Raw genomic sequence first — 55,658 nt, 5'->3', positions numbered from 1 at the left:
AAAATGACACCATTGTTTGATAATGTACTTAGCGAATTAGCTATTGCAGCGGGTACTTTCACTCTCACGCTATTTGATGGGAAGACGATCATTCTCTCTTGATTAGGCTTTAATACTACCTTGATTGGTGTCTTGTCCCAGACCACCTTCTCATCAGCAACTGATTTTGTCGGCAACCAAGCAAGAGTAAAAAGAGCTACTATTATCGTTATATATAGCTTCATTGTTGTTTTACCGTTGAAGTAATTCGTGTTGGATTTTCTTGAAAGCCATCTAACATTAGTCCCCAAGGGTTGAACTCCGGACTTACGTTACTGCGGACGACTCTAATTGGATATCTAATATCTACTGATTTGATGGGGACACCACGATGAGTCTCAGTAATCCTGAGATCGAGCCATACTATGAAGTTGTTTTCATTAAGTATGTCTACTCTATGGTCGTCATAAGCCATTTCGTTAATTAGAGTGACAGTTCTTGTACGCCTATCTAGTTCACCACGATTACTACGACGAATAATGTCTTCCTTTAGCCATTGCTGATAGCTTGGTGAAAGGTATGCAGCAAGTTCTCCTACTCTCGCAGGATAGTCTTTGGCTCCGTCTTCTAGCCATGTATTAAGATATTGAAAGATACTGACTGCAAAGCTATATGCTGATGTGACAGGTATTTCATTGAGCGTAACTGTCGCGCCTGCTCGAAGGTCTGGTGGAATGAATAACCTTTGAACTTCACGAGCTTTATTTGCCGACATCCAGAACAAAATACAAAATAGAATTAATATCCCAACTACTATTCTCAGAGTAGTGATATGAGATTTAAGGTTGTCATTCTCTCCTCTATATTTACTCCCCATCAGTACGTCCAACTCCCCATGTTCCTGAGTAATGAATTACGCGATCATTATTTGTATTAGTTTTTACTCTGAGAAAAATATCTCGTAGCATTAAATAATGTTGATAGTAGTAGTCAGGCCTTCCTCGCTTTATTTTCTGAAATAAAGAGCCACTGACAAGGACTGTCAGCAAAAGCATAATCATTGCTGCTCCCATCCCCATTAGCATTTTCCCCATTAAGGCAGCCATGAACAGACAAACTGGAATCCAGAAAAGAGCTCCAACTTTTAATACCATTCCTAATTCTGAATTAGACAGTCCTCGGAATATTGGAGGCTCGTTATTGAGCCTATCAGCCAAGATATCTTCTGAATCACTCATTTGAAGACATCTGAAGCTTGATAAAGTAAATAAGAAACAAATGCGAAAACACCTGCACCTGCTATAACTGTCACGCCGACTTCACCCCATTCTTTTCTACCTGTACGAGCTTGGTTAATATCTGAAAAAGCAATCCAAGAAAGCCAAATAAAACCAACAACAGAGAGTGTTAACCCTAGTAGTAAAGAAGCATCTTTTATGTATCCTTTTAGAAGTTCTAGCCAGTTTCCATTAGCTGATCCAGTAGATGGTGGAACAGCTGTTGGTAATTTCGCATATGCTTTCTGACATATTGATAGATAAAAGGCCGATGCAGTGATAAGTATTTTCTTCATTTTTAACCCTTATTTTGAAACTAGATTTAAAACCAAACAAAGCAAGATAGTGGAGCGTGTGGCACTCCACATAACATCGAACAAAGTGACGTCATTTTTATTTGATGCCCATTGATTGTAATAAGACAGTGTTACCCAGGCGCTCCATAACAAGATTGCAACAGCTACTAGAGTTGCAAGGACTAACATGATGTTATCCATGGATACACCAGTAGCATTTAGGAAGCTTTCTGTTTGCTTAGAATTAACGGACATGGTTTAGCGTCAGTAGTCGCCAGATAGTGGGGCGTAGTTTCTCGGTTCGATTGCTGGTCCATCGAGATGTTCTTGAATGCCCAGCTTCATCATCATTAAGTCTTTACGAAGTAGGTTGTATTGGAAGCGAATACGGCTATCGGGATTTGCTCGGCCCTGCGCTTCGTCAACAAGTGAGCTAAGGCCATCAATTTCATGAATAAGCTTGGCTAGACTTTCACGTTCAGCAAAGTTGCTGGCGCTAGCTACCGCTGATAACGAAATCGTGAAAATAAGTAAAAGGGGCTTGAGCATTATGTTCATTTCTCACTACATTAACTTTGTGTGAGTGAAGTCTGCCCAAGCCCCTCAATAGAGACAATGAATAACCGGATATTGGTCTGAGCCGGTTATCAGATATATTTCTTGAATAGGTATGTAACCATGAAAATACCAATGCCGAATAACAAGGCAAAAGGTAGGATTACAGCGTTTGGATGAATAGAAACTGGAAAAGCAAGATAGACAACCCATGGTGCGATGAAGGTTATGGGAATCCAGCGTTTTGCGTGATGGTATAAACCAGCATGTTCTCTTCCGACAGACCATTTTCTGATATCACGTTGAACCAGACCTTCCGTAGCTGCAACAATGCCAAAGATTAGAAATGCGGGTAATGCTAATGTCAGAACTGCTAGTCTTATTGCAAATACTTGAGTTACGTAAACAGCAGCTAATACATGTTCGGCAAACAGACGTATTATGCTTTCAGCTTTGTTGTCTCGAAGAATCTTAGAAAGGATATCCATAACACCTGTCTTCTCATACATATACTTATGCATTGTTGATGCTATATTTTCAGCATATTGAACGGGCCGCTGTACAATTAAACTTTTCTGGAAGTCTTTGTTTAAATAACCCAGCTCTGTTTTAACCATCCCCCTGCTGTGCTCAATACCTTCATCTTTCCATTTAGTGTTCATTCCAATCCATTCTGTGATGATAGACATGAGTAAAGCGAGTAGAAGCCACACCGCTATGGTTGTAATTCGTGATATCCATCTACCTATCAGACTTTTTTGGGTTTGAGGGGTATTATCCTGTGCCATTACTCAACCCACCATGTCTCGCCAGTTCGGTATGATGAAGCCATATCATCAGCCATTTCATTGAAATTTGAGGTCATATAGAGGTCATCTTTAGAGTCCGCTAATGGCACTCGGATTTTCCATAGTTGACCACCTGCTGTGAGAATGAATGCTTGACCTTTTGGGAGTGCCATTATGGTTGCCGGTGACAGAAGGGGGGCTTCAGTGAACGTTATGCGGTCTTGAGCGCTTGATGTGAAATCGACCTCACTATCTAGATCTACTGAGTCTGCAGAGCCTGTCACTTCAGTTGCAGCAGCAACCTCGACCATTGGGAGCTGTTCCGTGAATAGCTCAGCTGTAGCTAGTTCTTTCACTCGGAATATAACTACCGTGCCAAAGTTACCAAGTGCTTGACCTGCTTTTGCTTGATCACCAAGCTTCACAATAACGTCAGACATGGTTTGTGTGTAAGCGGTGATTTGCAAGCCTGCGCCCCCGCCTTTGTTAAGCATTGGAAGAAACTCATCTCCCATTAATTCATTCACTTCATCAGCATGGATGTTTATAGGGGTTTTACTTCCAGATGATGTGTCTTGGTTGTGATATCCGAGTTCAGTTCCATGTTTATATATCTCACCTGCGGTAGAAACTAAGTCTGCAAACATTGTGTTACCAACGGTGCCGGCAATAGCCATATCTTGTAATGCATCCAGTCCGATATACACGACTTTCTTTTGTCTTATGACCTGCCCCCAACTAAATACTGGTCGATTATCGTCTGCGTCGTTATATGCTGGTGATATAAGCTCAGCAATACGTCCTGATATAAGTTTCTCAAGTAATGGCAGACCACTAGCCACAATCTTGTCAAAATATGTTTTGTCGTATTCAAATGTAGAACGTAGTCCCATAGCTACAGCATCAAACATTTTTCTATCTTGAGCATATTTAATCATGGCGTTTGCTCTTTTGTTTTTCCCACGTAGACTCATAGGAAGCATCTTATCGTTCAAATTTGAAGCTATTTCATTTACGTGTCTTGGCCAGTCAGGATCAGCCTCATTGTTTAACCAAACCTCGTAATAATCTATGAGTAGATCATCGATACTTTGAATGTGCTGAGCTAATTGTGCATAGTCTGGTCGTCGTCCGAGTGCTACCAGTGCTTGAGCAATAATATTGGTGAAACGCCAGAAAAACTCACGGAATACGTTTGAGTTACCACCACTGTCAAGTTGGTTTGCTGTTCTGGTAGCAACCTCTGTTACACGGCTAAAATGTCCTATGCCGTTATATCTAGCTGATATGTCTGGGAAGCCAAGATGAAAGACAACTAAATCATCTTCTCGACCTGATGCTTTACATTCAGCAATAATTCTTCGCATCAACTCTGCATCACCTTTTGGATCGAAGACTACTGTGATGTCACCACGTCTTATATCTTGAGTAATCAGCACTTCAGCTGCACGAGTTTTACCAACACGGGTGGTACCCAGAACCAGTGTATGACCATTCCTTTCCGAAAGAAGTGAAACTACGGGTTCTTCCTCCCCCCCTACACCGTGGATCTGTGGCTCGCCCCCGATTGGAGGTAATGATCGAACAGGATTAAATTTTGATTCACTGTTGAGTAGTTCAGCGAGTTTAGATAGATACGGTTGTGATTCCCATTCACGCTCTTTTCTTCTTGCGAGTCTGTAAAGTAGTCCAGGGTTAATATATTTGCTTGCAGCTGGCTCTCTTGTGTCCTTTAGACGCTGAGCATGTTTTTGTCCCCACCTAAAGCCTAGTCCATAGAACAAATATTTTTTACTAACTGGAATATCATTGGGTGCCATCTTGAATAGCGCTTGCCGACGAAGCCCTTTTTGATACTTATAGAGTCGAACAAAATCTCTGAAATTACGAAAGGCATTATAGGTGAGGATACCCCCTACCCCATAAGCAATTGATGGGGTCATCATAATAGACCACGGTGCGACATATGAAAGTACCGCACCTGTGGCAGATATCCCGGCAGACCATATTTCAACCTTTGGTCGAAGGAGTACTTCCAACGTGTGTTTCTGTTTCATTGGGCAATCTGTGTTCGAGTGATTAAAATTGGGTAATGATGGAGGTTTAGCTGTTTTGCAAGATCACTTCCGGAAGCCGGACTTATCTGAAGTCCACTTGCTGCGTGTATGACTTGTTGTATATCTGAAGCAGACTTCGAGTTGACGATCAGACCCACTGCACCGACTTTAATGAGTGCTTCTCTGTGTCGCGATAGCCAGTTTATGGATACCTTGTCAGCTCCCACAAGAAACAATGGGCTTGGCAGATAAGGGAGTGAAATATTCCGTCTTTTTACCTTACCAACAGTCATTTCGGGCGTTGTTGGGCTGATCAGGCTCGTGATGTTGGGTTTGCGTTTTGGGAGTTGAGCTTTTTTTTCAGTAGATAAATATCTGTCCGCATTTATAGTTCTACCAGAATCAAATATCACTTTGGGTTCTGCATGGACCAATGTGCTCACCATGAGTAGGACAGATAAAGAGATCATCCTGCTCATTTTGTTGCCCTCATATAGCTAAGCACATTCTCCCGATAACGTTTTGCACGTGCTGCTCTCTCTGGTGTATTACTCTTTGTATGATACTCACCAGCACAATAAAACCAGTCTTGTTTGCGTTCGTAGCACTCACGTAAGATTTTTGCTCCAGTTTGAATATTGTATTCAGGTGATAATGCCTTCCAAGGGTCTTTCAGTTTGTCTTTGTGCCAATACCAATTAGTTTGCATTAGACCTATATCAACTAAAGTGATGTCGTTGGCTAATAACAGCATAATTGCTGCATAAGCTTTCTTACGTGTAGGGAAGTAATATCCTTTGCCACGAACATTGAGCGTCCATGGCCATACCTTTTTAATTTTTGGATTAGTGCTTTCTGCTCGTGAGATTGCATAAAGTAGATTTGCTGGAACACCTTCCTGCTTAGCTACTTTTACATAAAGGGCTGGGATAGAATTTTTTGAATATGTATTTGCGTACGCGGGTGAAGAGAGGCTACTGCTGAGTATTATTGATATAACTAAGAATTTCAGGAATATCTTTGTTGAGTATATGCATGTGAACCCATATGCGGTTTTTATACTCATGTTGCATTGGTGATGCGATGATGAATGCATCTTCCTTAATACCCAAGAATATACATTTGTCATGCAAACCAGCCACCAAGATAGCGTGCTCAGATGAATGTTCTGGATGTTTTGACTGCAAATAGTTAAATATTTGCTCTTGGAAATAGATTCTCTCGCCATGGGTTTTTTTGGCAAGGGTAGATATTTGAAACTTCCAGATAAAGAACTCTCCAGAAAGTTGCTCGACTATTTTTCCCCAACTAAAGCTGTAACTTCCGACGTTGACAGCATTAACAATACTCGTGCCATTGTTGATCTTTGTGTCACTGGCATGTTTCTCGACTTCTCCATCAAGAAATCTTTTATAAGCATTCAAATCAATAGGCGTCGTATTAGATGTCATATTGGGTAATTTAATATTAGTCAAATATTATTCTACCCTTTTTACCCCTCCATTGTTATCGACTTTGAATGTTGCAGGCAGTTGTTCTTCATCAAGCTGGTATTGATTCATGAGTGACTGCCCATGATTTAACGTTAAACGACGGCTTTTAAGCATTTCTGCATCTACACGATTACTTATTGCCCATTGGCGTATTACGCTGTTCTGTTTATCACTCGAATCACTAAAATAGATATCCAAGTGAATCGTTTTATCAACTAGCATTGATGTTAAAAGCTGATGAATTTTCTTGTCACAGGCAGCACATCCATCTAATTTTGTTACGACTATCATTTTAGAAATTGGTAGTCCAGACGATTGTGTAGTCGCTGTAGGAGTGGTTGAAGGCGATTGGCTCTTTAACTGACTAATATCGATTAACGGCCTATTACCTTTATCTTTCCATGCCTGGTCATAAGCGCGTTGGAATGCAAGAACTCGTTCAGTATCTTTCTCCATCATGTCTGCCCAAAGCCGTGCGTATTTTCTTCGTTCAGCTTCGTTCTGAGCATGGATTCCCAATACCTCAAGTGGAGAAATTGTTTTAGGACTTATGCTCCCTCTGATACCTTTCATTAGTTCTTCGTATCGTGCATATTCAGCCGACGATAATCCCCACATGAGGTGTTTCTGTTCTGTTTGGGTTATCGAGCTGTCTGTAGCTTTGGATTGTTTTTCTTGTGATGTGATTTTCTCTGCTGCAAAAGAAGTATTTGATACCACTATCAGCATTAAAAACAGATGCCTTTTAAATCTTAAGTTCAAAGCTCACTCCTTCTTCGTTTTTGAGCACAACGCTATCTTCACCGATGCTAATTACCCCCCAAAGCCCTATTTTCTCGCCTGTTGATAGGAGATGGATATCATGTTTATATTGAATTTGAACAAAATCTACACCGCCCCATGAGTCGATACCCAATAGCTTGAGCTGATCCGTCTTGCTATTTGAGTTTGAGTTTGTTGGTTGATTATTTTTTGTTTGAAGCTTCTGGCTACCGGGTTGGGATGTACGAACTGTGGTATTCGATTTCGTAGACATTTTCTTCAAGTCTGAAAGCTCTTTCTTAAGGTCTTTCAGTGAATAAACTAATGTATTCAATTTGTTGACGCTTTGTGTGTGAAGGTCGATGCCATTCTGAATTAAAGCTATTCGTTCCGAACCCTTATCTTCAACAGTAGCGAGCCTGGCAGATAAATCATCTAATTGATCATTAATATTCTTTATTTCATCAAGAGAGGTTGGTTTGTTAAAACTCTGTTGTTTGGCATCAGGCGGGAAGACTTGAATCTCACTATCAGTATTCTCAAGTTCTACAATATCTATCTCAGAGCTTTGCTTATTCTCTTTATCTTCAACAATAATGTTAGTTATGGAATCTTTAGAGGTATTGGAATCTTCAGATATGAGTTCTGAGACAACTGTTTCAGTTAAATCTGTACCTGGTTCAATTTCATAATCATCATCTGATTCAAGTAAGTAGGCTGCTGTACCAAGAACAGCAACAAGAATTACAAGAAATATCAGTTTTACCCATAATGGCGGGTTTTTCTTTTTACCAAGATCCTTTGGTATTTCACCATCGAAAACATCGTGTGATTTGCTTTTATATGTCATCATTTAAACTCTTCAACTGTGTCAAAAGCTATCAATCTATGTACTGGATCGACCTTCATCCAGTATGCTTTTCCAACCAGCATCATCAATGCATCCTTCAGCATTACTGGTCCTATTTTTCTGTGAATCTGTGGTAGTTTTTTATTGAGTAATTGCTTGACATGCTCACCCTGAATTTCAGGTACAGCTAAAGTGTATCCACTTCTTAGAAGCAAGAAGTTTATAGCTTGGCCAACGGTTTTTTCTTGATTTGGAATTTCAGTATCAACAACTACTTCGAGCAAGTTTTCTTGCTGACGAGTGTTAACAGCAGCTGCACTAGAGTATCGACCAACCCTTATTTGAGTTTCTTTGGGAGGCTCATAGTCGTATCGTTCAATAAAAATGTCAGATATAGCTACAGGAGTATCGGTAGGTCCAGCTTGTTTTGACTGTTGGTCAATAATCGGAAGTGATAAACAGCCTGTCAAGACGACAGGTAGTATTGCAATGAGTAGTATTGTACGCAAAATGCATCTCCATCAAATTTGCGTACATATTCGTTTCAGCAGTTAATAAAGGCAATCAATAACCGGATATTGGTCTAAGCTGGTTATGCAAGCACAGAATCTTTTTCAGATGCATTTTCTTGCTTCATCCACTCAGACAAAGTTGGCCATAAATGACGTAATGCTATAGTGTTTAATGTTTGGCTTACTGCTATACATCTCTCTAAAGGCGTTTTTTCCGCAGTGCTGGCCCAGGAGTTCCAAGCAATAATTTCTTCTTCTTCTGTTAATCTTCTTGGGGGACCACCAAGAGTTTTTGGTGCATTCAATGACTTTCTCATATCTTGGAATAAAGCTCTACTCATCCCGGTAAGAGTGTGCACCATCGGCCATGAAGCATCATTTACTATGAGGTGGTTGATAGCTTCCTCTTCTCGACGTGCTTCCTGTATGTATTCTAAAGCCATTGCTAACTTAACTTCATTAGCAGTGATTTCATAAAATACAATTCCTGTTCTTGCTATAGCTAACGTGTCCTGAATGGACATAGATGCAAGCGTTGAAATTGTATTGTTAGATAGATTGAATTGCTTGGTTAGTGCCTTACTCTCTGTTTCGTGAGCGGATAGTGTGGATAAATTTCTCAGTAATTTGTGTGTAATATCCATATTTTCGATGTCACTACGACAACGAACATTTTCTTTAGCCTGATTGATTGCTTTTGTTAAAAATATTTCATTAATTGAAATATCGAGTAATTTATAAATCCGTGACAGTTTATACAAATCACTATGAGGGAGGTTGGATATAATATTTACCTGAACTGTTGTGAATCCTAATTCAGTAATTCGTTCTTTATCACTTATTAAAGACGTATCCATTAGCTTCACTAAAAAGCTATACGTCATATCCGTATATAGGCTTTGCACTGCCCTACTCCTCAAATATACTCTTTAAACACATCGCTATGTCCTTAGACATAACTAATTTTTCACGCTTATATTTAACGAATAAAAAGAGCTTTTTCAATCACAAAATTTTCACATGTTTCGCTTTTGTGACAAATTTCTCATCTAGGTCTATATCTTCTTAATCGCTATATAATGATGTGTTCTCTCTCCTCTCATACTCATTTGCTAAGCTGAAAACAATACAAATTAATTCATCTGCGCATCTGATGATAATTAACTATGACATATTCCCCCTCATATATAAGAACCACTCATATATATACAACTGCTCGTTTTTATATGTTTACAAGATAGCTATCAGATATCTAAAAGATATCTCAAGTATATTTGATCTAACTCATAAAGATAGCTATCCAGATAGCCACTAGATATCTCAATCAATGTTAAGAGATAGCTAACTAGATATCCAATAGATATCAACCAGATACCTATATAGATATCTAATCAGGTATCTATAAAGATATTAGATAGCTATCTATAAATATTATTAATTTTCCTGGCGAATATTTAATCTAAATATTAAAAAATTCATTAATCAGCTACTATGATAGCTTATAGATATCTATTAGATATCTATTAGATATCTGGATAGCTATCATAGTAGAATTAATAATGATATCTTCTAGATATCTGATAGCTATCTATACATATGTGGTAATAATGTTATAAATGTATTAATATTCATGAAAGAGATAGCTTATGGATATCTGATAGCTATCTAAGTACAAAAAATAGATGAGGATTAAGCATATGCCAACGGTCGTTATGGCTAGTTCAAAAGGTGGGGCAGGTAAGACTACAGCAGCAATAACCTTAGCCTCTGAATTATCAAGACAGGGCGAAGAGAAAGATGTAAAAGTAGCCTTAATTGATGCTGACCCAAATAAACATGGTGCAAAATGGGCAAAAAAACCAGGCTGTCCAGGTAACCTGAATGTGTATGAGTCTGACGAAGAAACAATTATCGATGACATCGAGAAAGCAGAAGATGAGAATGCGTTTGTTATAGTTGACTTGGAGGGTACCGCAAGTATTGCAGTCGCAAATGCAGTAAGTAGGGCAGACTTAGTAATTATTCCATGTCAGGGATCACAAGACGATGCTGATGAAGCAGTGAAGACAATAAAGTTATTGCGTCAGCAAAGTAAGGCATTTAGAAGAAAGATTGCTTACTCAGTGTTGTTTACACGAACAAGTGCGGCAATTGTTCCTAGAACACTCAAGTTCATTGTGAGCCAATTCAAAGATGCTGGGGTTGATGTTTTTAACGTATCACTTATAGAGAAAGATGCATATAAGGCTGTTCGCTCTTATGGAGGAATAGTAAATAATTTAGATCCTAAAGAAGTTTCTGGTATTGAAGTGACAGCCTCAAACGCAAAAGCTTATGCAGAAGAGGTTAAGAGGAAGCTGAAAGAGATAATGTCAGGAGATAGTGATGGCTGAGAGAGCTGGATTAGATTTAGATGATTTTGATGATGAACTAGACATAGCAGAATTTGCTGGGACAAAGAAAAGTAAACCGAAGGTTGATAAGAAAGAGTTGAGCAAAGTGTCTGAAGAGGCAGGCTTTGTAAGTCGACAGCCAAACAAAAGAAGAAGAAGAGGGGGCCGAACACCTTACACACAACAAAAGAATTTCAAGATGCGTCCAGAGATGCCTGAACTAATTGTCGAGATTGCAGATGAGATCGGTGTAAAAGACTCTGAGCTAATAGAATTAGCAATAGAAGCTTTGCTTACAAAAAAGAAGATGAAGGACCAATTGAATAGGTATAAAGAAATAACATCTTAATTTAGAGGGCTAAATTCATTATTATAATGTAAGTGCTTACACACAATATGACTATTAGTATAACCCAATGAAGATATGTTGTATTTAAAAAGACTGTAAATCTAAACAGTCTTTTTTTTATGTTTTGAAGTTAGATACTCTACGTGTTTTCTGTCTGTCTCAGAATTCTCAGGCAATCGATGTACTTGTAGTTGTCCGACAAGGTAATAGATCTCATCAGCTGAAAGTGAGTTGTTCGGAAATGAATCGATAAATGCTTTTAGTTCTGAGCTTTTCAATACACCCTTTGGCCTTTCTGATTTGAACTCTGCATTACCACTAAAAGATACAACATTATGCATATCATGGTGTGAGAAACCGGTAATAGATTCAATAGCCATTAAGTGACTAAAATTTTGAAGTAAAGGATTCTGTAATGAATGTTTATCAAACTGAGTGTATTGGTACCATTCTTTAGAATTATAAGTGCCGACGATTGAACCACGGTAATGTTTAGTCTCAATGACAAAAACACCACGAGTACATATTAAGATATGATCTACCTGACTTGTTCCTTTTTGGTTGTTATCATCAATTATTGGCAGTGTGACATTGGAGAGTAGGGCATAAATTTCTTCAGATAACGAAAGCTCCAATACATCAGTAACAATCTGCTCACCAATATGTACAGCATAATTATTGAATTGATACTTCTTAGTGAAGTGAACACCAGCAGCTAATCCAGCAATAAAGATAATTAGAAATTCCATGATCTAGCCTTTTAAAAGTTCTATTAGCCATTAAATCATGAAGTAGTATTAGCGCAAGTATGATTAGTTGTTTTGTTCAGGTCAGTGATATTCGTTTATATGAAACAACATTTATAGCTGAAGCTGCTGCAGTAGAAGTGGCATTGTGAGGTATCATTCGAATTCTGCCAGTATGATTAAATTGTCCAGATTCGATCATATTTCGAAGACCTTCCTCATCAGTAGCTTCAAAGTTATCGTTGCCATTTAGTGTGTATACATACATGCCAGTCATAGGACCTCTTTGGTACTTATATGGATGGCAGATATCACCATTGGTATTTTTTCCAACGACATCTAATAATATTTCGATCATTTAAAATTAGTTCAATAATTAATGTAAGGAGATTTATGTTGCCCTGGCTCTTTTATGTAGTTGAGCCATTGCACCTTTTTTAGTGTCAGCATGTCTTGAATATCGAGCTGGCATTACTGCAGATTTCCATCCACCTTCATTCATTAACTGAACAGTGGATGCACCATTCAGTGCCAGAGCCTGGGCTGCAGCTACACGTGTAGAGTGAGCTGATATTTCTGTTGGTACAGTCTTTGACTTAGATATTATATTGTTTGCTGAATTATCTGAATAAAATTTGGACAATCTTCTCCCAAGCCGTTTGAAAATAATTCCTACCCTGTCTTTATGCATGCCTTCAAGTTGCTTGTTATTTTTTCCAATAGAACGAAATAACCTTCCAGAGCTGATATTTGTTGCTTGCAGATAATCTTTTAATAATTTGACTGTATGAGAACTCAGATACCTCGTTTGACCTTGACCGTCTTGGTCTGTTTTGGACCAATGTAGTTCAACAATACCGTCACTAAATGCTGGATCAAAAGATAAATCTTCAACATTGACTCTTACTAATTCTGAGCAACGCATCATAGTGTCAAAAGCAAATGAGAGTAGGGTGATTTCTAACTTATCTCTAAGAGAACCATCATGTAGTGAAATAACATCTTCAATTAGATCCAAACTAAATGGTTGTGCTTGTTTTTGTGAGCTATCACGGTATAGGGCTCTGACTTTTTGTAGTGTAGCCTTAACTCTTCTGACAGATGTAGGGTTCACGAAACCTGAACTAAGTTGATAGTTGTTGGTAATGTCCATGATCGCATCCAGGTACAACTTGTTTTTATATGAAAGTGAAGCAAGATATCTTTCTATTGTACTTAGTGCTTTAAGTCGATGTTTTATAGTTGTATCAACCATTTCACCATTTAAGTTTTTAGTAGAAATAGTCTCTGTTACCTCAACAGACATATCATTTAAGAATTTTTCGATATGCTCTGGCGAAGAAGGAATAGCTTTGAAATATGATCCGTAAACATTTTTGCCCCATGCAGTATAGACGGCCAAGTCTGCATCACGAGCACGTTTACTGTTTGCCGGCACACCTTGTTCGAAGTTTTCCATAACATCATCTATAAGTTCTCTGAATTCAATTGGTGGATGATTGACATCGAAAACTGGGATAGGGGAGTTGATCATCTCTTCTTTCATCAGTTGTAATACCTGGCAGCTGTCATTTATTTTCTAGACCTTGTTTCAGAATTTAAAATCTGAGTAGTTGTGTGAGGGATAACCGGTCAGATTTTAAATTTCGAACATCAGTATTTTCTTGGCCACAAAAATCGCTATTAATTTTGATTATACGGGGATTTTATAAATTATCCACCTGATAAGTGTAATTATCAGGTGTAAGTTGGCTGGCGGCGCGTAAAAGGGGAACATTTCAGTTAAAATTAAGAGAAGGAAAGATTGAAATAGAACTAGGACAGTATGTCTAACCAATTACTTGAACTCTAGAATACCTATGCGAAATTTTATGAAATTATCTTCAGTTCATTTTTTATATCGAGTTTGAAAAAATCTAACTGTGCAACGATGGCAAAGAAACTGATTAGTATTTAGTACTGATTGAGGGGCTGGCTTGTTCAAAAGCCATTTTTTCTTGAATTTTGTATTAATTTCTAAATGAGTGTGTTATTATTAATAAAATTTTCAATAGTCTGATTGAACGAATCTGATTTTAAAATACTTTATGAAATTTAGAAGTCTCCTATGCTTGCTCATATTCACGATTGCTATGCAGTCGGGCATAGCTTTGGCTGAAATTCATAATATCATTCCTGATAGCAGCCCAGAACATACCCACCCCCATCAAGATACAGATGCATCATCTGATGCTCTTTCTGATACACAACAAGCTCCTTTTGATGATTGTAGTGGATGTTGCCATAATCATTGCTCACATTTCATCGCGCTGAGTTTTGTGAATGAAAGCTTTATCAATGCTCTCTCAAATTCATCTCCTACTTGGGAAAATGCTCCTTCCATAACCAGCTCCCCTAGCTCACAGTACAGACCGCCTAAAGCCTGAACAGAATCCATTGCTCACAATCACTGTGTGATTGTGTGATTATTTATCTGTTACAGGATCATTATCATGTCTATTCAAAAAGGACTTGGTCATGCAATTTCTACGCATGTTCCAAAACTATCCTTGGTTTTACTTGTGGGCCAATTATTCTTTGCTCCTCATGTTTTTGCCAAAACATTATTACTTGACCAAGCTGTCAATAACACACTCAAAAATAACCCATCCTTGAGGGTCTTCCCATTACGTCAACAAGGCTTAGTCGGTGAGAAAAAGACTGCCTCTCTAAACCCGGCTATGAATATTGGTGCAGAAATTGAGAACTTTTCTGGCACTGGTGAGCTAAGTGGCATAAAAGGCTTAGAAACAACAGTATCCCTCTCCTCTGTTCTAGAACTCGGAGATAAGCGTGCAGCACGAATGTCACTGGTAGATGAAAAGGCCAACAATGTCGACATTGAAAGTGAAATTGAGTCTCTTGATTTGATTGGTGAGGTAACTCGCCGTTTCACCGAAGTGCTTAATGTCCAGGCTCGTTTGGATCTAGCTATAGAATCCTTGAACTTAGCTAATGAAGCTCTTGAGGAAGTCACTAAACGTGTGAATGCCGCTATAGCTCCAGCTGCAGATATGGGCAGGGCAAAAGCAGCTGTTCAACAAGCTGAGCTAAATATTTCATTAATCAAACAACAACTGAGCGCTTCTAGAATGGCATTAGCCAATTTATGGGGTAGCCTTCAACCAGAATTTTCCGACGTAGCAGGCTCACTATATAGTTCAAACAAGCTAAGCCGTTTGAGCAGTTATTTGAGCTTGTAAAGCAAAATCCATCTATCCGCTTTTATGCAGCTGAATCACGTATTCGTGATGCTGAAATTAGGTTGGCAAAGACACAAAGTGTCGCTGATCTCAGTTGGTCGGTCGGCATTCGAAGAAATGAAGAGATTAATCAATCGGCATTAGTTGCTGGGTTCTCTATGCCATTATTCAGCGGAAAGAGAGCGCAGGGCCGAATTGAATCAGCTCTTGCTGCAAAAAATGAAGTCATTTTCAGAGAAGAAAGTACCTTGCTTTCTTTACATACGCAGCTCTATAAAGCCTACACCGGGCGCGAGCAATCAATAGCGGCTGTAAACCAACTCAAGAGCGAAATCATCCCTAACTTAAGATTGAGTCTTGAGCAAACACAAACTGCGTACCGTCGAGGACTATATAGTTACCTAGATCTTCTCAGTGCTCGGCGCGAACTACTTCAAGCAAAGCAAGCATTGATTGATTCTGCAACAGCAGCGGTTCGATATGGCATTGAAGTCGAGCAACTAACAGCTGTCCCACTAACAGCAGAAGCCAGTCTTTAGATAAGAGCATAGGAAATACAATGAATACAAAAACTTACAGTTTGTCGAAATTATCTGCAGTTGTGTTATTTGCCTTAGGTCTGATAGTTACGAATCAAAATAGCCTGATGGCAGCTGAGTCACATCAACAAGAAGACAATCACTCACATAATGAGGCAGGACAAAAAGCTCCTTCAGCACATGCCAAAGATGGGGAGGATTCAGTCACTGAAGGGCATGATTCAGAGACTGAAGGGCATGGCTCAGAAGAAAACGAACATGATCATGAAGGAGAAAAAACAGAAGCAGTATATATGGACAGTGAAATGGCTAGAGCTAACTCCATAGAAACTCAACAAGTTGGACCAGGAACGATTAGTCAAACTACCCGTATTTATGGAACAGCCAAAATTTCTCCTGACGCAGTGAGTCATGTGACTGCGCAATTTCCTGGAAGAATGACTTCCGTAAAAGTCTCTTATGGGGAGTATGTTAAGAAAGGACAAGTCTTAGCTACCATCGAATCTAACTCTAGCTTGCAATCATACACTGTCAGGGCACCAATATCTGGCACTATTACTGCCAAGCATGCGTCATCAGGTGAAATAGCTAATACAGAAACACTATTCACTATTACAGATAGCCAATCTCTCTGGGCAGAACTAAAAGTATTTCCATCACAATCTAGTATAATTAAACCTGATCAGGAAGTTATCTTAAGTTATGGTGACGAAACCCTTATTTCTAGTATCCAACAACTCATACCCAATGCAGTAAACGAGCCCTATATTCTGGCGCGAGTCCCTATCAAGACTAAATCAACACAGTTATTTCCAGGAATGCTTCTTCGTGGTGATGTAGTTGTAAATCAAAAGCAAGCTGCATTACGTATCCCGAACACTGCACTTCAAGAATATGAAGGCAAAAACGTAGTGTTTATCAAGGATGCCGAATCGTTTGTACCCAGACCAGTGGAGCTTGGCCTCAACGATTATTCACATGTGGAAGTTTTAACTGGACTAAACCTCGGTGATGTAATTGTTGTTGCTAATAGTTACTTACTAAAAGCTGACCTTGAAAAGTCAGGTGCAGCACACAGTCACTGAGCCCGGAGTATTTAATGATTGATTCAATATTGCAATTTTCGATTGCGAGACGAGGCCTTGTCTTGTCTCTGATTTTTTTGATTTTAGGTATGGGGATTTGGAGTTACCAAAAACTTCCAATAGACGCTGTTCCTGACATCACTAACGTTCAAGTACAAATTAATACAAAAGCACCGGGTTACTCCCCTTTAGAAGCAGAACAGCGAATAACCTACCCGATTGAGAGAGCGTTGTCCTCTCTGCCGAAATTGGATTACACACGGTCAATATCTGCTTATGGCCTTTCTCAGATTACCGTTGTGTTCGAAGAGGGAACAGATCTCTACTTTGCGAGAGATCGAATCAATAACATTCTTGTATCCGTCAAAAGTGATCTGCCAGATGGTCTGGAACCAGAAATGGGACCGATTGCTTCAGGATTAGGGGAAATATTTCAATATACCGTGTCAGCATTGCCAACAGCCTTGCAAGAAAACGGTCAGGAGTATGATGAAATGGCCCTGAGAGAAATACAAGATTGGATTATTTCACCCAGACTTGAACTCGTGCCAGGAATAACTGAAGTCAATACGATGGGGGGGTATGAAAAACAATACCATGTCCAACCATTCCCCGAAAAAATGCTGACCTACAAAATCAGTATGGCTGACATACAGCAAGCTCTAGCTGCCAATAATAACAATCGTGGTGCTGGATACATTGAACGTAATGGTCAACAACTTCTGGTTCGCTCTCCTGGCCAACTGAAGTCTATAGAAGATATTTAGAATGTTGTAATTAAAACGTATGAGAACTCACCTGTAACCATATCTGCTGTAGCTGATGTTGATCTTGGGAAAACATTAAGAACTGGTGCGGCTACTCGAGATGGTAAAGAGACTGTTTTAGCCACAGCAATGATGCTGATTGGTGAAAACTCTCGAGAAGTAGCTGATAGTGTTGCCAGAGAACTGAAAGAAATACAAAAGTCTCTTCCAGAAGGCGTTATTGCTGAACCAGTATATGAAAGAACAATCCTTGTAGATAAAGCAATTGCAACCGTTCAAAAGAATCTAGTGGAGGGTGCACTATTAGTTATCGTTATCTTGTTCTTGCTGTTAGGCAATATTCGAGCAGCATTGATCACTGCTGCTGTTATTCCTATCACAATGTTAGCAACTATAAGTGGAATGGTTGAATTAGGAATCTCCGCCAATCTGATGAGCCTTGGAGCACTTGATTTCGGATTGATTGTCGATGGCGCAGTGATAATCGTCGAAAATGCTGTCAGAAGATTAGCCATTGCACAACATGATAACAACGGCTTATTACCTCTTAAAGAGAGGCTTCAAGTAGTCTTCGAGTCTACGAATGAAGTTATCAGACCAAGCTTGTTTGGTGTGATGATCATCACTGTGGTCTATATCCCTCTTTTCACTTTAAGTGGTGTTGAAGGAAAAATGTTCCAACCCATGGCAGCAACAGTAGTAATAGCTCTACTTGCTGCAATGCTCTTTACACTGACAATTGTACCAGCTGCTGTAGCCATGTTCATGCAAGGGAGGGTCACAGAAAAAGAGAGTCCATTTATTGTTGCTGTGAAGTTTGCATACAAACCGCTACTTTTGTTCAGCATTAAATTTCGCTGGTTCATTGTACTAGCCAGTATGGCATTGATGGCGCTTGCTATTCAGACTGCTAGCAAAATGGGTACGGAATTTATTCCTCAACTCGATGAAGGCGACATTGCCCTGCATGCGCTTCGTATAACAGGAACAAGTTTGAAGCAATCAATCGAAATGCAGGAGTTGTTGGAGAATAAATTAAAGTCATTTCCTCAAGTTGATAAAGTATTTGCCAAGATAGGCACACCAGAAGTAGCAACAGATCCGATGCCACCCAATGTGGCAGACAACTTTGTCATGCTTAAACCTCGCAGCGAGTGGCCAAATCCAGACCTGAGTAAGGAAGACCTTGTTAAACAAATGGAGTCTGCAGTCGAATCATTGCCAGGTAACAATTATGAGTTTACACAACCAATAGAAATGCGCTTTAACGAGTTAATTTCAGGGGTGCGGGCTGATTTAGCAATCAAAGTGTTTGGTGATGATTTGGATACGATTCGCCAAACAGCAGAGAATGTCCTACAAGTCGTACAATCGATTGATGGCAGTGCAGATGCTCGAGTCGAGCAGGTAAGTGGACTACCTCTACTTTCTGTAGAACCAAAACGAACGGAACTCGCTAGGTATGGATTGTCTGTTGACTCGATTCAAGATCTACTGGCATCTGCAATTGGTGGTACAGATGTCGGCTTGATATATGAGGGAGACCGACGCTTCAATCTAGTTGTTCGCTTGCCCGAGTCTATTCGATCTGATATTGCAATGCTTGGTTCTTTACCTGTAACACTTGATAGTGGCGAGTATGTGCCTCTTTCAGAGGTGGCAACTATCAAAATCACTGATGTTCCAGCTCAAATATCTCGTGAAAGTGGAAAGCGACGCGTCGTAGTTTCATCGAATGTTCGAGGTAGAGACTTAGGTGGCTTTGTAAGTGAGGTTCAGGCTGAGGTAACAGAAAAAGTCAAACTTCCGAGCGGATATTGGATTGAATACGGTGGAACGTATGAGCAATTGCAATCGGCTAGCCAACGGCTCTCAATTGTAGTTCCAATCACTTTGTTACTGATTTTTGGTTTGCTAGTAACGGTGTTCAGTTCGTTCAAAGATGCTGCAATTATTTTCACCGGCGTTCCTTTAGCCCTAACCGGCGGAGTTTGCGCGCTCTACTTACGTGATATGCCATTGTCGATTTCTGCTGGCGTAGGATTTATCGCTCTTTCTGGTGTGGCTGTTTTGAATGGGCTAGTAATGCTGTCATTTATTAGAGATTACTGGCGCCAGAACGGAAATTTAAACGAGGCTATCATTGAGGGTGCTATGACACGCCTTCGCCCAGTTCTAATGACTGCTCTAGTTGCGAGTTTAGGATTTGTTCCCATGGCTCTAAATGTTGGAACCGGTGCAGAAGTTCAAAGGCCACTCGCAACAGTTGTTATTGGTGGAATTATCTCTTCCACCATACTCACTCTGCTAGTACTGCCAGCTCTATATCGGATCATTCATGGACGTGACTCCAAACCATCGGAAGTTATGGCATGAATTTGAGAAAGTTATCAGTCATCCACACGACACCATCTTCAATGGTCTGCGTTGACCAAAGAAAAATTCCAAACGAAGATGAAAATTATTTCAGCAATTTCAAGCGGTTTCTCCTTTCAGGAGGAACCGCAACCATGGCTCATTGGATAAGTATGTATATATTTATTCAACTAGGGGCGAATGCATTAATTGCTACTTTTTTTGGATATTTAATCGGGTTACTTACTAATTACTTTTTCCAGTATCACTTTGTATTCAAATCCTCTGCACCACATTATTTTTTATTCCCTCGCTACTTAGCAGGTGCGGTACTTGGTGGAGTCACAAACTATGGTGTTTTTAAAGCATTACTTGAATACGGTAACGAGACTCTGTTTGCACAAGTTATAGCTACAGCAAGTGTCACATTCGTGAATTACTTAATCTGTAGAAGGTATGTTTTCAATGAAAAAGACTAAACCATGTATCAATGACGCAAGGAGTCATTTAATAACTATTTTGATTCCTGTATTCAATGAAGAGGCCGTACTCTCCAAATTGTTGCAGACGCTCGACCAAGTTACGGGCTCTATGCCATATAAGTTCGAATTCTTATTTGTTGATGATGGCAGCAGAGACAATACTGTAAATAAATTAAGGTTTGCAAAAAATAGATTCAAGCAAATTCGTATTTTAAGCTTATCTCGTAACTTCGGAAAAGAAGCGGCTGTTACAGCTGGGTTACAATATGCAAAAGGGGATGCTGTAATCTTAATTGATGCTGATTTACAAGATCCCCCGCACTGTATCCCAGAAATGGTTTCCGCTTGGAAACAAGGAGCAGACGTTGTTTTGATGAAGAGACGATCACGTCATGGGGATGGTTGGGCTAAAAGAACTTATGCATATTTATTTTATCGATTTATAAGCTACATCAGCGATATTCCTATACCTACAGACACTGGCGACTTTAGGCTCATGAGTCGTCAAGTGGTTGATGCAGTAAACCAGCTTCCCGAGAGAAATAGGTATATGAAAGGAATTTTTGCATGGGTGGGGATGGATACTAAAATAATAGAGTTTGACCGTGAGCAGCGTGCAGCTGGAATTACTAAATGGAATTATCTTAAATTATTTACACTTGCTCTGGATGGAATAACTTCATTTTCTTACAAGCCACTTCGTATCTCATTTTTTTTGGGTATTGCTCTCTTAGCCACATCAATTCTATCTATGTTCGTCAGTAATATAGGCACCACATCTACTCATGAAGTGATTGATTATAATCTACTATTTTGTCTGATTACATTCTTCTTTGGATTACAGTTTTTATGTTTAGGTGTTCTCGGTGAGTATATTGGGAAGATTTACACAGAAAGTAAACAACGTCCCCTCTTCATAGTTTCTGAATTTATCGAGTCGCACGATGATAATTCAAGATCTAAGCAGAGAATTATTAACTTATGAACATTAGTATGAGAAATCTGTTTTTTATGTTAAGCACTATAATGCTTGCAAGGTTATTTTTGGCCTGGCTTATTCCATATGCAGATACTACTGAAGCTAGGTACGCAGAAATAGCAAGACTAATGGTTCAGACTGGAGACTGGATTACCCCGTGGTTTGATGAAGGAGTACCCTTTTGGGGTAAACCTCCACTTTCATTTTGGTTACAGGCTTTGTCATTCAAATTATTTGGTATATCTGAGTTTGCTGGAAGATTTCCAGCCTGGTTAGCGAGTCTTGGAATAATTACGATAATTTATCAAGTGGGCTTACACCTGCACAGACGGCCTTTTTCTGAGTCGGCAAAGCATTATGCATTAATAGCCGGGTTAATATATGCAAGCAGTACTCTGGGGTTTATCAGTGCAGCTACAGTAATGACTGATGCATTTTTTGTGTTAGGCACGACACTCACGATTGGAAGCTTCATCATTAGGCTTCGCAACGGTAGTAACCTTTGGTCATGGTTATTTTTTATAGGGTTGGTGATTGGAGCATTATCGAAAGGTCCGTTAGCGTTTGTCATTTCAAGTGGCCCAATATTAGTCTGGGTCATCGTAAACAATGCTTGGATACGATTATGGAGACTGTTGCCATGGCTAAGAGGCATTCTTCTAGCAATACTCTTAACACTTCCGTGGTACGTACTTGCAGAAATAAAAACTCCTGGGTTTATCGACTACTTTATCATTGGTGAACATTTTAAGCGCTTCGTCATTAGTGGCTGGGAAGGTGATTTGTATGGCAATGCACATGACTTCCCAAGAGGGACGGTCTGGCTATATTTGATAATCGCATTTCTACCATGGCCTTTGTTGATGCTCTATCGATATTTTGGCTCTCTGCGTAGAGGCAATTTAAAACCCTCTGTATGTAAATCTGAGCTCCCTGATACCAGACTCATTTTATTATCGGCAATATTAGTCCCCAGTGTGTTTTTTACATTCGCTGGCAATATTTTGTGGACATATGTTCTTCCAAGCTTGCCTTTTCTAGCTCTTGCCACAGGGGGATTGGTGGCAAATGACTCAAGGGTAACATCCAACTTCTGGACAAGTATGTCGTTGACACTCCTTATACCATTAGCTTTTTCTGTCTATGGTTTATGGTTAGGTTTAAATCCTGACAATATCAAATCAGAGAAAGGACTAATTGTTAGAGCAGAAGTAATTTCAGAAAAGGGATTGGAGAATGTTTTTTATGTTGGCAGATTACCTTTCTCAGCGAGGTTTTATAGTTCAAATAAGGTGAAGTCAATTAATCAATCTACGGTGATTAATGGTTTATCAGTAAGCCCTGGAAACTCCATATTTTTAGCTGTTCGAAAAAAAGATGTAAAAAATCTAACTGAAAAAGGAATCATCAGTTCAGCACTATATGAAAATAAGAGATATATGCTTTTCAAATATACTTTGAAGGCTGATGAGTGAGTTTGATAAGTTTAATATATATATTTTTTAATAATAAAAGAAAACAAATAAACAGAAAGGATTAAGTAGTAAGTTTTAAACCAAGATTAGATTAAGCATTCTTTGAAAAGCGTATCTAACTTTCATCTGCTGTTATTATTACTTATAGCTATGTGAAGCTAGCAGTTGCTGGCCTAATCATTGAATATCAGAGAGTCTTTTATGCCACATTCTCATGAGTCCATGCTAAACAACCAAAATGAACAAAAAGTCTTTGTGTCTTTCTTGTTAATTTTTTCATTTATGATTGTAGAAATTGCCGGAGGTATTATCTCCGGGTCACTTGCATTGATTGCTGATGCTGGTCATATGTTTACAGATGCTGCGGCATTAGCTCTGGCATATATAGCTTTTCGAATAGGAAGGAGAAAGCCGGATACAAGGCGAACCTACGGTTACTCTAGATTTGAAGTTATTGCTGGCTTCATTAACTCTGTGACACTGTTTATTATTGTGGGTTGGATATTTTTCGAAGCTTGGGAGCGAATTCAGGAGCCGCCCCAAATTCTGAGTGGCCCCATGTTAATCGTTGCTATAGCAGGCCTCTTAGTTAATATTCTCGCGTTGTGGATACTCTCACGTGGTGATAACGAGCACGTCAATATTAGAGGTGCTATTGCACATGTGCTTGGAGATTTACTGGGATCGATAGGGGCTATAATGGCAGCTATCATTATCTATTACACAAATTGGACACCAGTTGACCCAATTCTCTCCATCATCGTCTCTCTTCTTATTTTGCGAACTGCATGGAAACTACTCCGTCAATCTCTACATATTCTTCTTGAGGGGGTACCTGAAGGTGCTTCCCCAGAAGAGATAGAAAACCATCTAATGAAGACTATCCCAGAAATTGAATCTGTCAGTCATATCCACACGTGGCAGATCAGTTCAGGGCGCAGGATGGCCACTCTTCATGTACGGCCAGTGGAAAGTGAGCCTGCTCGTAAAATAGAGCAATTAGTTGAAAGAGAACTACGATCGCATTTCAATATTGATCATGCGACAGTTGCGCTTGATTGGCGTCAAGAGAGTGTGATGTGCAGCCTTATTGCTGATGATTCTAAAGATCATGAAATATTTCAGCCAAGGCACAATCATGAAAAGTCAGACAAAACTACTAAGTAGATACGTAACTTACGCTGTCTGTTAAAGCTTTATCTTCTGAAACTAATCAAGGAAGACATAAACAAACATTTATGGCCTTAACTGTTTGTTTTAGAACCAGATTAAAAACGTTGAATGTTTTTGCTCCATCTGGTGACTTCTTCTGGATGAAGTTGACCTGATATGACTAACTTGTGAGCAAATTCAGACAGTGTTTTTCGTTTCTGCTGATACATTTCGTGGTTTAATCTTGGAAGTGCTGTAGTTCCTTCAGTCAATATACTTCTTACTTGTTGAGTGACCCTGATACTCTCGTATATACAGTATGTATTGCCATCCACACCGTGAACTAAATGCTGACAAATTATTCCTTGTAAGGCTTGAGGGAATAGCTGGTCATGTTGATCGTCAAGTAACGCAAACATTCTAGTTATAACATCAGCAATGTTTTCAGCATGTAAAGTTGCAAATACTCTATGACCGGTTAGACCAGCCTGGACTGCCGCCTCAGCAGTATCAGGATGTCTAATTTCACCTATGACAATATTCTTAGGAAACTGTCTCATTGCTTCATGAACACCTTCAAAAAAGCCATTTACGGTTACACCGACTTCTCGCTGTGTAATAAGAGGGTTTGTATGCATGTATTCGATTGGCTCTTCAATCGTTACTGTTTGACCTAAGCTTTTTGATTGACTGAGATAATCTAATATCGAAGCCATCGTCGTTGTTTTACCCCCACCAGTAGGGCCTGCAATCAATACGAGGCCTGTTCCCTGAGTCAAAGGCATGATCTCATTAGGGATAAATTTTAACTCCTCAACTAAATGAGGAATTTTGCTCGGATTTCGTCTTAGTGCACATCCCCATCCATAGGCTGAGTTGTATACTTGACAACGCCATCTGTCACCATCCCATTCTATTGAGGGATCATTAACCTCTGTTGGTTTATCAGGTTTATAAACATCAAGTATTTCCTTATATAAACCTGATAAGGTTTCCCACTGCTCTCCCTCTTTGATGATTTGAACATCATTGCCTATTGTAGCCACAGCAAATTCGCTATAAATTTTTAAATCATTTAAGTTAGGTTTCATTTATTCTTAGCTCATTTTTTTCTAATATTTTGGCTTATTTACGAAGTAGTATTTTTAATCAAACTTCTGGCAAGTTAATAGTGCAAGATTTACTGGCCGATTCTCATTAGCTGTAGGTACTACTCTGGAGGCATCAAAATTTGCAGTATAGTGCTGCTCTGAACCATTAAAGTCTTGTGGGTTATAACCACTTGATTTGTAGAAAGCCCCTCTTGCATTAGCATATCCACCACTAGCAATACCGCTGCCTGTAATATTTCTGATGGCATCTCCTTGGGTGCTTCCAAGGTTCCTCCCAAGATCTAACCCACGCCCTAAATCAAGAGATCTTAAAAACTTACCCCTGGCATCAATTGTTCCCTGACTTCCATCGGCTACTTTCCAGCCATCAGGACAAGAATCTAGATAGAAATGTGCGAGCATTCCTTCAGGACTACCAGCAGCACCTGTCCATACACCTTGGTTACAACTGAGTATTAGTCCACCATTGTTACGAGCAATGAGGCCATTTTTTGAACATGAGCTTCCTTTTGTAACTACTGAGTTTAGGAGAACAGTTTCAGTGCTAATTTGGTTAACATCTTCGATATCATTGTTATCTAAATTCAGATTTCCGGTCATAGGACGTGACCCATCTCTGGGGAGAAGATGATCTAATGCCGGTATGGATGAAGGTAGAGGAACTGAAAAGCTAATTGATTTTCCACTAGCATCGCTAGAAGGTAAATAACTAGCAAGAATCTCGGCCTCTGCAGAGGTTTTAGTCTCTACTTCAACAAAAAAACGACTGCCGTTAATGCTAGAACATAATGTTGAGTAGCTTGTTTCATAGATGGAAATATCACTTAAACTACCTAGATAACCGTCATCTCGCATAAGCGAAATTGCTGAACGACATTGATTATCTTCATCTGGCCATTTTAAGTTTTGCTCGGCAGCATAGTTCTGAGCACTAGTAGCAATATCTGATATTTCGCTCATGGTGATTCTTACTCGCTCATCCTTAAGCTCCACTGTTTTTTGGTAGATATATGGCCCAACCAAAATGCTGGTTATCATCATTACCAACAACAGCTCTATCAATGTGAAGCCTTTATTAGTTCTCATACTATGTTTCATGAACTACAAACAAGAGAATACTGAATGACTGCTGAAGTGTGGCGAAGCCGGTTGTCGGAAATATCTCTTACCCCTGCCATCACTTGCCAACCATCAGCTCTTAAGTTGTAGTAATGAGAGAAATGTCGACTTCTTTTGTAACCTCCATCATTTTTATATGGAACACCCGATAGTGAGATGACACATTGGTCCGGGGTAAAACCATCAATAGGTTTTACTACTTGACCATGTGAAGCCGTGCTAGCCTTAAGCTGAACGGACGAACCGCCACGAGTCCAAACTCCTGATACACAGGTTAGAAGCTCACCATTAATTGTTGTGCCAATCTGTTTTGTTTTGCATGCATCACCGAGCACATAGCTGTTTTCAAGACTAGCCACATCCATAGATACATTATTCATGTGCGATGAATTATTCAGATCAATATAGTAATCAGGGTCATCTTTATCGAGTATCTTGGTAGTTATGATTCTATCTGCTTCGATATCGCCTTTAGCTGTTGCATCATTGATATTCACTATATTGTTATCACCTAAATCTAGATCACCTGTCATCGGGCGTGAGCCATCTCTTGGTAGCAAGTGTTCTAAGGCAGGTATAGATGATGGTAGTGGGATTGAATAGCTAACCGTTTTTCCTGTTACTACACTTGAAGCAAGGTAACTCGCTATAATTTCAGCTTGTGAAGTAGTTTTGGTATCAACTTCAACTGAGAATCTGCTTCCTGGACTGGACGTGCATGTAGTTTTATAAGCTGTGTCAAAAACTGAGTTATCACTGAGACCACTTAAATAGCCCTCGTTCTTCATTAATGAGATTGCTGAACTACATTGATTTTCTTCATCTGGCCAGGATAAGTTTTGTTCTGCGGCATAGTTTTGAGCGCTGGTACCAATATCCTGAATTTCACTTAATGTAATTGCATCCAGCTCTTCTTTGTACTTAACCTGTTTTTGATATACGAAAGGCACAATGAGAACACTGACGATCAACATGCTTATCATCAGCTCAATGAGAGTAAAACCAGCTTGGTTATTTATTTTTTCCATTTTTTATTCCAAATAAAGAATATGCTTATTGCCACGCACATGCATAAGTCTGGTGTAGTTATCTGGACTAACTCGATGGGTGTAAGTTAGAGACGTTCCCGTACCTGATGATTTAGCAATAACTTCAAATGGATTAATGCCTTTTAATGGAACAGTGGTCGTAACCTGTGCAGCTTTTCCCGTTGTCGTTATAAGGTAAGATTCTGACCAATGATTCTTTTTATCAGATGTTGACGACATGCCAATGTTTGTAACGTCATAGGATTCAAGAAAGCTAGCCACTGCTTTGGTAGTGGAATTATTGAACTGGTCACCGCCTGGTAGTTGACGAGCAAGTTCAGCAAAGCCTGCTATGGCCTTCATTTCCTCAACAGTTGCTATGACTCGATAACTGTCCATACTACGAATGGCTGTCGGCAGTAGTGCTACTGCAATAATTGCCATCACCATCAAGACAATTAGCAATTCAACTAAAGTAAAACCTTGCTGCTTCACTTATCCAGCCCTTGAAAAGAACATTGGCGCGTAAAAGCCTAATGCCATTAATAGAACAGATATAGAGCCAGAGGTTAGTCCAGCTTTAAGTGCTATACCTGAAAAGCGTTTACCTGTGACTAGAATTTCAGTCAGTAAAAGTCTTCTCACTCTAGCCAGTAATTTTCTCCTTGCCTCATCATGTGCGTCATCGAAGCTTTTCAAACCTAATATGAGGCTGGATGACCAGTAATTAGAGAAAAGACTGGCCGGGATAGTAGAACCTGCATTAACTCCTTCTTGAATAGTTTCAGTAGCTCTTTTATTTTCACCGCTTAAATTCTTTGAGATTAATTCCAATGACTTATCGTTATCGATACCTGATAGGTAAAGTGGAATCCATGTGGATAGAAAGTTTGCTGACCGTCTAGACTTAATTAGCTCGCTTAATGATTTCGCGATTGGAAATTGCCTAAACCCAACAACGTTTTGCCATAGGTATGTTAATAAGCTGATGATGCCAGCAATTATTACTATAAAAAGTACGGTTTGCTCAGTCATGAAATGGTAGAAACCAGCTATTAAATGCGTTGCTGAATTATCTTTAATTGCTGGAACATCGATCATATTTTGGGCAGCATCACCGAGTGCTAGACTAGATATAAAGATCGATAGCAAGCCACCAATGAGATAAAAAACGCCCACTTTCATGTCGGCGCCACTAATTTTCTGCAGTTCCAGATCCTGTTCAATGTTTTCTACAGCAGAATTCAGGGATTCACTTAGACGCCCTGACTTTTCACCTGCTATAACTAGCAATTTTACGGTCCTACTAACGCCAAAAATTCCTAGGTAATCCGAGACCTTACTCGCATGATTCAGTCTAGGATCATTTCTGAACTTTTTAAGGAAGTCCGCAGAATCGACGATTTCCATAATACCTTTTGCCACCTTTGCCCCTGAATCAACAAGGGTTGCAACTTGAGCAACTAAAAGTAGCTGCTCCGATAACGCTAACTCTGTTCTACCAAGCTTTAGATTGAAAGGGATAGGAATGACTGACTCTATAGTGTCTCCCAAACCTGGAATATCGTAGAGTTCTTCTTCAGTATCAGTTTCAAAAAGCTGCCATCTGCTGCTGCTATCCAATTGAAGAAACTTAACTAAAGCTTGCATTACGGCATTGCCAGAGAAATTGTTACTGCAGAAGATGAGTTTGTGGCATTGCTGATATGATCCACATCGCTTGAGTTTAAGCGTTTAGCTAGCATCTCTGCAGATACTGAATCTGATGTAGGTAGATTTAAGGTAAAGGTATTTCCAGAAATACTCACCGTCCAATCTAGATCCCAGGGTGTTTTGTCATCAAGTCCAAAAGTGACCAGTTCATTCTTGTTACATTGAGAATATGAACGATTCATTCTGTAACATTGAGATGCAGCAGAGAAAAAATCACGTTCAACGAAATAACTTGCTACATCTACATTCGTTGTTCTAATCCATGATTGGTAACCTTTCAGCCCTAAAGAGGCTAAAATACCAAGTACAGCAACTACGATCATCAGCTCAACTAGTGTGAAACCAGTTTGGCTTTTCGTTCTTTGATAATTACTCATTTTTTTCTCCAGATTAAAGTAAGTTTGTTTCTCGACCATAAGTGAAATGTTGACCGTATGCAGCGAGGGTTGAGAGACGTGATTCGAGCTCCTGGATGGTCGTTTTATTTTCTTTTACGAGAGAAATTCCGTTGTCCCACATAGTCATGTATTGATTGTTTCTATGTGTTTTTTCGATTTCATGAGCAGGACTATTCTTAATAATCTCTTGTTGTGTCCATGGGTCGACTATCATTAACTCCGATACAACACTTCTACCCGAATAGCCGGAATCACAATGTTGGCAACCTTTAGTATTGGCAATGCTAATTTTTTCACTTTGCATTGGTGCATGTCTCAAAGAACCGTACTTAGCCGAAACTTCTGTGTTAGCTCCAAATGGCTCCTTAGTACTGCAGTGAGGACATACATTTCTTACCATTCTTTGAGCTGATATCGCTAAGAGACTATCTGCAAGTGTAGTTGGGTCGACTCCAAGGTTGATAAGTCGGGGAATTGCCTGGACAGCACTGTTCGTGTGCAAGGTTGTTAATACCAAGTGTCCGGTCATTGAAGCTTCGATAGCCAGTTTGGTGGTTTCTAAATCACGAAGCTCACCGACAAGGATAACGTCTGGATCTTGACGAAGTTTCGAACGTAGGGCACTGGCAAATGTCATTCCTGAGGAAGAGTTGATTTGTGACTGTTCAACTCCTTGAAGCTCAATCTCTACTGGATCTTCAATCGTTTGTAGGGAATCGCCAGGCCTTAATTCCTGGATACGTTTAAGCATGGCATATAGGGTTGTCGATTTACCTGAGCCTGTAGGACCGGTAATGATTATCAAACCTTTCGGTGACCGACAAAGATGATTTAAGGTTTGCACCTCAATATCTGGAAATCCGATCTCCTCCAGGCTTCTTAATTGACCGGTTGGATTTAATAGTCGTAGCACAAAAAAGTAATGTGCTTCTCCACCTTGAATGACCGGTGACGCTGCAAGACGTACTTCTATCGATCGCCCGTTCCATTCATGACGAAACTTTAGATCTAATGGCGTTGTAGGGCTACCGCCTACTGTTGATGCTTTTGCAAGTATTCGATTTGAAAATGAGCCATAATCATCCATTGCAATATCATGCTTGTAGACAGTCTTTACACCGTCGACCCTAAATTGAATTGATATGTGATTGTTGGTCCTGGGAGATATATGAATATCGCTGGCTCCTTTATGTAGAGCCATTTCAATCATTTTGTTTATGTTTTTATCTAGGTCATTTTCATTTGAGTTCTTTGGTGATGTATCGAAGATACTCCCTTCCAGAATTCCAATTCCCTCGAAGTGATAAACGCCTCTGCCTCGACTATCAAGCAGTTCTTCCAATTCGGGGCTAAATGGGTTTGCTATGAACAGAATGTCATTGGCAATACCCCAACCATTTCCAGAAATAATGAATTCGCCATGCTCAGACTCTGAATATAGTTTCTGGTTTTTATGTATTGAAAAGGCTTTAGCAATATCAGCGGTTGAAACGCTTTCAGATACTAACGTCTCGAAAATCATCGATTCATTTTCAGGTGCTTGCCAATGTTTAGCATGTAATTCTGTAGTAGCCTCGATTTCAATCAGGATTTTTACTATTTTCTGGAATAAAACTTCTGTATTAGTCATTAGCATTTCAATTACCACCGTAATAAAAGAGTTTTAATTGTGTTTGGGTTACGTAGATTTTTGAGTCGTACTTTTGATGCATCGATGTGAACGACTTGCCATTGACCAACCTTGTTACCTACCATTGCCCATTCACTTTTTCCGTTATATTTAAGTTGAGCACTTTGGTTTTGAATGGCTTCAAGCACAGGAGTATCTGAGCCATTCATAACTGGCGTTGATATAAGGCCCTGAATATCTTGAACATCATTAAACTCAGTATTTTTTGGCTGAGACTTTTCTACAGGTTCCATGATTTCTAAAGTCGTTCCAGAGCTACAATCAATCCCTAAGTCTCTACACTCAGCTAGGAGTAAGGCCCTGTCGTGATTCTCCTTAATGATTTCTTTTTGCCTTCTCAATTCTTTTAAGGCTTTTTCATGACTGATCTGCTCTGGTGTCAATGAAATGGAACCCTCCGCTAAAGCTGGATGTTGGATTAGAGCCATTAAAATAGGGAGCATTGCCAATATGTATGTCTTCTTCATCTTTACCTCTTAATTAAAGTCTATGATTCCCATTGCGGCGAAACTAAGTCCCATTACCTTGTTATCAATCACGGCTTGACCGTACATAACTGGTAATTCATTCTGGATTTCCAAAGCAGCTGCAGCTACGTTCTTGCTGGTTCCCTGTAAAGAGCCGAACCAAGCCTGACCGCATGGAATATCCCCCTCGGAAAACTTTGCATCTTCGATTTTTTCAATCGAAGAAACCTTGACGTTGTATTGGCTGGCGATTGACTGAATGTTGAACCAGATTGAATCTAGCTTCGGAAGGTCTTGCTGGACTGACATTTCCTCGATTTCAGTCTCATACATACTTATGAGTGCTTTGGTTTTTTTGAAATCAGGATCAATCCGTTCAGCTTCATTACTTAAGACATACCAACATGTACCTATGCTGGTCACAATAAGTAAAAGGACGAGACTGCTGTACTGGTTTAGTCTTTTGAGTAAGGCTTTAATTTTCATTTTTGTTCACCCAGGTTATAACCGACTGCTCTGGAGAAACGCGAACTGTTTGAATATCACCACTTGCCAGCATTGATATTCGAGCAGCATTAACATTCGTGTTCTTAACAAATACTTTTACAATTTCATTTGATTTCAAGCTGAAACTTGCTGATAAGGCTTCATCATGTAGAGAGTCGGTAACGTTGTAGAGCTTAGTAAGCGTTTCTTTTTGTGAGGGTATGTTGTAGCGTTTTCTCTTTGCCAGAGATGCGAGTTCATCTTGAGTCACAGTCAATTTGTTTTCTAAAGCAGAAAACAACTGAGCTTGTTTTTCATGCTGAATATCGAGGAACGTATCCATGGCCAACCCACAAGCAATAATCAAGACTACAGTCATGGTAGATCTCTGTTGATTGCTTTTTTTCTTGGCTAGAGATTGTTTAACTATCTCTTTTTGAGTTTTGAGCTGTTCAGCAGGTAGCTTGAGAGTGCTTTCATCAGAGTTCAGAATGATTGCGTCATCGAGACTAAATTCTTCCGTCAAAGCAGAACTAGGTAACGACTGGAGTTCACTATTGAAAATGGAACCTGATTGCATTACACCGCTATTGATGTAAAGGTAATAACCGATATCTTTACTGTCGTTTGTATAAAGGACTTGGAGTTTTTGGTCTAAATCAATAACGCCTGAAGCAATTAATGTCTGCCATAGACCATATACTTTGGCATCAGGATTTGCCTCCCGAGTTTCAGTTAGAACTGTCTCTTCATACCAAATATGCAGAGAACCTTCATCCTGTCGAGTGTATTTTTCAGAGGGTGCCTTACCAATAACATCACGAATTAAAACAACTTCTTTGCCTTCAATGGAGAGACGAATATTTGCTGCAATCATGCGCCCACTTCCCTTGGAGTCACAACAATGACAAGTTCAGTATTTTCCTCTTCGAATGAGGCGCTACCGAGTGCTTTTGAAAGCGCTTTGTTCTTAATAGGTAGATTCTTAGCGTTCTGCAGCATTCTATTTACTACAAGACCGCCTAAATAGATCGGGCTGCCACTCTCTGTGATGACTTGTGTGGCCATTTCTTGGAGAGCTATATTTGGAGTTTCATATATCTCACCAGCCGACTTAATTGGTGTGGTACCAGCAATGGTGCTTAGAAATGGAACAATGTTGACAAGAATTTTTCCATTATCTAGTAACTTCGGTGTAACAGCGATTTTTATACCCACATTTACACGTGATAGCTGGGTAGTAATAGCCGTATCAGAAGCGGCATTAGAACTGTTACCTGTACTAAGGGGTAAGAACTCAACATTTGATACAAAACTAAACTCTTGAGTACTTCCTAGGTAGGCTGTATAGCCATTAGTAATAGTTAATCTTGGTTGGCTTTGAACTGATACTGAACCTTGTTCACGAAGAGAATTGATAACTGAGTTTAACGTTACATCTCCAAATGGAATTGAAGCAGCAAATGACCAGGTTCCTCCATCCACTATGGATAAAGCTTGTGAGGCACTTCCACTCAGTGAAAGCGTTTTATCATCATTGGCATATACAGCACTCCAATCAATACCATAGCCATGACCATTAGTGGTTTTGACATCAAGAATGGCACCTTCCATGTAGATCTGACGCTGGCTTTGAGTTGACAACCTGCTCAAATATTCATCAAGTCTGTGAATCTGGCTTGGCTTGCCGAAAGCTGTAATTTTGCCAATACGTTTGTTTCCAACAACCCATGGCTCAATGAAATAAGGATTCATTTCATCATCAAGACGATTGCCAAGCTCATTAAGCATGGCAATAGGATCATCACCTTCTCCAAGTTCTGGAATTAATGTCTTCTCATTCTGAGAATTTGAAGAGTCTGAGTTTTCGTTTATTTCTAGGCCAATTATTCTTTTTGCATCATCAATTAGAGATTGCCATGACTCATCTGAACGAGTTGTGGTTAGCTGAGTCCCACTTGCCTCATTAGAAGTGAAATCTGCCATTTGACCTGCATTTCCTGAATTATTACTGGGTTGACCAGTTGCCGAGAAACCTGATTTTGTCTCTACAGTCGGCATATCGGATAGTGCTGCTAAATCCCATGATTTTGTCATGACAGAAGAAACATATAGCGTCACATCACTACCAGTCTCCTGAAGCTCAATAAAGTAGTCAGTGGTTCCTTCAACCTGAGATATATAATCCTCAATTTTTGCGTTTTGCGTTTTCACGCCAATCTTCATTGCTAAATTGACACCAGCATCTCTTGCAATGACATTTGCCCGAGAAAGAGAGCTTGGCGAAGTTAAAGCATCTATAACCGAAATCTTAGGGTTATTGATGGTGACTCGTTCATCCATCAGTTGTTTCTTTGAGGTAGTTATGCTCACGAAATTACTTGTGCGTGGGGCGCTTTCAACTGTGGATGGGACAGGGTTGGCTCTTGAGGTACGGACTTCCTTTTCTGGAGGCATAGCACAACCACTTAAGCTAACAAGTAGTAGAGCGATAATGGACTTCTTCATTTCTTGCCTCCATGGGTAACAACAATAAGTGGTTTAGGCTTCATGTTTCGGTAAGCCAAGAAAGTGAGGCCTTGTGGTTCCAAGATGTCTTTTAATGCTTGCTGGTATGTAGTTTCACCACTAAAGCTCACTTTGGTTTCATAAAGGCTTTTGTCTATTTGAAGATCTACTACCCAACCTGGTGGAGTTAGTGAGCGGATACTAGAAGGAAGATTTTTGTCCCTAAATGATATTTGCAACGATTCGTTAAGCTCACGTAAAGGGAGATCACTAATCTGCTTAACTTTTGTAGCATTTTCAGGTGATACTGAAGGAACATCACCATTTCTTGTACTTGGCATCTTGGGTACCAAGAAACGTTCTTTAGAGTTGGCAGTCTTTAGCTCCTGAGGTTGATTCTCTTTTAGCTTTTCATTCTGTGCCGTTTTCTCAAGCTTGGCTGTATACCTCAGTCTTTTATCTGCATAAGAGGCACTATTCTCAGTAGGTGTAAGAATATCTGCGTGGATCGGTGACGCAGCTGAGATTAGTAGTGGTATTAAAAGCATCTGGGCTTTCATTGTGTCTCCTTAGATATTTGGCGGCTTGAAAACTGCCAGTCGTCACAATTAATTTGTTGGGGGCAGCTAATGCACATTGATTTGTGTTTGGCGTTAGATGGTGATGCTTTCCCTTTTATGAGTGCATCAGTTCTGTCGAACTCATTGATGACGTCGTGCTCGGAAAGCAGGTTTTGTTTGATGTACTCGACACCGTCAGGCGTTACTACCCTGAAATAAGCATAATCAGCGATATTCATACCGTTACGGGATAGAATCACCTTGTAAGTGGAAACCTGAACAATATCTTTAAAATAAACACGGTGTTTAGCTCGGGTTTTACTATCTACAAGAACGTGTTGTCCTGAAATCACTCTATAGAGCTGATCAAGAGTGCCGTGCATTTTCCGGGGCAAAAGTGTGCTTATGTAGTGTTCTGAGTGAATAAGACGAGCCTGAGATAATTCTCTTGGCATATTCTCTTTGAGAATAAATCTACGGCGTTTTTCACGTCTTCTAGCATCAATCCCATACAGAGAAAGAATTAATAAAACGACTATTACCCCATAAAATGCTTCAGCCATTTCTACTCACCTTTTTTACAATCCAATTGATGAAAGGCTTTATTAATGATCTGACAAAAGGGTAAGCCTGAATTAAACGAACAATGCTTGGTGACAGCTCATAGTAGGCACTAATAAAAAGGTGTCCCCAAATTCGGTTTATGAGAAAGCTGTCTCGAAACTGCCTTAGCTGCTCCGTCTCTTTAGCTAATGGTCCATAGAGCTCAGTTGCAATGAAACAGCGGCTATCTCGTCTCGAACCATATCGCTGTGCTTCGAGATGATGTCTAAGATGTTCTTCTTCACCTCTTTCTCGACGTTGTCTTTGAACATCTGTTTCATGACGACCATATTGCTGATCAAGCACAAGCTGCTTTTCACAGAAGCTACGCTGAGCAATCTTGGTTGCTGAAATAAATCCTTTAGTGTTTTTCTTCATGGCTCGCATTAAAAAAGGTTTAATGCCTAGCCTCAACGAATAACCGGATATTGGTCTGAGCTGGTTATAAAAAAAAGCCCCAAAAAGGGGCTTAATGATTGATAGGTATAGCTTAAAGGCAATATCTAGTTAGGCAGCGAGTACTGTCTTTTCTAGTAGTGAGAATGTCGCTTCCGCAAGCTCTCCCACATGTTCTATAGAGACATGCTCTTTACCAAATAACAGTGACATCATTTTTCTATCTACATTGATGCCAATGCCATACACCTCAATACCACCCTGTCTCAAGTTGTAAACTAACTCGATACAGTCTTGCATATCATCTGGAACACCATCAGTTACCACAAAAAGTATTTTTCGTTCTTCTTTTTGGGCAAAGAGGTTATCTCCAGACCAGATCAGTGCAGGAAGTAATGGAGTACTTCCTTCTGCTTGAACCAATGGGTAATAACCCGCAGTTTGGTCCATAGTCTGATTTTGTCTTGTTAAGACGGTTACAGAGCTATCCAGATAACCTGGAAACATTGCTGATCCTACTGACAAATGTGGTATTTTCTTCATCGCAGCCGTCAGTGACAATGTAACGTATGCAGCAATAGACATGTCATCTTCCATTGAGTAAGACTTGTCGAGTAGTACTTGCACTGTTGTATTAACTGCTTTCTTTCGACTTGTCGATTTAAACACCGATAAATTACCTGCTTTTATTCGATGCAACTTTCGATCATTCAGCCTACGCCCATTCCGTGAAGTCTTTCGCTTCACTTTAGTTTGGGCTTGAACCAATTGGACCAGTCTGGAACGCAATGCAGCAGTAGCTGCTTGTGCTTCATCAAGTGCCTGTTGGTGGTCGCCCGGTGATGTTAGATTTGCAATCTGAGTTGGAGCCAAACTAACAGCATAGTTACCACGCTGGTTTGCCGCCTCTTTAATCTCATTTTCAACGAGGTGTTCAAATGCATCACTAATATCACCTGGCAAGTCACTTGAGTCACTCTCTGTTGTTGCCAGAATGTCTTTCATGAACTGCAAGGCCGTATCAAACTCTTCTTGTGACATTTCTCCAACAGAACTGGATGAATAACCATTACTGGCGTCACCGTTATCGTCTGATATGTCGTCGTTGGACGATGTGCTTAAACCTGATAAAAAGTCATCTGATTCGTCACTTTGACTTGATGGTGTATCACCATGATCGTCATGTGTATCATCGTCCCCTTGATCTAGACCTTCTTCTGACTCACCGGTTGATTGGCTATCATCAGTTTGTATGTCTTGATCTTGTGAATCATTGCCGGCTTGTTTCTGCTGACTTTGATCACTGTTTTGAGGTGGTGTGGTGCGATTACTTTCCTCTTCAAGAATTTGGGCAATCTCTTGAGCCAACTTAACGACATCACCTTCATTCTTTGCAGCTGACAATCTAGCCATAACACTATTAATCCGCGTCATAGATAGTGGTGTCATTACACTTTCGAGAAAAGCTTGAGAGTTCTTTGCATGGTCATTTAAAGCTGTTTGACCAAGCATTTTCGAACGCCCTTTGTGTAACACATAACCGCATAATGTTGCAGCAGGTGAACTATCAGTAGTAACAGTTTGGAAGAAATCATCCTGAACAAGCTTTCGAACTAAGTTCGAAAGCTTTTTGTATGCCCCCGGATAATCCCGGATTATGCATTTCTCCATTCTGATATCTTCCATGATTCCAATTAGCTTTCTCACAATAGGAGAGAACTCTGCGTAATCAATACTGAAATCACTGTAACGTATATGACCTGCTTCATGGATGATATAGCCAAGACCTAGTGTTTCAACTCCAGGATCTTGCAAAGGCAGAGAAGGTAAATAAATAACATTACCATCTGTCCAGGCATGACTTGCATCCAGTTCCACTTTTACACCCATGTTACGCCCCAGTGCCTTTGCAACAATGGGGAGTGATTTAACCAAAGTTGATTGGTTCATAACTTACTCCTTTAGAAGCAAAATAGCGCTGGCTGCGCGACTGGTTTAGGGATAGAGGGAGTGTTGACGTTAACTTCTGATTCCTCAGTAGTATCAAACTCAAACTCTTCGTTTCTGGCAGTGTCTGCCGGTTCCGAAAGGATTAAGTTTTCTTCATCATTTTCCTCAATTTGGTCGAACACATCGTTTTGATGTTGTGGTACCTGGTTAATGAAGTCCGTCATGCGTTTTGACGAGCCCAATAAGTTTAGTAATCCACATACCGATGAGAGATCGGCACCTTCAATTGGTCCGGATTTTGGCATCGAGTTAAGAACATCGTTCACTCGCTTAATGAGTACATTCACTTTATTACTGATATAGCTCAGTGTTTTGAGCTTGTTCAATATCGTGCGAATGGGCGATAACGCTTTTTGACCGGTCTTGTCTCTATTTTCATAGGACGCAACCCACGCATCATTTGCCATCTTCTCGATTTCCAATAACAACTGTCCTAACAAGCCATTCTGCTCTTGTATCAGACCGTCATTCATTAGTGCTCCTTGGCCACCACTTGAGATTTTGTAAGCTTGATATTCAAACTTGAATCGATTCTCAATTTCTCCGCGACTCATCATGGAATTTCTTAACCAATCCTCCCATTGAGGATGATCATTTATCCATTCAATATTGGATTGCTCATAGCTATCCAAATATTCGCTGATTAACATGTGATGCTCGTCTTTTAATTCCTGCAATCTAGCTAGTAATGTTTCTCCAGCTTCGATCGACGTTCCATAAGCACCAAACGCTTTGAGACAGACTTTTTCACATTCCCGATGAATGCGTTTCCCTAAACTGTTAATGCGCTTCAGCTTCTCAGGATCAGCAATTGCTTTAGTACCAGGGGTGATGAGGTCTTCAGGTGGGGTCTTGCTTGGATCAGCATATCGTTTTAATTCATCACGTGTCAGAGTTTTCTTGCCCTGCCATGTACGATAGTTGATATGAATCCAAACTGTTTGATCTAATACTTCCATTAGGTTTCTCCTTATTAAAACGAAAAAACCCGAATAGAAATACTAGTCCCCCGAATGAGGAAAAAATATTTCCCATTCGGGTAGTTGAGACTGGCTAAATTATCTGGGCCAGTTCCAGTTCTTACTCATCAATTCAATGACGAGTCAGAAACCTAGTTCATTGAATGTTATTACGATGCCCCCGTGCATGCAAGACTACTAGTTCACAAATTTAGACTTACACTTCCCATTGATGATCTGAGTAAGTAAAGCTTGTCAGGTTAGGTACGCTTTCTCCTTGTGTTTCCATATCCCAAATCCAATATTGGCCATACTTATTCTTCCATCTGCTTATCGCTATGTGCCTTTGCTCAATCTCATTCTCAGAAGCAAATGTTCTGAATATTGCCATAGGTGTAGGTTTGTTAGGATTATCCACTAGCAGATAATTCGGATAGACAGTGTTCTTTGAACCATCAAAACGCATTGTTTTAATGAATTTATGACCTTCCATGATAAGTTTCTCAGTCATTAATCTGTCTTGCTCAAAGTAGGTTGGGATCATGTGAATATCAGCTAATAAAAAACCAATATCTTGTATGTGGAGCACATCATTGCTATCCCGACTGACCACCATCATTGTATAGACCAGTCTAGGATCATCGGTATCATTCAGAATGGATAACACCAAGCTATTTTCCATTTTTTTCATAACATGCTGGGTTCCCCAGTATTTCACTGCATCACTTTGATGTCTCAGCATAATGGCTATCGAGTTCTGCTGTATGTTGACTTTACGAATCCCACCTATGACTACCATGTACTTTGTTGAAATACTGGTAGAAGTCATAATCCGGCTAAATTCGGCCCTTCTTCGCTCATCAATTGCTTCTTTAGAAGCATCATTAAAATGTTCCGGAATATAAATAACATCAGCGATATTTGTCCGTTTTGTGTAGATTCGTTGTGCAACATCCAACAAACGATTTCTGGCCACCGCCCAGATCCGGCGTTTATTAAATCCTGGGTGCCATCTGTTTAACTCAGCTTCTTCCCACATTAATGCGAGAAGTCCAGACAAAGACATCGCATCACGCTTTGAGCTCTGTGTCTTTGGCTTGGGTGGAACAAGTGAATCAATATCACTTTCCTCCTTAGCTGCTCTGTCGACCCTTTTATAAGCCAATGGCGCTAGGATCTTTAATGATAATGTTCCATCACTTTTTGTTTTGATTACATCATTTTCATATGTGATTCTGCCGCTATCTTCAGTCTCCATTTCAAATGATGGACACTCAGGAGAATGAAGTGAACCGGTGCCAGGATTTCTTGCAAGAAAATATCTTGTCCTATGCGATATGTACATGGGCGGCATTTTTTCATTGCACTCGCAGCGGGGAGTGATATTTCGAGTTTTGAATGTCGCAAGTACTCTCTGAGCCTCTGCTTCATTGTCTGCTAACCAATCACGAGTATAAGCAGTGCCCTGGTCAAAACGAATGCGAATTGGATTCATACATTAACCCTAATTTAGACTAATTCACATTGCACTCTATAGAGCTATGAGATTGATTTGAATAAATAACCGGATATTGTGGAAAGCTAGTTATAAAAAAAGCCGCCCCTAAGGGACGGCTTTTTTGGCTGTTAAAAACAAATAGCTGCCGGCGTACTGACATCCTCATTAGATAGAATGGGTACAGGCTTTGCAATAATACCAATTGCCTGTGCTAATTCACGAACATACTTTGACGGTAGCTCTAATGCTTCTGCAAAGTCAGCGGGTAAGCCTCGTTTGCTTGGCATTAAATCCCGCGAGTTCTGTCCTTTGAACGCTACGGCTGAAATTGAGCCATCAGGAAGCTTCTTAGATAATCCCACTAACAACAACAGCTGTAATGAGCTTTCTATTTTTCCTCCACCAATAACCTTACCGTCTGTTAGAAAGTTTAAACCATCATCTTTAATGATTTTCCATCCTCTACTTGGCAGTAAGCCATCACACGAGATGATGGATCCCTTCAGGTTACTGTCATATTCAGCCGATAACAGCATTTCATTAAAGCCATTGTCAAAGCTATAGGCCACAATGTCATCAACAAGTGATTTCAATGCGGTTTCAACTTCAGCTTGGTCTATCTCCGACATACTCCATGATTGCTCTTCGATATCTTGAGCCATCGTGACATTGCCTTTGTCGTCGATGCGTGCTTTACCAATCTTTGAATAGCCATCATTCAATTTTTGTTTAACACGCTCCAGCTGTTCACTCCAGGCATCCACATTTTTGTCTAGTTTAAGTACTCTAGTGCGAAGCTTGGAGCCGGTCTTACCAAACATCACGGTAAGTTCGTTTGACGCTGTGACTTTGATTACCCAGTCTTTTGTCCCTTGACTACTAGGGCTGTCTTTTCGGTAAAGCTCATATAAATCAGTCATTGAGTGGATTACCTCCATTAGTCCATGTTGCCTTTGTAGTTTCAGAAGCCCATGCATCACCAATGTGTAATTCTGCAACTTCGATGATAGCGGCTCGCGTTGGTCGGTCAGCTACATTAAGTAGAGCCCGATCCATTGCGTAAGCAATAGGTGAAACATCTATTGCACTACTGAATCCATGATAAGCCTTAGTCATGTTAGCCCAGCGTAAAAGTGTTCGAGTACTCATGGTTAATGGAATCCGATTTTCACCTTCGGTATGCAGAGATCGAATGTCATTGGCAACATCAATCATTTTTTCTTGCAACTCGTCAGATAAATCCGGTACCACAGACTTCAGAATAGTCATTTCCACTTCTTTTTCTGGGTAGCCCACAGATACTTTCCAGAAACGATCAACAAATGCTAAGTCTTGCTTATTAGCATTACTGTAATCGTCACTGGCTCCAGCCATATTTGTATTACCTGTGGCAGCAAAACAAAATGCATTGTCAGGTTTTACAACATGATGGCCAGCCGCATCCAGAACTAAGGGACGTCCTGCTAATACTTCATATAATCCAGTTAAGACTGCATCATCTGCTCGGTCAATCTCATTGAGCACAAGTATTCCAGGTTCATTTTCTGCACCCATCGCCAGTGGAACAACACCATACATAAATACGGTATCTCCACCAACGATTTCGGTACGCCCCATCAAAACATCAAATTCCATCCCTTCATATATCGTTTTTTCATACATCGGTATATTTAGTAATGCACAGAAGTTGACTAAAGCAGCTGATTTACCCGCACCAGTAGGTCCGAACAAATACATGCCATCTTTATTGTTTCCAGATAGGTTCATGTTCCACCAGACCATAAGGTCTCGTAAAACACTTTTGTCAAAACGATAATTTTCTTCAGCTGATGGAACATACTGAGAACCAGGTTCATATCCAGTGATGAATTGACCTACAGCAGCATCAATGCCGAATGTTAAACCGATATCGTATTGCATCGTTTTCATGTGTTATCTCCTAATTTGAAATACCACTACCCCTAAAGGGGCGGTGGTAAAAACCACCCCTTTGGGTGAAACGATTTCTAACTATTTACATAGCTAAATATTTTTTAATTGTTTCGCGGTTCGCTTCTGGATCTTCAATCCCTATCATCTTGCAACAAGTTGCAAAGCTAAAGGGGCGATTATCATTAACGATAGGTTCATCTATCCAGGACATTAATTCTTGCCATTGTTTACCTCCTCTAACAGAGTCTCTCAATAACTTAATGCTTCGAATATAGAACTTTTCGTGCAGCTCCTCGGCCAGTTCTTGGGTTAAATTCCATTCATCTGGCTCTAAGGGAAGGAGATCGAAATTGAGTGCTAATTGCATCACTTATCGCCCTCCTATGCTGCCAACTGCAGGGCAGACATCGCCCTATCAGGAATAGACAAATCTTCAGTGCATCCCTCGCTGCATAACCTACTAAAGTTACACATTGAACAAGGGCTGTTAAAGGCTCCAAGCGGACTGCGGTTAAACCGTCCGTTGTTGTAGTCGTTAACAAACCACTGACAGGTTTGAATATATTCTCTAACTCGATTTGTTGGTCTGCGGTCGACTATTTGGGGTAGATGGATTACTGGGTCTTTTTTCTTGTGCAAGCACATGAAACCAACCTGGTCGGCCTGTTCTATACCTAATGTCTCTGCATGACTATCTACTAGCAGTTGATAAGCCGTTAATTGATCTGATTGACGAACAAACAAATCATCGTAGGCGACACCTGTTGTTTTGATGTCTAAAATGATGATTCTGCCAATCTGATCCATAGCGATTAAATCGAGATATCCTTTTAAGCTATCTTTCGGTGATATCTGAACTGCGAGTTCAACCTGCAATGCAGGTGAACCGTCTGGCATGATAAAAACCATTAGTCCGGACTCTTCCCATTTAACTGGAAACTTGCCAGCCATCGCAGCGCCCATCTCTTTCAGTTTGTTCTCCGACTGTGTGGCCGAATACTCAAGTGAAACTGATGTTTGCTTTTTCCAATGTCTAACAAAGACATCTTCAATTGAAGAAATCCGTGTACCTAGCGTTACTGCTTTTAAGTAATCCATAACGGTGTCATCCACCGCTTTACCAAAAGCAAGGTTTGCTGAAGTAACCTTTGGTCTTATACCCAACTTATAGTGGTACCAGACTTGTTTCATACAAGTCTGCCCTTTTTGAACGCGACTAGGACTGAGGATCATTGCTCACTCCTTTGCCATAAAACCCGCTTCTCTACTAGGAAAGCATGCGAATATCTTTTTGCTCGTTTAAGTTGGGATCTGCTGAAAAGGTTATAGCCCACGACTGCTCGTGCCTTTTCGAGAATGATTACTAACTTGTCTCCAGCCCAATATGCTCTGGAAACATGGTCGTCCTTCTTTTCAACTTTTGATGGTCTAAATTCTGCATTTGTCCCCGCCCGTTGAATAACATCTTTCAGGACTTCATCACGTCTCAGCTTTTTAAACTCCATTTGTGCCTCCTTGAATTAAAAATCCTTCGGAATGGCACAGACAAAGCTATCCCTAGAGGGCAGTGTATGTGCCCTGAAGGGTGATTGAGTGCTGGATTAAACGGTCAGCAAGCCGCTTTCAATCGACAATTAAATGTCGATCAGAAACCTTTAATCTGGAGGCACAAAAAAACGTACAGCTGTGCAGACACACAAAAGATTTCTGTCGGAAATAAAGTTACTTCAATCGGATTTGCTCTATTGAGCTGTGAGTACGGCCAGTGGACGTATCTTGGTGAGCTTGGCGGGAGCCAAGTATCGCGAGTAGCGATATTGATTACGAAAGTAGCAATTTACCAGTGTGATGTCAACGCTTCAATCAGTTCTGCTTAATTATTGACCAACCAGTATTTTCCCTATACTTACAAGGCATTTCTGATGTTACTGACAAGGTTATCCACAGAAAATGTGAATGAAATATTACTACGACCAATCATTAAATTTGATACGAGAAAAAAGCGTTATTTCTCAAAAACAGTAAATAAAGATGAGCCTTGTTTTTATAGGCCGTTTTTTTATTTTTTTAGGAGAACCTTAATGCATAGACATAAAAGTGAAACAGAAAGTCAAAGAATGATGTTGTGGTATGAAGTTATTGAAAAGTTAATAGAAATCTACCAATATTGTGATAAACAAGGCATCATCGATATGCTTATGTCGATCTTCATGTAAACATGGATACAAAAGCCCCCAAAACCAATATCAAAAGGTAATGGGGGGATTCATTGACTCGTAAAGCGGTAGGCTCTTTTACTTGTACCCGAAAAACAATACGGATGCATCACTACAATCATCATCCACTTTATTATGTGGTCTCAGAATAAGAGTATGTATATCATCCCTTATCTAAATCAAATTGGAACGTTGTCGTCATATTAGAGATATAGGTAAAAACGATTGCCCCTTCTTTAGATATATAGTCCCACAGTTTTAGGTAGCTAAAGATAAAAACATGTCAACTTTATAAAAGATTAGCAAGCGATTATTTGATTGAGCATAACTAAAATCAAGTTTATTTTGAACTATGATTATTCATTTCAACTAGAACAAGGTGCTTTCTGATTTCCGACTAATCACATGCACAAATACCAACCAACTATTTACTGTAGTTTATAGAGTTTTATTAAATGGTTTAAGTAGAATCTGAGTATTATTCTCGCTTCGATAATTATGAACTAGTTTGTTATTTAGGTGCTTTAGAAAAGCTTTTTTCATGTTGTAGAAATTCTTGTCTTCTCGTTACAGTATGTCGAAAACGATTTTAAATAATTAAACTAGATGAGCAAGAACTGCAGATGAGTACAATCAAACAAATCTTGATTTATCTGTCATGGAGTACCTCTAGATGCTAAAAGTTTTAACCCATACGATATACAGACACCTTTTTTTGGCTCAGGTGATTGCACTATTAGGTACTGGACTTGCTACAGTCGCACTTGCCTTGCTAGCTTATGAGCTAGCACAAGAAAACGCAGGTCTTATTTTAGGTACCGTTTTAACTATAAAAATGCTGGCATATGTATTCATCGCGCCTTTCGCTTCGGCTCTATTGCGTTCATTGCCACGGCGGCAGGTACTAGTATCGCTAGACTTAATTCGTGCAGGGGTTGCCCTATTTTTGCCTTTTGTAACGGAGGTCTGGCAGGTCTACCTTTTAATCTTTTTTTTACAATCAACCTCAGCCTGTTTTACGCCTTTATTTCAAGCCACAATCCCAGACATTCTTACCGATGAAGATGACTACACTAATGCTCTTTCATTGTCTCGGTTGGCTTATGATATGGAAAACCTCATCAGCCCGACACTTGCAGCCCTGCTGCTATCGTTCATGAGTTGGCATGGCTTATTTTCAGGTACCGTATTGGGTTTTATCGCTTCAGCCGTCTTAGTAGCCAGCGTTAGTCTTCCAATAATCCGCCCTAGCCCAAGAACGGAGAAGAGCTTCATACAAAAGACAACAAGAGGTATCCGCTTCTACCTAGCGACGCCCCGATTACGCGGCTTACTAGCACTTAATTTCGGTGTTACTGCAGCCGGAGCCATGGTGTTTGTTAATACGGTAGTTATCATGCAAGCCAAGTTTGGCCTGACTGCCCAGGACACAGCTATGGCGCTAGCATTTTTCGGAGGAGGCTCTATGTTAGCTGCACTGCTTATGCCCGCTATGTTGAGAGTTGTAAAAGACCGCACATTAATGCTTATAGCAAGCCTACTATTAACATTAGGCTTGGTAGTGGCCTCAAACATCAGTAGTCCAAACATGTTGATGGTGATCTGGTCATTATTAGGTTTTGGTTATGCAATGGTGCAGACACCTTCTGGACGTTTACTGACCCGCTCCTCACATCCTGAAGATCGTCCAGATTTATTTGCTGCTCAGTTTTCACTTTCACATACATGTTGGCTCATATCCTATCCTCTAGCTGGATGGTTGGGTGCCACTTGGGGGTTACCCATAACCTTTTTAGTATTTGCTCTCGTTACACTCGTGGCAGTGATCGTAGCAGTAATGTTATGGCCCGCTGACGATCTTAGTGAAATTGAGCATACGCATTATGATCTGCCTGACGATCACCCTCATTCTAGCAATGGTCTTAAGCGACATACACACGTTTACGTTATTGATGAGTTACACACACACTGGCCTAAATAGATGATATAACTGTATTCAGATTCGACGGACGTTATTTTTAGGCTTCCATTGAGAATACATGTGGCTAAGTTAACTCCCTATAACATCACAAGCATGAAAAATAACAACAAAACCGATTGACGATCGGTTTTACATGTGTAATGATTACTTGCCAAACTAAGAAGGTGACCAATACTGTGAACTTAGGTGAACTTGAAAAAGCCGCGCTACAATTTTTCTGGGAATATGGTGATGCTGATGCTAAGCAGGTTTACGCGTATTTTGAGCCTAAACGTGGTGGCACACTGAATACCATTCAAAGTACTCTAGACAGGCTTTACAAAAAAGGTTTACTGAAACGCCATAAAACTGGCTATGCCTATGTATATCAAGCAGCAAAAACAAAAGATGACTTCATTGGAGAATTATTTGTAGACTTGACCAAGGACTTCTTTGAAAGCCCTGAAAGTGCACTTCATGCGGCTTTCTCTTCCATATCATCTAGCCTATCTGATAAAGAAATTTCTGAGCTGGAAGCGCTCATTGATAGGCAGCGAACTATGTCAGATGTGGAGTAATTGGTTTGTTTTTTGACCTAGCAGCGTTCCTGCTTAATATACTCTCTCTAGGGACAGTCGCGTTCTTTAGCGGTATTTTTGCATCAAGCTTATTAGTTAGTGCCAACACGGGTTTGTGGTCCTTCACCCTTGCTCCAGCTCGTAAACAAAAACTTATGTGGCTAACGGTAAGTATGCCATGGGCACTAGCTATAGCTTCGCCTGTACTCCTCGCATTATCACTAGAGACTATTTTCCCCAAATTGTCTGATATGATGCACTGGCATCATTCTAATGAGTTTGTAATAAACAGTTGGCATATTTATCCGACAATACTGTTGATCCTTGTATTCAGTTTCACCTTTGTCAAAAGCTGTGTATTAGCTGCTAGGCATGCACAAACATTCACTCACTTCAGGACATTTTCTGATAGCGAGGGGCTCCTTGACGTTAGAGAGCCAAATGCGTTCTCAGCAGGGCTAATCAACCCCCAGACATTCATAACGAAAGGTCTTGCAACTAAGCTTGATGCCTCTGAGTTAAAGATTGTTCAGTTGCACGAACTCAGCCATGTTAAGAACAGAGACTCCTTAAAAAAGCTCATTTTTGGTTTTATGTCCTCATTTTTCCCAAGAAGCATCAGCAAAAGGCTTCAGCATGAAATGGCTTTCTCAATGGAGTTAATAGCAGATAGCTTTGTGGTCTCAAGTGGAGTTTCTAAGTTTGATATTGCTACTACCTTATTGAAGGTGTCGAAAATTATCAGTACATATGAAAGAGGCCAAGTAGAGGCCAACATTCAATGTAACTTCAGTGGCAATGAGGTTAAGGCTCGCATCGAGAACCTGTTGACGCAGCAACCGGCAAGCACCATCACGAATTTCTCGCTTTATGGTTCTCTCATTCTAATCAGTTTATTTTGCCTGCTAAGCCTAGACACCTTCCATCACCTCGTTGAAACCTTTTTTCATCATTAGGAGTGACTTTTGTGGAAAACCAAAAAAAAGTTCTGCCCATAAAACCGATTGGTAGTCGGTTTTATGGTGTTATTACTCATGGCTCGCCAAAGCCAAAATCTTTCTATAAAAAACCGATTGTCGGTCGGTTTTTATTCACCAAACTTTTCATCGGTGTCGTCTTTGCTACGGCAATGATTGCATGGCTACCTGTGTATGCCAGTGATGATAAGGAGAATTTAAATTCGATTTCACTTAAAGAGGCTGTCAATAAGACATTGCTTCAACACCCAGACTTACCGGGATATAACGAGCTAATTAAAGGCGCTGATGGCTACATTCAGCAAGCAGGTGTGGGGCAACGGCCAGAGCTTAGTTTCATGCTTGAAGATGCCATGGGAACAGGCTCATACAGCAATATAAGAAGTACTCAATCCACACTGAGCCTAAGTTGGTTGCTAGAAAGTGAGCTATTAGATAAACGGACCATTATTGCCGAGAGAGAGAAGTCTAGCTTAGTCATACAGCAGGAAGTAAAACGATTAGACATCGCTTCTGAAACGGCGAGATATTATCTTTCTGCCCTGTACTTTCAAAAGAAAAAAGAGCTTGAAAATGACGCCGTAGCTGAGCTTGAGCGTGTAGAAAAAGAAGTTAGCCGACGTGTAAGAGCCGGAGCTGCTCCAGATGCAGACAGGTATCAGGCAATAGCTAATCTAGAAGAAAAAAAGCTCTCCCTCCACAACAGCAGTTATGAAATTGATGCAGCCGTTAAGAGTCTGGCTTCTCAATGGGGGGAGTACGAACCGTCGTTTTCTGAGGTTGAAGGTGTTTTAGATTTACCAACTAAACGTATTAACTTTGAACAACTCAGAGAGTATCTAACCAATCACCCGAATATCGAAATTTTCTTAAGCGACGAGAGAGTTGCCAAATCAAAAGCTGAACTTGCTAAGTCCGAAGCAAAAACTCAATGGCGTTTCAACGCTGGAATTCGTCGCAATGAAGCGGCCAATGATTATGGTCTGGTAGCCGGATTTACGATCCCCCTGGGCCGTCCTGACCGTAATGCGGCCCAAATACGGGCACTCGGAGCTGAACAAGCAGCTTACCGTGCCGATGCTGAGGCTACCCGTATTCGTATGGAAACCGACCTAGCGAACTACGTTCGTTCATATGAGCGGTATCAAAACTCTGTCACATCACTACAAGAAAAAGTGATCCCCAGCCTTCAGCGCGCAGCTGATGAAGCAGAAAATGCCTACAAGTTAGGAAAGTACAGCTTTGTTCAGTGGAGCTCTGTTCAGCAAGACCTCATCCAGGCTCAAGAAACATTATTAAACCTGCAATTCCAGGCTCACCTCAATCGTGTCGAAATTGAGCGCCTGGCTGGTGTTGCCCTGTAACTCAAAGGAAATCATTAATGAAAAATCTACGCAGTAAAGGCCTGATATTGGCTATGCATTTGGCGTTACTTCCGCTGGTATCTACTCCCGCACACGCAGTGGAGAATGCGGAGGCTGTCTACGAAGAGGTAGAGAAAGGACCAAACAACGGAAGAATGCTAAGACAGGGTAATTTTGCCATTGAATTAGCCATATACGAGGATGGAGTTCCACCTGAGTTCAGGGTATGGGCATCACAATCAGGCCAACCGATTAGTCCAGACAACGTCAAGGTCGATGTTGTTCTAGATCGGCTGGGCGATGTTAAAGATAACATCGGATTTTATCAGCAGGAAGACTACTTGAGAGGAGATATGGCCATCTATGAGCCTCATTCTTTTGCTGTGAAACTTAATGCCGAGTTTCAAGGCAAAGAATACACCTGGTCTTATGACAACTTTGAAGGCCGAGTCGTTATCAATGATGAAATAGCAAAGGCAAGCGGAATTAAAACAGAGAAAGCTGGCCCAGCAAACATACGTAAGACCATTTCAGCCTACGGGCAATTGATTTCACCGATAGAGAACACCAGAACCATTTCTGCCCGCTTTGATGGTCTTGTGAGAAAGGTACATGTCAATCTGGGTGATGATGTAAAAAAAGGCATGCCACTTCTGACGGTAGAGAGTGATAAAAGTCTAAATTCTTACACTATCTATGCCCCTATTAGTGGCGTCGTTACCAACAGAAACATTAATACCGGCGAGCAAACCAAAGGTAAAGAGTTACTACGAATTGTAGATAAAAAGTCTTTAGCCGCAGAGCTGTTTGTCTTCCCTGAAAATCGTTCAAAAATTCAATTGGGTAACCCCGTCTCTCTTGTGATTGAAGGGGTAGCTGCGCCCATAGAAGGTCAAATCGATTACATAAGCCCTGAAATGGACGGCCTTGAGGGTGTGGCAATACGCGTATCGATTAAAAACCAATCAGGAAGCCTGAGCCCTGGGGCGATGGTGAAAGGAACCGTTACCACAAATATTCACGAGGTACCTCTTTCGGTTAAGCGTGATGGCATTCAAGCATTTAGAGATTTTCAGGTCGTGTACGCAAAAGTAGGCACTACCTACGAAGTACGAATGCTTGAGTTAGGAGAACAAGCTGGTGAGTGGGCTGAAGTCAGGGGTGGTCTTGAACCTGGAACAGAATACGTCACCAGTAGCAGTTACGTTATAAAAGCCGACATAGATAAGTCAGGCGCATCACACGACCATTAAGAGGAAACTATGTTAGATACCATATTAAGAGCGTCTCTGAATGGCCGTTCAGTGATCATGGCATTAGTGTTATTTGTCAGCATGCTTGGGATCTGGAACTTCAACCGTTTACCTATTGATGCTGTACCAGACATTACCAATGTTCAGGTAGTTATCAACACTGAAGCACCTGGCTACACGCCTTTAGAAGTTGAGCAGCGAGTTACATTTCCTATTGAGACTGCTATGGCGGGGTTACCTAACCTTGAATACACCCGCTCAGTGTCTCGCTACGGACTATCTCAAGTCACAATCATCTTTAGTGATGACACTGACGTCTACTTCGCCAGACAACTGGTCAATGAGCGCCTCACAAATGTGAGGACCAAACTTCAGGCCTCATTAAACCCGGAGCTAGGTCCCATTGCTACTGGTCTCGGTGAAATATTTATGTTCACCGTTGATGCAAGGCCTGGCGCAACAAAAAAAGATGGAAGCGCAATCACTCCTACAGACCTGCGGACTGCTCACGACTGGATAATTAGACCACAGCTTCTGAGGGTCCCGGGAGTCGTCGAAGTCAACCCAATAGGTGGTTTTAAACGTGAAGTATTGATAGCCATTAAACCGGAAAAGCTACTTTTCCATGAAGTTTCACAGCAAGAGCTTATTGAGGCGATCTCCAACAGAAATCAAAACCGTGGTGTAGGTTTTGTTGAGAAGAAAGGTGCACAGCTTTTATTACGTGTTCCTGGTCAGGCAAGTAGTCTTCAAGAAATTGGCAATATCTTAGTGAAGTCCTCTAAGAAAATGCCTGTACGTGTAAAAGACCTTGCAGACGTCCAAGAAGGTATTGAGCTTAGATCGGGTGCTGCCACTCAGGACGGTCGTGAAGTCGTAATGAGTACTGTCTTCATGCTTGTCGGAGAGAATAGCCGAACAGTAGCGAAAGGTGTGGCAGAAAAACTAGAGGCCATCAATGCGAGTTTGCCAGAAGGAATAGTGGCAAAGGCTGTTTATGATCGCACCAAACTCGTTGATAAAACACTCAGGACTGTGCAAACCAATCTGCTGGAAGGCGCATTACTGGTCATTGTCATTCTGTTCTTCTTACTCGGCAATGTTCGTGCTGCGTTATTAACTGCAGCGGTAATCCCTCTCGCAATGCTAATGACAATATCGGGCATGGTACAAACCCGAGTCAGCGCGAACCTCATGAGTTTGGGCGCGCTAGATTTTGGTCTTCTTGTTGATGGCGCCATCATCATCGTTGAAAACTGTTTACGTCGTTTAGGCATCGAAGCTAAGCAAGGTAAAACACTCTCATTATCTGAACGATTGGACGTGGTCTATAGCGCCACTCGCGAAGTCATCAGGCCAGCAATGTTTGGTGTCTTTATCATCACGGCTGTCTACCTTCCGATTTTCTCTCTTACAGGAGTGGAAGGAAAAATGTTCCACCCTATGGCGATAACCGTTGTCATCGCTTTGGTTTCGGCAATGATCTTGTCCGTTACATTCGTACCAGCTGCAATTGCTTTTCTTTTCAAAAAGCCACTAGTCGAGAAAGAAAGCAAAACTTTCAATGTTCTACAAAGTGGTTATCAGTGGTTACTGATCAAGGCAATAAAAGTTAGGTGGCTGGTGCTCTTGCTTGCTGCATCACTTGTCGCTTTATCAGGCTGGTATGCGACCAAATTGGGAAGTGAATTTGTTCCTAACCTTGATGAAGGTGACATTGCGATGCATGCACTACGCATTCCTGGTACATCACTCTCTCAGTCAATTGAGTTCCAACAAATCTTGGAAAGCAAAATTAAGGAATTGCCTGAAGTACAGAGGGTATTTGCAAAAATTGGTACTGCTGATGTTGCGACAGACGCTGTTCCACCTAGTGTTGCAGATAACTTCATCATCCTTAAACCACGCTCTGAGTGGCCTAACCCGGATAAATTAAAGAGTGAAGTTGTTGCTGATCTAGAGGCGTTAGTTAGTGACATTCCAGGTAATCGGTATGAGTTTCTTCAGCCAATTCAAATGAGATTCAATGAACTTTTGTCGGGTGTACGTGCTGAGTTAGCGATAAAAGTATTTGGTGATGACTTGGATTTACTGGCCGAAGTAGGCAGTAACATCGAGGAGGCTATTTCTGACGTCAACGGTATCGTTGACGTGCAAGTAGAGCAAACGAAAGGTCTACCTTTTCTCACTATCGAGCCTAGATTCGACGTGATGTCTCGTTACGGAGTCAGCCTGGACATGCTTCAAGACCAACTCGCCATCGCGATTGGTGGGCAGGTATCAGGACTCTTTTATGAAGGGGATCGTAGTTTTGATATTACGGTTAGGCTGCCTGAAGATCGTCGTACGGATCTCGATACTCTGGGTTCCTTACCTATCCAAGTTACAAATCAACGGTATGTCCCTTTAATGGAGCTTGTCGACTTTAGCTACACCGATGGTTTGAATCAGGTTAACCGTGAAAATGGCAAACGACGAGTTGTCGTCACAGCTAACGTTCGGGGTCGTGACTTAGGATCTTTCGTGGAAGATGTTAAGAGCACCGTCAATGAACGAGTTGATATTCCAGCTGGTTATTGGGTGGAGTATGGCGGCACATATCAAAGCCTTCAGTCAGCCTCCCAACGTTTGATGGTAGTTGTGCCTGCAACGTTATTGATGATTGTTGGCTTACTTCTGTTGGCGCTTCGCTCCTTTAAAGATGCCATGGTGATATTCACTGGTGTACCACTAGCTCTGACTGGTGGCGTACTGGCATTGGTCATAAGGGATATTCCATTTTCTATTTCCGCTGCGGTTGGCTTCATTGCACTTTCAGGCATAGCCATTCTGAATGGCCTAGTCATGGTGTCGTTCATCCGGGAACTGCTTAAAGACGGACTTGAAGTGACCGAAGCGATCGTCAAAGGGGCAATGACTCGTTTACGACCTGTCATTACTACAGCATTTGTCGCATCTCTGGGCTTTGTACCTATGGCACTCAATACAGGTATCGGTTCAGAGGTTCAAAGACCATTAGCAACTGTTGTTATTGGAGGTGTTATTTCATCCACGTTATTGACTTTGTTTGTACTTCCGGCGCTATACCGGACCGTGCAAAGAACAAACAAAAAAACTACATAAACTCAAAGGATTAAAGGAAAAAGCAATCATGTTTAAATTGTTGTTAGTGCTAGGTCTAATTTTGATTAGTCCGTTAGCTTTTGGTCACGGTATGTCACCTGAAGATCAGGCTCGCATGCTCAATGCTAACTTCATGGAGTACATAAGCTTAGGGGCAACCCATATGCTTACAGGGTATGACCACCTGCTGTTTTTATTTGGTGTCATGTTCTTTCTAACCAAGTTCAGCAGTATCGTTAAATTCATCACGGCATTTACTGTTGGCCATTCGATCACCTTGATATTTGCCACACTGCTAGGCATCAAAATTAATTACTTTTTGATTGATGCTGTCATTGCGTTAACAGTCTGTTACAAGGCCTTTGACAACCTAAATGGCTTCAAACGCTATCTAAATACAAATCCACCTAGCTTAATTTGGATGGTCTTTGGTTTCGGTTTGATCCATGGTTTTGGCCTGTCTACACGCCTCCAAGAATTGCCTTTGGGTACAGAAGGTTTAGTAGCAAAAATCCTGGCATTCAATGTCGGCGTTGAGTTAGGTCAAATCGTTGCACTTGCTGTAATGCTGGCTCTACTCACTGTATGGCGTAAGCGTGAAAGCTTCACTAAGTTTGCAGTCACCTCTAATGTCAGTCTAATGGTGGCTGGTCTGTTTTTGTTGGCGTTCCAACTTCATGGATACGCGCACACAAAATACACAGATGACTTCCCAATGAATAAAGACGATCACTTCCATACACACCAAGATATGGCCTTAGCTATTAAGAAAAGTGCTTCCAGTTCTTCGGAGGTTTTATCTAACAGCGCACTCACCGGTGACGCCTCTTCGAAAGATTTTGAACACTCACATGACGGTAGTAATTATCACAGCCATGTGGATAACAATGCTGAGGAAGAGGTACCTGCAGTCTCAGTTGATAACTCTTATGACGAAAGGCTTCATACCCATGATGGAGAAAATTATCACATAGACAGTGAGGTCATTTCAGAACAAGAGCCAGAACCTATCATGGAACAAGAGACCTATGATGAAAGTGCTCATCGTCATGGTCTTGGTGATTACCACAGTCACTGATATTAATAGAAATCATAGAGTTCACTTGTGTTTGAGAGATAAAAAAGTATGAGTGATAAATTCATCGTCAACTGTGCCCTGGAAATACTTAGAGAGCTAGCCGCAACTGAGAATGAAATATCGGTCGGGAAGTTACATTCAAGCTGGGCGAAAGTTGAAATTCAAGATATTAAGCTCATTGGTCGTTCAGATGGGTATGCTGTTTTAGAAGCAATAAACTATGCTTTACCTGACACAACCTACTTGATGCTCACTGACGCAGGGGAGCTTTGTGAAATCAACGATAGTTGTAACTTCTAGAGTGGTTATTGTGCAATCTAATTCACGAAGATAGTTCATACAAAAATGTGAGAAAACAGCCTAAAATATATGTCGAAATCCCTCCACCGATAATAATCGGTAGAGGTTTTTTGCTTTCATGTGGGTAAAGGTAAATTTTTAAGTTCTAAAAGTGCCTTGCGAAACTCTTCTGGAGTACTCACTTTTGGACACTCTAC

Annotated in this window: 59 protein-coding genes and 1 pseudogene (1 of these 60 cut by a window edge); 19 read left to right on the top strand and 41 right to left on the bottom strand. The window is 40.6% G+C overall.

What is annotated here, in order from left to right; genetic code table 11:
• From MAMP_RS11650 to MAMP_RS11585, 15 genes are all read right to left on the bottom strand, one after another.
• Positions 1–224 (bottom strand): DUF3438 family protein (locus MAMP_RS11650; protein ID WP_040576553.1); only part of this gene is annotated, 224 nt, incomplete at its 3' end.
• Positions 221–868: a PFL_4703 family integrating conjugative element protein gene (locus MAMP_RS11645; protein ID WP_158005176.1), complete on the bottom strand. Its 648-nt coding sequence runs from the start codon at positions 866–868 to the stop codon at positions 221–223. The genes MAMP_RS11645 and MAMP_RS11650, both read right to left, overlap by 4 nt.
• Positions 846–1,217: a TIGR03750 family conjugal transfer protein gene (locus MAMP_RS11640; RefSeq protein WP_040576552.1), complete on the bottom strand. Its 372-nt coding sequence runs from the start codon at positions 1,215–1,217 to the stop codon at positions 846–848. Before MAMP_RS11640 ends, MAMP_RS11645 begins: the two co-directional genes overlap by 23 nt.
• On the bottom strand, positions 1,214–1,552 hold the full coding sequence (locus tag MAMP_RS11635; RefSeq protein ID WP_007146254.1) for a TIGR03745 family integrating conjugative element membrane protein: 339 nt from the start codon (positions 1,550–1,552) through the stop codon (positions 1,214–1,216). Before MAMP_RS11635 ends, MAMP_RS11640 begins: the two co-directional genes overlap by 4 nt.
• Before the next feature lie 9 nt (positions 1,553–1,561).
• Positions 1,562–1,807, bottom strand: coding sequence for a DUF3262 family protein (locus MAMP_RS16620; protein ID WP_083821537.1), 246 nt, complete (start codon positions 1,805–1,807; stop codon positions 1,562–1,564).
• 9 nt (positions 1,808–1,816) lie between these two features.
• Positions 1,817–2,101, bottom strand: a complete 285-nt coding sequence (locus MAMP_RS11630; RefSeq protein ID WP_007146252.1) for an integrative conjugative element protein, RAQPRD family — start codon at positions 2,099–2,101, stop codon at positions 1,817–1,819.
• Between the two features lie 98 nt (positions 2,102–2,199).
• Complete coding sequence (locus tag MAMP_RS11625; RefSeq protein ID WP_007146251.1) at positions 2,200–2,895, bottom strand: TIGR03747 family integrating conjugative element membrane protein; 696 nt, start codon at positions 2,893–2,895, stop codon at positions 2,200–2,202.
• Positions 2,895–4,952 (bottom strand): type IV conjugative transfer system coupling protein TraD, encoded by a 2,058-nt coding sequence (gene traD / locus MAMP_RS11620; RefSeq protein ID WP_040576551.1) that lies wholly within the window; start codon positions 4,950–4,952, stop codon positions 2,895–2,897. Before traD ends, MAMP_RS11625 begins: the two co-directional genes overlap by 1 nt.
• Complete coding sequence (locus MAMP_RS11615) at positions 4,949–5,431, bottom strand: integrating conjugative element protein (protein ID WP_050797563.1); 483 nt, start codon at positions 5,429–5,431, stop codon at positions 4,949–4,951. Before MAMP_RS11615 ends, traD begins: the two co-directional genes overlap by 4 nt.
• Positions 5,428–6,018, bottom strand: a complete 591-nt coding sequence (locus tag MAMP_RS15955; RefSeq protein ID WP_158005175.1) for a transglycosylase SLT domain-containing protein — start codon at positions 6,016–6,018, stop codon at positions 5,428–5,430. The genes MAMP_RS11615 and MAMP_RS15955 overlap by 4 nt, the downstream gene beginning before the upstream one ends.
• Positions 5,927–6,427, bottom strand: a complete 501-nt coding sequence (locus MAMP_RS16210) for a hypothetical protein (RefSeq protein ID WP_158005174.1) — start codon at positions 6,425–6,427, stop codon at positions 5,927–5,929. The genes MAMP_RS15955 and MAMP_RS16210 overlap by 92 nt, the downstream gene beginning before the upstream one ends.
• A gap of 3 nt (positions 6,428–6,430) precedes the next feature.
• Entirely contained in the window at positions 6,431–7,207 is a 777-nt protein-coding gene (locus tag MAMP_RS11600; RefSeq protein ID WP_007146247.1) for a TIGR03759 family integrating conjugative element protein, read from the bottom strand.
• The gene (locus MAMP_RS11595; protein ID WP_007146246.1) at positions 7,191–8,060 is read right to left on the bottom strand and encodes a hypothetical protein; all 870 of its coding nucleotides are present in this window, start codon (positions 8,058–8,060) and stop codon (positions 7,191–7,193) included. Before MAMP_RS11595 ends, MAMP_RS11600 begins: the two co-directional genes overlap by 17 nt.
• Positions 8,057–8,566, bottom strand: coding sequence for a PFGI-1 class ICE element type IV pilus protein PilL2 (pilL2, locus tag MAMP_RS11590; RefSeq protein ID WP_007146245.1), 510 nt, complete (start codon positions 8,564–8,566; stop codon positions 8,057–8,059). Before pilL2 ends, MAMP_RS11595 begins: the two co-directional genes overlap by 4 nt.
• An 83-nt stretch (positions 8,567–8,649) precedes the next feature.
• Positions 8,650–9,474, bottom strand: coding sequence for an STY4526/YPO1902 family pathogenicity island replication protein (locus MAMP_RS11585; RefSeq protein WP_007146244.1), 825 nt, complete (start codon positions 9,472–9,474; stop codon positions 8,650–8,652).
• A gap of 792 nt (positions 9,475–10,266) precedes the next feature.
• On the opposite strand from MAMP_RS11585, the gene MAMP_RS11580 reads away from it, so the two are divergent.
• Both MAMP_RS11580 and MAMP_RS11575 read left to right on the top strand, forming a co-directional pair.
• Positions 10,267–10,962: a ParA family protein gene (locus MAMP_RS11580; protein ID WP_007146243.1), complete on the top strand. Its 696-nt coding sequence runs from the start codon at positions 10,267–10,269 to the stop codon at positions 10,960–10,962.
• Positions 10,955–11,311, top strand: coding sequence for a hypothetical protein (locus MAMP_RS11575; RefSeq protein ID WP_007146242.1), 357 nt, complete (start codon positions 10,955–10,957; stop codon positions 11,309–11,311). The genes MAMP_RS11580 and MAMP_RS11575 overlap by 8 nt, the downstream gene beginning before the upstream one ends.
• A gap of 101 nt (positions 11,312–11,412) precedes the next feature.
• Here the strand turns inward: MAMP_RS11575 and MAMP_RS11570 are convergent, their stop codons facing one another.
• The 3 genes from MAMP_RS11570 to MAMP_RS11560 all read right to left on the bottom strand — a co-directional run bounded on the left by MAMP_RS11570 (position 11,413) and on the right by MAMP_RS11560 (position 13,603).
• Positions 11,413–12,060: a nuclease-related domain-containing protein gene (locus MAMP_RS11570; protein WP_007146241.1), complete on the bottom strand. Its 648-nt coding sequence runs from the start codon at positions 12,058–12,060 to the stop codon at positions 11,413–11,415.
• A 76-nt stretch (positions 12,061–12,136) separates the two neighbouring features.
• Complete coding sequence (locus tag MAMP_RS11565) at positions 12,137–12,415, bottom strand: hypothetical protein (protein WP_040576549.1); 279 nt, start codon at positions 12,413–12,415, stop codon at positions 12,137–12,139.
• Positions 12,416–12,448: 33 nt separating this feature from the next.
• Entirely contained in the window at positions 12,449–13,603 is a 1,155-nt protein-coding gene (locus tag MAMP_RS11560) for a tyrosine-type recombinase/integrase (RefSeq protein ID WP_007146239.1), read from the bottom strand.
• Between the two features lie 946 nt (positions 13,604–14,549).
• On the opposite strand from MAMP_RS11560, the gene MAMP_RS15755 reads away from it, so the two are divergent.
• From MAMP_RS15755 to MAMP_RS11525, 8 genes and pseudogenes are all read left to right on the top strand, one after another.
• The gene (locus MAMP_RS15755) at positions 14,550–15,299 is read left to right on the top strand and encodes a TolC family protein (RefSeq protein ID WP_007146237.1); all 750 of its coding nucleotides are present in this window, start codon (positions 14,550–14,552) and stop codon (positions 15,297–15,299) included.
• 14 nt (positions 15,300–15,313) lie between these two features.
• On the top strand, positions 15,314–15,838 hold the full coding sequence (locus tag MAMP_RS15750) for a TolC family protein (RefSeq protein WP_083821534.1): 525 nt from the start codon (positions 15,314–15,316) through the stop codon (positions 15,836–15,838).
• Positions 15,839–15,858: 20 nt separating this feature from the next.
• Positions 15,859–16,923, top strand: a complete 1,065-nt coding sequence (locus tag MAMP_RS11550; RefSeq protein ID WP_007146235.1) for an efflux RND transporter periplasmic adaptor subunit — start codon at positions 15,859–15,861, stop codon at positions 16,921–16,923.
• A gap of 14 nt (positions 16,924–16,937) precedes the next feature.
• Positions 16,938–20,066, top strand: a pseudogene (locus tag MAMP_RS11545) (efflux RND transporter permease subunit).
• A complete protein-coding gene (locus tag MAMP_RS11540; RefSeq protein WP_050797561.1) occupies positions 20,063–20,524 on the top strand; it encodes a GtrA family protein in 462 nt (153 codons plus the stop codon). The pseudogene MAMP_RS11545 and the gene MAMP_RS11540 overlap by 4 nt, the downstream one beginning before the upstream one ends.
• Positions 20,511–21,512, top strand: coding sequence for a glycosyltransferase family 2 protein (locus tag MAMP_RS11535; RefSeq protein ID WP_007146231.1), 1,002 nt, complete (start codon positions 20,511–20,513; stop codon positions 21,510–21,512). The genes MAMP_RS11540 and MAMP_RS11535 overlap by 14 nt, the downstream gene beginning before the upstream one ends.
• A gap of 8 nt (positions 21,513–21,520) precedes the next feature.
• On the top strand, positions 21,521–22,981 hold the full coding sequence (locus tag MAMP_RS11530; protein ID WP_158005173.1) for an ArnT family glycosyltransferase: 1,461 nt from the start codon (positions 21,521–21,523) through the stop codon (positions 22,979–22,981).
• A gap of 201 nt (positions 22,982–23,182) precedes the next feature.
• Positions 23,183–24,148 (top strand): cation diffusion facilitator family transporter, encoded by a 966-nt coding sequence (locus tag MAMP_RS11525; protein ID WP_007146229.1) that lies wholly within the window; start codon positions 23,183–23,185, stop codon positions 24,146–24,148.
• A gap of 101 nt (positions 24,149–24,249) precedes the next feature.
• Here MAMP_RS11525 and MAMP_RS11520 read toward each other — a convergent pair whose 3' ends face one another.
• The 22 genes from MAMP_RS11520 to MAMP_RS11415 form a co-directional block, all read right to left on the bottom strand.
• Positions 24,250–25,224 carry an ATPase, T2SS/T4P/T4SS family gene (locus MAMP_RS11520; RefSeq protein WP_007146228.1) on the bottom strand — a complete coding sequence of 325 codons (975 nt, stop codon included), beginning with the start codon at positions 25,222–25,224 and terminating at the stop codon, positions 24,250–24,252.
• A 54-nt stretch (positions 25,225–25,278) separates the two neighbouring features.
• A complete protein-coding gene (locus MAMP_RS15745; RefSeq protein ID WP_007146227.1) occupies positions 25,279–26,331 on the bottom strand; it encodes a type II secretion system protein in 1,053 nt (350 codons plus the stop codon).
• A gap of 8 nt (positions 26,332–26,339) precedes the next feature.
• On the bottom strand, positions 26,340–27,392 hold the full coding sequence (locus MAMP_RS11510; RefSeq protein ID WP_007146226.1) for a type II secretion system protein: 1,053 nt from the start codon (positions 27,390–27,392) through the stop codon (positions 26,340–26,342).
• Between the two features lie 3 nt (positions 27,393–27,395).
• Complete coding sequence (locus MAMP_RS11505; RefSeq protein ID WP_007146225.1) at positions 27,396–27,887, bottom strand: type II secretion system protein; 492 nt, start codon at positions 27,885–27,887, stop codon at positions 27,396–27,398.
• Entirely contained in the window at positions 27,888–29,042 is a 1,155-nt protein-coding gene (locus tag MAMP_RS11500) for a type II secretion system F family protein (RefSeq protein WP_007146224.1), read from the bottom strand.
• Complete coding sequence (locus tag MAMP_RS16565; protein ID WP_050797559.1) at positions 29,042–29,482, bottom strand: type IV pilin protein; 441 nt, start codon at positions 29,480–29,482, stop codon at positions 29,042–29,044. Before MAMP_RS16565 ends, MAMP_RS11500 begins: the two co-directional genes overlap by 1 nt.
• A gap of 13 nt (positions 29,483–29,495) precedes the next feature.
• The gene (locus MAMP_RS11490; protein ID WP_158005172.1) at positions 29,496–31,133 is read right to left on the bottom strand and encodes a GspE/PulE family protein; all 1,638 of its coding nucleotides are present in this window, start codon (positions 31,131–31,133) and stop codon (positions 29,496–29,498) included.
• A gap of 11 nt (positions 31,134–31,144) precedes the next feature.
• The gene (locus MAMP_RS11485; RefSeq protein WP_040576547.1) at positions 31,145–31,660 is read right to left on the bottom strand and encodes a hypothetical protein; all 516 of its coding nucleotides are present in this window, start codon (positions 31,658–31,660) and stop codon (positions 31,145–31,147) included.
• A 9-nt stretch (positions 31,661–31,669) separates the two neighbouring features.
• Entirely contained in the window at positions 31,670–32,146 is a 477-nt protein-coding gene (locus MAMP_RS11480; RefSeq protein WP_007146220.1) for a hypothetical protein, read from the bottom strand.
• Positions 32,136–33,023, bottom strand: coding sequence for a hypothetical protein (locus tag MAMP_RS11475; RefSeq protein ID WP_007146219.1), 888 nt, complete (start codon positions 33,021–33,023; stop codon positions 32,136–32,138). The genes MAMP_RS11480 and MAMP_RS11475 overlap by 11 nt, the downstream gene beginning before the upstream one ends.
• The gene (locus MAMP_RS11470) at positions 33,020–34,654 is read right to left on the bottom strand and encodes a hypothetical protein (protein ID WP_040576546.1); all 1,635 of its coding nucleotides are present in this window, start codon (positions 34,652–34,654) and stop codon (positions 33,020–33,022) included. Before MAMP_RS11470 ends, MAMP_RS11475 begins: the two co-directional genes overlap by 4 nt.
• Positions 34,651–35,214 carry a hypothetical protein gene (locus tag MAMP_RS11465; protein WP_007146217.1) on the bottom strand — a complete coding sequence of 188 codons (564 nt, stop codon included), beginning with the start codon at positions 35,212–35,214 and terminating at the stop codon, positions 34,651–34,653. Before MAMP_RS11465 ends, MAMP_RS11470 begins: the two co-directional genes overlap by 4 nt.
• Positions 35,211–35,777, bottom strand: coding sequence for a hypothetical protein (locus MAMP_RS11460; RefSeq protein ID WP_007146216.1), 567 nt, complete (start codon positions 35,775–35,777; stop codon positions 35,211–35,213). The genes MAMP_RS11465 and MAMP_RS11460 overlap by 4 nt, the downstream gene beginning before the upstream one ends.
• Positions 35,770–36,195 carry a CFI-box-CTERM domain-containing protein gene (locus tag MAMP_RS11455; RefSeq protein ID WP_050797558.1) on the bottom strand — a complete coding sequence of 142 codons (426 nt, stop codon included), beginning with the start codon at positions 36,193–36,195 and terminating at the stop codon, positions 35,770–35,772. The genes MAMP_RS11460 and MAMP_RS11455 overlap by 8 nt, the downstream gene beginning before the upstream one ends.
• A 129-nt stretch (positions 36,196–36,324) precedes the next feature.
• Positions 36,325–38,163, bottom strand: a complete 1,839-nt coding sequence (locus MAMP_RS11450) for a vWA domain-containing protein (protein WP_007146214.1) — start codon at positions 38,161–38,163, stop codon at positions 36,325–36,327.
• 11 nt (positions 38,164–38,174) lie between these two features.
• Positions 38,175–39,182 (bottom strand): DUF3150 domain-containing protein, encoded by a 1,008-nt coding sequence (locus tag MAMP_RS11445; RefSeq protein ID WP_007146213.1) that lies wholly within the window; start codon positions 39,180–39,182, stop codon positions 38,175–38,177.
• 217 nt (positions 39,183–39,399) lie between these two features.
• A complete protein-coding gene (locus tag MAMP_RS11440; protein ID WP_040576545.1) occupies positions 39,400–40,677 on the bottom strand; it encodes a DUF1173 family protein in 1,278 nt (425 codons plus the stop codon).
• Positions 40,678–40,808: 131 nt separating this feature from the next.
• The gene (locus MAMP_RS11435) at positions 40,809–41,600 is read right to left on the bottom strand and encodes a hypothetical protein (protein WP_040576544.1); all 792 of its coding nucleotides are present in this window, start codon (positions 41,598–41,600) and stop codon (positions 40,809–40,811) included.
• Positions 41,593–42,609 (bottom strand): AAA family ATPase, encoded by a 1,017-nt coding sequence (locus MAMP_RS11430; protein WP_007146210.1) that lies wholly within the window; start codon positions 42,607–42,609, stop codon positions 41,593–41,595. The genes MAMP_RS11435 and MAMP_RS11430 overlap by 8 nt, the downstream gene beginning before the upstream one ends.
• Positions 42,610–42,694: 85 nt before the next feature.
• Positions 42,695–42,979, bottom strand: coding sequence for a hypothetical protein (locus MAMP_RS11425; protein ID WP_007146209.1), 285 nt, complete (start codon positions 42,977–42,979; stop codon positions 42,695–42,697).
• A 14-nt stretch (positions 42,980–42,993) separates the two neighbouring features.
• The gene (locus MAMP_RS11420) at positions 42,994–43,845 is read right to left on the bottom strand and encodes a PD-(D/E)XK nuclease family protein (protein WP_007146208.1); all 852 of its coding nucleotides are present in this window, start codon (positions 43,843–43,845) and stop codon (positions 42,994–42,996) included.
• Positions 43,842–44,117: a hypothetical protein gene (locus tag MAMP_RS11415; RefSeq protein WP_040576543.1), complete on the bottom strand. Its 276-nt coding sequence runs from the start codon at positions 44,115–44,117 to the stop codon at positions 43,842–43,844. The genes MAMP_RS11420 and MAMP_RS11415 overlap by 4 nt, the downstream gene beginning before the upstream one ends.
• 576 nt (positions 44,118–44,693) lie before the next feature.
• Here MAMP_RS11415 and MAMP_RS16560 point away from each other — a divergent pair.
• From MAMP_RS16560 to MAMP_RS11370, 9 genes are all read left to right on the top strand, one after another.
• On the top strand, positions 44,694–44,828 hold the full coding sequence (locus MAMP_RS16560) for a hypothetical protein (RefSeq protein WP_272941595.1): 135 nt from the start codon (positions 44,694–44,696) through the stop codon (positions 44,826–44,828).
• 673 nt (positions 44,829–45,501) lie between these two features.
• Positions 45,502–46,809, top strand: coding sequence for an MFS transporter (locus MAMP_RS11405; protein ID WP_007146206.1), 1,308 nt, complete (start codon positions 45,502–45,504; stop codon positions 46,807–46,809).
• Positions 46,810–46,985: 176 nt separating this feature from the next.
• Entirely contained in the window at positions 46,986–47,366 is a 381-nt protein-coding gene (locus MAMP_RS11400) for a BlaI/MecI/CopY family transcriptional regulator (protein WP_007146205.1), read from the top strand.
• Between the two features lie 5 nt (positions 47,367–47,371).
• Positions 47,372–48,322: a M56 family metallopeptidase gene (locus MAMP_RS11395; RefSeq protein WP_007146204.1), complete on the top strand. Its 951-nt coding sequence runs from the start codon at positions 47,372–47,374 to the stop codon at positions 48,320–48,322.
• An 11-nt stretch (positions 48,323–48,333) separates the two neighbouring features.
• On the top strand, positions 48,334–49,707 hold the full coding sequence (locus MAMP_RS11390; protein WP_007146203.1) for a TolC family protein: 1,374 nt from the start codon (positions 48,334–48,336) through the stop codon (positions 49,705–49,707).
• 17 nt (positions 49,708–49,724) lie between these two features.
• On the top strand, positions 49,725–50,960 hold the full coding sequence (locus tag MAMP_RS11385; RefSeq protein WP_007146202.1) for an efflux RND transporter periplasmic adaptor subunit: 1,236 nt from the start codon (positions 49,725–49,727) through the stop codon (positions 50,958–50,960).
• A 9-nt stretch (positions 50,961–50,969) separates the two neighbouring features.
• Positions 50,970–54,083: an efflux RND transporter permease subunit gene (locus MAMP_RS11380; protein WP_007146201.1), complete on the top strand. Its 3,114-nt coding sequence runs from the start codon at positions 50,970–50,972 to the stop codon at positions 54,081–54,083.
• Positions 54,084–54,111: 28 nt separating this feature from the next.
• Positions 54,112–55,161 carry a HupE/UreJ family protein gene (locus tag MAMP_RS11375; protein ID WP_007146200.1) on the top strand — a complete coding sequence of 350 codons (1,050 nt, stop codon included), beginning with the start codon at positions 54,112–54,114 and terminating at the stop codon, positions 55,159–55,161.
• A 48-nt stretch (positions 55,162–55,209) separates the two neighbouring features.
• Entirely contained in the window at positions 55,210–55,461 is a 252-nt protein-coding gene (locus tag MAMP_RS11370; protein ID WP_007146199.1) for a DUF6488 family protein, read from the top strand.
• 116 nt (positions 55,462–55,577) lie between these two features.
• Here MAMP_RS11370 and MAMP_RS11365 read toward each other — a convergent pair whose 3' ends face one another.
• On the bottom strand, positions 55,578–55,658 hold the end of the coding sequence (locus MAMP_RS11365) for a hypothetical protein (protein ID WP_007146198.1). The gene runs 714 nt beyond the window's last position; only the last 81 of its 795 coding nucleotides appear in the window; the start codon falls outside the window, past its right edge — the gene reads right to left on this strand; the stop codon is at positions 55,578–55,580.

This window comes from Methylophaga thalassica MP, from assembly GCF_000214595.1.
Classification (GTDB): domain Bacteria; phylum Pseudomonadota; class Gammaproteobacteria; order Nitrosococcales; family Methylophagaceae; genus Methylophaga; species Methylophaga thalassica.
The sequence above is the reverse complement of the archived record's forward strand: the minus strand, read 5'-3'. Positions and strand labels throughout refer to the sequence as shown.

Coding starts and splice junctions, on each gene's coding strand:
- MAMP_RS15755 (WP_007146237.1), top strand. CDS start 14,550: ATGTCTATTCAAAAAGGACTTGGTCATGCAATTTCTACGCATGTTCCA.
- MAMP_RS11415 (WP_040576543.1), bottom strand. CDS start 44,117: ATGGAGTTTAAAAAGCTGAGACGTGATGAAGTCCTGAAAGATGTTATT.
- MAMP_RS11475 (WP_007146219.1), bottom strand. CDS start 33,023: ATGATTGCAGCAAATATTCGTCTCTCCATTGAAGGCAAAGAAGTTGTT.
- MAMP_RS11565 (WP_040576549.1), bottom strand. CDS start 12,415: ATGATCGAAATATTATTAGATGTCGTTGGAAAAAATACCAATGGTGAT.
- MAMP_RS11385 (WP_007146202.1), top strand. CDS start 49,725: ATGAAAAATCTACGCAGTAAAGGCCTGATATTGGCTATGCATTTGGCG.
- MAMP_RS11630 (WP_007146252.1), bottom strand. CDS start 2,101: ATGCTCAAGCCCCTTTTACTTATTTTCACGATTTCGTTATCAGCGGTA.
- MAMP_RS11625 (WP_007146251.1), bottom strand. CDS start 2,895: ATGGCACAGGATAATACCCCTCAAACCCAAAAAAGTCTGATAGGTAGA.
- MAMP_RS16560 (WP_272941595.1), top strand. CDS start 44,694: ATGCATAGACATAAAAGTGAAACAGAAAGTCAAAGAATGATGTTGTGG.
- MAMP_RS11445 (WP_007146213.1), bottom strand. CDS start 39,182: ATGGAAGTATTAGATCAAACAGTTTGGATTCATATCAACTATCGTACA.
- MAMP_RS11570 (WP_007146241.1), bottom strand. CDS start 12,060: ATGGAATTTCTAATTATCTTTATTGCTGGATTAGCTGCTGGTGTTCAC.
- MAMP_RS11480 (WP_007146220.1), bottom strand. CDS start 32,146: ATGAAAATTAAAGCCTTACTCAAAAGACTAAACCAGTACAGCAGTCTC.
- MAMP_RS11635 (WP_007146254.1), bottom strand. CDS start 1,552: ATGAAGAAAATACTTATCACTGCATCGGCCTTTTATCTATCAATATGT.
- MAMP_RS11595 (WP_007146246.1), bottom strand. CDS start 8,060: ATGATGACATATAAAAGCAAATCACACGATGTTTTCGATGGTGAAATA.
- MAMP_RS11535 (WP_007146231.1), top strand. CDS start 20,511: ATGAAAAAGACTAAACCATGTATCAATGACGCAAGGAGTCATTTAATA.
- MAMP_RS11455 (WP_050797558.1), bottom strand. CDS start 36,195: ATGAAGAAAAACACTAAAGGATTTATTTCAGCAACCAAGATTGCTCAG.
- MAMP_RS11575 (WP_007146242.1), top strand. CDS start 10,955: ATGGCTGAGAGAGCTGGATTAGATTTAGATGATTTTGATGATGAACTA.
- MAMP_RS11465 (WP_007146217.1), bottom strand. CDS start 35,214: ATGAAAGCCCAGATGCTTTTAATACCACTACTAATCTCAGCTGCGTCA.
- MAMP_RS11525 (WP_007146229.1), top strand. CDS start 23,183: ATGCCACATTCTCATGAGTCCATGCTAAACAACCAAAATGAACAAAAA.
- MAMP_RS11520 (WP_007146228.1), bottom strand. CDS start 25,224: ATGAAACCTAACTTAAATGATTTAAAAATTTATAGCGAATTTGCTGTG.
- MAMP_RS11640 (WP_040576552.1), bottom strand. CDS start 1,217: ATGAGTGATTCAGAAGATATCTTGGCTGATAGGCTCAATAACGAGCCT.
- MAMP_RS11425 (WP_007146209.1), bottom strand. CDS start 42,979: ATGCAATTAGCACTCAATTTCGATCTCCTTCCCTTAGAGCCAGATGAA.
- MAMP_RS11370 (WP_007146199.1), top strand. CDS start 55,210: ATGAGTGATAAATTCATCGTCAACTGTGCCCTGGAAATACTTAGAGAG.
- traD (WP_040576551.1), bottom strand. CDS start 4,952: ATGAAACAGAAACACACGTTGGAAGTACTCCTTCGACCAAAGGTTGAA.
- MAMP_RS11530 (WP_158005173.1), top strand. CDS start 21,521: ATGAGAAATCTGTTTTTTATGTTAAGCACTATAATGCTTGCAAGGTTA.
- MAMP_RS11470 (WP_040576546.1), bottom strand. CDS start 34,654: ATGAAGAAGTCCATTATCGCTCTACTACTTGTTAGCTTAAGTGGTTGT.
- MAMP_RS11440 (WP_040576545.1), bottom strand. CDS start 40,677: ATGAATCCAATTCGCATTCGTTTTGACCAGGGCACTGCTTATACTCGT.
- MAMP_RS11420 (WP_007146208.1), bottom strand. CDS start 43,845: ATGATCCTCAGTCCTAGTCGCGTTCAAAAAGGGCAGACTTGTATGAAA.
- MAMP_RS11405 (WP_007146206.1), top strand. CDS start 45,502: ATGCTAAAAGTTTTAACCCATACGATATACAGACACCTTTTTTTGGCT.
- MAMP_RS16565 (WP_050797559.1), bottom strand. CDS start 29,482: ATGAGTAATTATCAAAGAACGAAAAGCCAAACTGGTTTCACACTAGTT.
- MAMP_RS11375 (WP_007146200.1), top strand. CDS start 54,112: ATGTTTAAATTGTTGTTAGTGCTAGGTCTAATTTTGATTAGTCCGTTA.
- MAMP_RS11550 (WP_007146235.1), top strand. CDS start 15,859: ATGAATACAAAAACTTACAGTTTGTCGAAATTATCTGCAGTTGTGTTA.
- MAMP_RS11560 (WP_007146239.1), bottom strand. CDS start 13,603: ATGAAAGAAGAGATGATCAACTCCCCTATCCCAGTTTTCGATGTCAAT.
- MAMP_RS11460 (WP_007146216.1), bottom strand. CDS start 35,777: ATGGCTGAAGCATTTTATGGGGTAATAGTCGTTTTATTAATTCTTTCT.
- MAMP_RS11615 (WP_050797563.1), bottom strand. CDS start 5,431: ATGAGCAGGATGATCTCTTTATCTGTCCTACTCATGGTGAGCACATTG.
- MAMP_RS11500 (WP_007146224.1), bottom strand. CDS start 29,042: ATGCAAGCTTTAGTTAAGTTTCTTCAATTGGATAGCAGCAGCAGATGG.
- MAMP_RS15955 (WP_158005175.1), bottom strand. CDS start 6,018: ATGAGTATAAAAACCGCATATGGGTTCACATGCATATACTCAACAAAG.
- MAMP_RS11510 (WP_007146226.1), bottom strand. CDS start 27,392: ATGGAAAAAATAAATAACCAAGCTGGTTTTACTCTCATTGAGCTGATG.
- MAMP_RS11430 (WP_007146210.1), bottom strand. CDS start 42,609: ATGAAAACGATGCAATACGATATCGGTTTAACATTCGGCATTGATGCT.
- MAMP_RS11540 (WP_050797561.1), top strand. CDS start 20,063: ATGAATTTGAGAAAGTTATCAGTCATCCACACGACACCATCTTCAATG.
- MAMP_RS11580 (WP_007146243.1), top strand. CDS start 10,267: ATGCCAACGGTCGTTATGGCTAGTTCAAAAGGTGGGGCAGGTAAGACT.
- MAMP_RS16620 (WP_083821537.1), bottom strand. CDS start 1,807: ATGTCCGTTAATTCTAAGCAAACAGAAAGCTTCCTAAATGCTACTGGT.
- MAMP_RS11380 (WP_007146201.1), top strand. CDS start 50,970: ATGTTAGATACCATATTAAGAGCGTCTCTGAATGGCCGTTCAGTGATC.
- MAMP_RS11435 (WP_040576544.1), bottom strand. CDS start 41,600: ATGACTGATTTATATGAGCTTTACCGAAAAGACAGCCCTAGTAGTCAA.
- MAMP_RS15745 (WP_007146227.1), bottom strand. CDS start 26,331: ATGAGAACTAATAAAGGCTTCACATTGATAGAGCTGTTGTTGGTAATG.
- MAMP_RS11490 (WP_158005172.1), bottom strand. CDS start 31,133: ATGACTAATACAGAAGTTTTATTCCAGAAAATAGTAAAAATCCTGATT.
- MAMP_RS11450 (WP_007146214.1), bottom strand. CDS start 38,163: ATGAACCAATCAACTTTGGTTAAATCACTCCCCATTGTTGCAAAGGCA.
- MAMP_RS11485 (WP_040576547.1), bottom strand. CDS start 31,660: ATGAAGAAGACATACATATTGGCAATGCTCCCTATTTTAATGGCTCTA.